The 57,671-nt window shown below is 72.4% G+C and carries 31 protein-coding genes and 1 riboswitch (2 of these 32 cut by a window edge); of the genes, 21 read left to right on the forward strand and 10 right to left on the reverse strand.

Annotated features, from left to right (window positions below; translation table 11 throughout):
- Positions 1–1,119: the end of an amino acid adenylation domain-containing protein gene (locus tag ABZ725_RS13665; protein ID WP_358802860.1), read on the forward strand. The gene continues 9,825 nt to the left of window position 1, outside the view; 1,119 of the gene's 10,944 nt are visible here — the last part of the coding sequence; the start codon falls outside the window, past its left edge; its stop codon occupies positions 1,117–1,119.
- A complete protein-coding gene (locus ABZ725_RS13670; protein WP_358802861.1) occupies positions 1,106–2,809 on the forward strand; it encodes an ABC transporter ATP-binding protein in 1,704 nt (567 codons plus the stop codon). The genes ABZ725_RS13665 and ABZ725_RS13670 overlap by 14 nt, the downstream gene beginning before the upstream one ends.
- 56 nt (positions 2,810–2,865) lie before the next feature.
- Here the strand turns inward: ABZ725_RS13670 and ABZ725_RS13675 are convergent, their stop codons facing one another.
- Positions 2,866–3,987 (reverse strand): alpha/beta hydrolase-fold protein, encoded by a 1,122-nt coding sequence (locus ABZ725_RS13675; RefSeq protein ID WP_358802862.1) that lies wholly within the window; start codon positions 3,985–3,987, stop codon positions 2,866–2,868.
- A 94-nt stretch (positions 3,988–4,081) separates the two neighbouring features.
- Between ABZ725_RS13675 and ABZ725_RS13680 the strand changes: the two genes are divergently transcribed.
- Positions 4,082–4,294, forward strand: coding sequence for an MbtH family protein (locus ABZ725_RS13680; protein ID WP_351902188.1), 213 nt, complete (start codon positions 4,082–4,084; stop codon positions 4,292–4,294).
- A gap of 35 nt (positions 4,295–4,329) precedes the next feature.
- The gene (locus ABZ725_RS13685; RefSeq protein ID WP_358802863.1) at positions 4,330–4,839 is read left to right on the forward strand and encodes a GNAT family N-acetyltransferase; all 510 of its coding nucleotides are present in this window, start codon (positions 4,330–4,332) and stop codon (positions 4,837–4,839) included.
- Between the two features lie 81 nt (positions 4,840–4,920).
- Here ABZ725_RS13685 and argB read toward each other — a convergent pair whose 3' ends face one another.
- The 9 genes from argB to ABZ725_RS13730 form a co-directional block, all read right to left on the reverse strand.
- Positions 4,921–5,796, reverse strand: a complete 876-nt coding sequence (gene argB / locus ABZ725_RS13690) for an acetylglutamate kinase (RefSeq protein ID WP_358803252.1) — start codon at positions 5,794–5,796, stop codon at positions 4,921–4,923.
- A gap of 70 nt (positions 5,797–5,866) precedes the next feature.
- Positions 5,867–6,529, reverse strand: coding sequence for an isochorismatase family protein (locus tag ABZ725_RS13695; protein WP_358802864.1), 663 nt, complete (start codon positions 6,527–6,529; stop codon positions 5,867–5,869).
- A gap of 129 nt (positions 6,530–6,658) precedes the next feature.
- On the reverse strand, positions 6,659–7,729 hold the full coding sequence (locus ABZ725_RS13700; protein ID WP_358802865.1) for an LLM class flavin-dependent oxidoreductase: 1,071 nt from the start codon (positions 7,727–7,729) through the stop codon (positions 6,659–6,661).
- The gene (locus ABZ725_RS13705) at positions 7,726–8,562 is read right to left on the reverse strand and encodes a DUF1684 domain-containing protein (RefSeq protein WP_358802866.1); all 837 of its coding nucleotides are present in this window, start codon (positions 8,560–8,562) and stop codon (positions 7,726–7,728) included. The genes ABZ725_RS13700 and ABZ725_RS13705 overlap by 4 nt, the downstream gene beginning before the upstream one ends.
- Positions 8,559–10,316, reverse strand: a complete 1,758-nt coding sequence (locus ABZ725_RS13710; protein WP_358802867.1) for an ABC transporter ATP-binding protein — start codon at positions 10,314–10,316, stop codon at positions 8,559–8,561. The genes ABZ725_RS13705 and ABZ725_RS13710 overlap by 4 nt, the downstream gene beginning before the upstream one ends.
- On the reverse strand, positions 10,298–11,242 hold the full coding sequence (locus tag ABZ725_RS13715; RefSeq protein ID WP_358802868.1) for an ABC transporter permease: 945 nt from the start codon (positions 11,240–11,242) through the stop codon (positions 10,298–10,300). Before ABZ725_RS13715 ends, ABZ725_RS13710 begins: the two co-directional genes overlap by 19 nt.
- Entirely contained in the window at positions 11,239–12,204 is a 966-nt protein-coding gene (locus tag ABZ725_RS13720) for an ABC transporter permease (protein WP_358802869.1), read from the reverse strand. The genes ABZ725_RS13715 and ABZ725_RS13720 overlap by 4 nt, the downstream gene beginning before the upstream one ends.
- Positions 12,205–12,212: 8 nt before the next feature.
- On the reverse strand, positions 12,213–13,838 hold the full coding sequence (locus ABZ725_RS13725; protein ID WP_358802870.1) for an ABC transporter substrate-binding protein: 1,626 nt from the start codon (positions 13,836–13,838) through the stop codon (positions 12,213–12,215).
- 227 nt (positions 13,839–14,065) lie between these two features.
- Positions 14,066–14,188, reverse strand: coding sequence for a putative leader peptide (locus ABZ725_RS13730; protein ID WP_351902214.1), 123 nt, complete (start codon positions 14,186–14,188; stop codon positions 14,066–14,068).
- Between the two features lie 33 nt (positions 14,189–14,221).
- Positions 14,222–14,331: riboswitch (SAM riboswitch) on the reverse strand.
- A 251-nt stretch (positions 14,332–14,582) separates the two neighbouring features.
- Between ABZ725_RS13730 and ABZ725_RS13735 the strand changes: the two genes are divergently transcribed.
- The 17 genes from ABZ725_RS13735 to ABZ725_RS13815 all read left to right on the forward strand — a co-directional run.
- Entirely contained in the window at positions 14,583–15,227 is a 645-nt protein-coding gene (locus ABZ725_RS13735; protein ID WP_351902217.1) for a dihydrofolate reductase family protein, read from the forward strand.
- 76 nt (positions 15,228–15,303) lie between these two features.
- A complete protein-coding gene (locus ABZ725_RS13740) occupies positions 15,304–16,185 on the forward strand; it encodes an endonuclease/exonuclease/phosphatase family protein (RefSeq protein ID WP_358802871.1) in 882 nt (293 codons plus the stop codon).
- A 94-nt stretch (positions 16,186–16,279) separates the two neighbouring features.
- Positions 16,280–17,149 (forward strand): hypothetical protein, encoded by an 870-nt coding sequence (locus tag ABZ725_RS13745; protein ID WP_358802872.1) that lies wholly within the window; start codon positions 16,280–16,282, stop codon positions 17,147–17,149.
- Positions 17,150–17,357: 208 nt separating this feature from the next.
- Positions 17,358–17,984 carry an NAD(P)-binding oxidoreductase gene (locus tag ABZ725_RS13750; RefSeq protein ID WP_358802873.1) on the forward strand — a complete coding sequence of 209 codons (627 nt, stop codon included), beginning with the start codon at positions 17,358–17,360 and terminating at the stop codon, positions 17,982–17,984.
- A 148-nt stretch (positions 17,985–18,132) separates the two neighbouring features.
- Positions 18,133–18,723 (forward strand): TetR/AcrR family transcriptional regulator, encoded by a 591-nt coding sequence (locus tag ABZ725_RS13755; RefSeq protein WP_358802874.1) that lies wholly within the window; start codon positions 18,133–18,135, stop codon positions 18,721–18,723.
- A gap of 260 nt (positions 18,724–18,983) precedes the next feature.
- Positions 18,984–20,165, forward strand: coding sequence for an MFS transporter (locus ABZ725_RS13760; protein ID WP_358802875.1), 1,182 nt, complete (start codon positions 18,984–18,986; stop codon positions 20,163–20,165).
- 204 nt (positions 20,166–20,369) lie between these two features.
- Positions 20,370–23,219, forward strand: a complete 2,850-nt coding sequence (locus ABZ725_RS13765) for an AAA family ATPase (protein ID WP_358802876.1) — start codon at positions 20,370–20,372, stop codon at positions 23,217–23,219.
- 394 nt (positions 23,220–23,613) lie between these two features.
- On the forward strand, positions 23,614–24,483 hold the full coding sequence (locus tag ABZ725_RS13770; RefSeq protein WP_358802877.1) for a LysR family transcriptional regulator: 870 nt from the start codon (positions 23,614–23,616) through the stop codon (positions 24,481–24,483).
- A gap of 563 nt (positions 24,484–25,046) precedes the next feature.
- Positions 25,047–25,292 (forward strand): MbtH family NRPS accessory protein, encoded by a 246-nt coding sequence (locus ABZ725_RS13775; RefSeq protein WP_358802878.1) that lies wholly within the window; start codon positions 25,047–25,049, stop codon positions 25,290–25,292.
- A 47-nt stretch (positions 25,293–25,339) separates the two neighbouring features.
- Positions 25,340–25,771, forward strand: a complete 432-nt coding sequence (locus ABZ725_RS13780; protein WP_358802879.1) for a hypothetical protein — start codon at positions 25,340–25,342, stop codon at positions 25,769–25,771.
- A 40-nt stretch (positions 25,772–25,811) separates the two neighbouring features.
- Positions 25,812–26,306: a 4'-phosphopantetheinyl transferase gene (locus tag ABZ725_RS13785; protein WP_358802880.1), complete on the forward strand. Its 495-nt coding sequence runs from the start codon at positions 25,812–25,814 to the stop codon at positions 26,304–26,306.
- A 67-nt stretch (positions 26,307–26,373) separates the two neighbouring features.
- Entirely contained in the window at positions 26,374–34,701 is an 8,328-nt protein-coding gene (locus ABZ725_RS13790; protein WP_358802881.1) for an SDR family NAD(P)-dependent oxidoreductase, read from the forward strand.
- A 14-nt stretch (positions 34,702–34,715) separates the two neighbouring features.
- On the forward strand, positions 34,716–43,745 hold the full coding sequence (locus ABZ725_RS13795) for an amino acid adenylation domain-containing protein (protein ID WP_358802882.1): 9,030 nt from the start codon (positions 34,716–34,718) through the stop codon (positions 43,743–43,745).
- Positions 43,742–45,421, forward strand: coding sequence for a cytochrome P450 (locus ABZ725_RS13800; RefSeq protein ID WP_358802883.1), 1,680 nt, complete (start codon positions 43,742–43,744; stop codon positions 45,419–45,421). Before ABZ725_RS13795 ends, ABZ725_RS13800 begins: the two co-directional genes overlap by 4 nt.
- A 74-nt stretch (positions 45,422–45,495) precedes the next feature.
- The gene (locus ABZ725_RS13805; protein ID WP_358802884.1) at positions 45,496–46,215 is read left to right on the forward strand and encodes an SDR family oxidoreductase; all 720 of its coding nucleotides are present in this window, start codon (positions 45,496–45,498) and stop codon (positions 46,213–46,215) included.
- A 70-nt stretch (positions 46,216–46,285) separates the two neighbouring features.
- Positions 46,286–47,377 carry an SIS domain-containing protein gene (locus ABZ725_RS13810; protein ID WP_358802885.1) on the forward strand — a complete coding sequence of 364 codons (1,092 nt, stop codon included), beginning with the start codon at positions 46,286–46,288 and terminating at the stop codon, positions 47,375–47,377.
- Positions 47,378–47,443: 66 nt separating this feature from the next.
- Positions 47,444–57,671: the 5' portion of an SDR family NAD(P)-dependent oxidoreductase gene (locus ABZ725_RS13815; RefSeq protein ID WP_358802886.1), read on the forward strand. It continues 4,523 nt past the right edge of the window; 10,228 of the gene's 14,751 nt are visible here — the first part of the coding sequence; it begins with the start codon at positions 47,444–47,446; its stop codon lies beyond the right edge, outside the window.

The raw sequence follows: 57,671 nt of genomic DNA on the forward strand, positions 1-57,671 counted from the left end.
GTGCACATCTGCGACGAGGAGTTGCGCCGTGACGCGCCCCGGCTGGTCGAGTACTGCCTCGAACACGGCGTCGACGTCATCAACGTGACCCCGACCTACGCCCAACAGCTGGTCGCGGAAGGGCTGTTGGACAACCCGGCGCGACGGCCGGCGCTGGTCCTGCTGGGCGGCGAGGCCGTCACCCCGACCCTGTGGCAGCGGCTCGCCGAGACCGAGGGGACGGTCGGCTACAACCTGTACGGGCCCACCGAGTACACCATCAACACCCTCGGCGTCGGCACCTTCGAGTGCCAGGACCCGGTGGTGGGCGTCGCGATCGACAACACCGACGTGTACGTCCTGGACCCGTGGCTGCGGCCGCTGCCGGACGGTGTGCCCGGCGAGCTGTACGTGTCCGGCATCGGCATCGCGCGCGGCTATCTCGGCCAGTCGGCCCAGACCGCGCACCGGTTCGTCGCCTGCCCGTTCGGCGAGCCAGGCGCGCGCATGTACCGCACCGGCGACCTGGTGGCGCGGCGGCCCGACGGAAACCTGCTCTACCTGGGCCGCACCGACCAGCAGGTCAAGATCCGCGGCCACCGGGTCGAGCTGGGCGAGGTGGAGGCCGCGTTCGCGGCGCACCCGGCGGTGCGCTTCGTCGCCGCCGTGGCCCAGCCCGACCCGCAGGTCGACGGCTCCTACCGACTGGCCGCCTATCTCGTCCTGGACGGCGCCGAGTTGGCTGCCGTCGCCGCCGAAGTGGGCGCCGCGCTGCCGGACTTCCTGCGCCCGACGCACTTCGCCCAGGTCGACAGCATCCCGCTGACGGTGAACGGGAAGGCTGACACCAAGGCGTTGCCGGAGGCCAAGCCGCTCGGCGCGCTGACGACGGCGGGGGAGCGCGGCCCTCGGACCGAGACCGAGACGACGGTCTGCGAGTTCTTCGCCGAGGCACTCGACCTGGACGACGACGAGGTGAGCGCGGTGAGCGACTTCGTGTCCCTCGGAGGGCACTCCATGCTGGCGGTGCGGCTGAACGGGCTGCTCCGCCGGGAGTACGGTCCTGTCATCACCATCCGTGACCTGTTCACCCTGCGAACCCCGGAAGCGATTGCCCGCCATCTCGATGACAACTCCTGACACGCAGCGGCCCCGCCCGGGGTCCGACATCCTCAAGTCCGCGCTGCGCCGCAACGTCGGCGCCATGGTCTGGGGCACCGTCCTCATGGGCCTCTACCAGGCCGGTGAGACGGCCTTTCCCATCGCGCTCGGCCTGATCGTCGAACACACCATGCAGGGCGACCGGAACCTCGGCGCGCTCGCCGTGTCGATCGGCGCGCTCGCCGCGATCATCACGACCGTGTCGCTGTCGTGGCGGTTCGGCATGCGCATCCTGCAGAAGGCCAACACGACCGAGGCGCACCGCTGGCGGGTCGAGGTCGCTGCCTGCGGCCTCCAGCCGGTGGCCCGGGACATGGACCTCAAGTCCGGCGAGGTGCTGACCATCGCCACCGAGGACGCCGACCAGACCGCCGACATCATCGAGGTGGTGCCGCTGCTGATCAGCTCGCTGGTCGCGGTGGTGGTCGCGGCGGTCGCACTGGGCCTGGCCGACCTGCGGCTCGGCGCGCTGGTGATCGTTGGAACCGTCGCGATCCTGTCGATCCTCAGCGTGATGTCCAAGCGGATCGGCGCGAGCACCCAGGAGCAGCAGGCCCGGGTGGCGCGGGCGGGCGCGAAGGTCGCCGACCTGATCATCGGCCTGCGCCCGCTGCACGGCTTCGGCGGCAACCACGCGGCGTTCCGGTCCTACCGGAAGGTCAGCACGGAGGCCAAGCACCAGGCGATCACCGTCGCCAAGGTGAACGGCGTGTACGCGGGCACCGCGCTGGCCCTCAACGCCATCCTGGCCGCCGCCGTGACCCTGACGGCGGGCTGGCTGGCGTTCGGCGGCGAGATCACCATCGGGGAGCTCGTCATGGCCGTCGGCCTGGCGCAGTTCATCATGGAGCCGCTCAAACTGTTCTCGGAGATGCCGAAGTACGTGATGATCGCGCGCGCGTCGGCCGCGCGGATGGCGCTGGTGCTGACCGCCCCGCCGGTGACGACCCCGGGACCGGAGCGCCCGGCCGCGGGCGGGGACCTGGAGATCGACTGCGTCCGGCACGGGTCCCTGCGCAAGCTGAAGCTCAAGGTGTCCGCCGGCGAGTTCGTGGCGATCGCCGCCTACCAGCCGCGCGCGGCGGCCGACCTCGCGTCGGTCCTGGCAGTGAACGTCCCGCCCGACGCGTACGACGGCGTGGTGCGGGTCGGCGGGCGGGAGCTGGCGGACCTGTCGGTCGAGGCGGTCCGCGCGCATCTGCTGGTGAACCCGTACGACGGGGAGATCTTCGCGGGCACCCTGCGCACCAACATCGACCCTTCGGGCACCAGCCGGAGTGTGCCCGAGGCCGTCGAGGCGTCCATGCTGACGGACGTCGTCGCCCTGCACCGGGACGGGCTCGACTACGCCGTCCGCGACCGCGGCGCGAACCTCTCCGGGGGGCAGCGTCAACGTCTGTCGCTGGCCCGCGCGTTGGCCGCCGACACCGACGTCCTCGTCCTGCACGACCCGACGACCGCCGTGGACGCGGTCACCGAGCAGCTCATCGCCCGCAACGTCGCGAAGCTGCGCCGGGGCCGCACCACCGTCGTCATCACCAGCAGCCCGGCCCTGCTGGACGCCGCCGACCGGGTCCTGGTCCTGGACGACGGCGCCATCACGGCAGAGGACACCCACCGCAACCTCTTGGCGAGGGACGAGGACTACTGCGCGGCGGTGGCGCGGTAGCGCCCCATAGGGGCGCGGGGAACTGCGCGCTCAGCCCCCACCGGGCCCGCAGGCAACTACGGCGTTGCGAGAACCCAGGCGACGTCCCTCAACAGGGCATGCCGCCATCCGACCCGGTCATGGCCGGAGGCCGACCGGGAAACCTGCACGGTCGCACCGGCCTCCTCGGCCAGCGATTCAACCACCGCGCAGTGGGGCAGCATGCCCGGCTCGTGCTCCCCGACGTCGAACGCGACCCGCAGGCCCGACAGGTCGGGCTTGTTGGCCCGCAGCAGCGCAGCGACTGCGCCCCCGACGGCCCCGTCGCGCAACGGATCCGGCAGATCCACGGCGTCGGGCGTCCACCAGAACGACCCCGACTGACAGGCGACGCGCGACACCAACTCCGGGTAGGCCAGCGCAGCGTACAGCGCGCTGAGCCCGCCCAGGCTCTGCCCGGCGACCACCAGCCGGTCCAGGTCGGCGGGCACGCCGGACTCCGCCACCAGCGGCAGCAGTTCGTCCCGGACCGCCTCCCACAGCTCGGGCCGGCACGCGAACTCGACCTGCCGGTCCTTGCTCGGGAGGAAGACGAGGGTGACGGGAGGCAGATCGCCGGCGGCGACGGCCGAGTCGAACGCGGTCATTGCCGGGTGCAGATACAGCCAGTCGTCCCCGTCGAGCAGCAGGACCACCGGTCCGCCGCCGCCCGCCGGGTGGACGCGCACGGTACGCCGTCCGCCGAGCCGTTCGCTGTTCCAGCGGATCCGGGTGCGCGGGACGGGCAGAACGTCGTCCGCGCCGACGACGGGCCAGTGCGGCTGGGCCGGCGCGTCCGGGGTCGCGGCGAGGGACCGGTCGCCGCCGGCGCCGACCGGGTTCAGCGGGTCGGCGCAGGCCGTGTCGTCCACGAGGAACTGGTAGGTCGTCCACCGCCGTTCGGGCATGGGCACCTGCGCGTACCAGCAGTCCGTGTCGCGCCACCGGCGCAGCGGGACCGACGGCGACCCGTCCTCGAAGCCGATGCTCGCCTGAGATCCGCGCCACAGGAACAGGGTCAGCCAACCGCCGTCCGGGGCGGGCGCCGAGGCGGGTGCCCCCGCCGCGGCCCAGAACTCGGCGCTGCCGGGCTCGCCGGGCAGCCCGAACGCGGCGAAGGAGGTGTCGGTCTCGGCATCCATGTCGGCCGGGGGGCGCATGAACGTCTCCTTGTGAGAGGGAAGCGGGAAACGCTAGGCTCAGCTTAATTAGGCGAGCCTAACCTAAGAATGGCGTTCCAAGGAGGCACCGCACATGAGCACCAACCCCTTCGACGACAGCGAAGGCCGTTTCCTGGTCCTGGTCAACCACGAGGGCCAGCACTCGCTTTGGCCGTCCTTCGCCGAGGTGCCCGGGGGGTGGACCGTCGTCTTCGAAGAGAACACCCGGGACGCGTGCCTGGAGCACATCGAGGCCAACTGGACCGACCTGCGCCCCCGTTCCCTCGCGGCGTCCAAGGACGCCTGACCCGCCGCATAGAGGCCCGCGCCCGGAGAAGAACCATGCTCACCCCCCACCCCGTCCCGCTCCCGGCCGCGTCGTCCGTCCTGCGCGTGCGCTCCGCACGCCAGGACGACGCCGCGGCGCTCGCGGCCCTGTCCCGGCCGTTCGTCCGCTCGGGAGCGCTGCGCGAGCGCCCCGCCTCGCTGTACGTCCGTCAGGCGGCCGAGTTCCTCGTGGCGGAGGCCGCCGACGGCACGCTCGACGGCTGTGTCGCCCTGCGGGTGCACGCGGCCTCCCTGGCGACCGGTCAAGGTCCCGTCGGCGTGCTGTACAACTTCTGCGTGGCGGGCCACCGGCAGGGGAACGGGGTGGGCGCACGGCTCATGACCGCCGTCCTCGCCCGGGCCGGCGCGCAGTCGCTGACGGCCCTGTACACGGCCACCGTGGGCAGCGGCGGGCTCTTTCTGCGCCACGGATTCACCCCGGCGTCCCCGCGCACGGCGCCGCCCGCCTGGACCAGGTCCCTGGACCCGCGCCGCGGCGCCCGGGTGCTGGCCCGGTTCCTGTGAGAGAACAGGAACCGGGGACGGTCACGTCCTGCCGGTCACGTCCGGTCCGTCATGCCTGTCCGTCACGTCATGCCTGGTCCGTCACGGCCGGTCCGTCTCCTCGTCCGGGACCACCGTCGTGCCGGGGCCGGTCCGGTCGAGGAGCCCCCGCAGCAGGGCGTGCGGCTCCCGGCCGTCGAGGACGTGCGCCCGGCGCACTCCGGACCGGACGGCCCGCAGACAGCCCTCCATCTTCGGCAGCATCCCGCTCGCCAGCCCCGGCAGCATCTCGTCCAACTCGGTGACGGTCAGCCGCTCGACCACCTCGGTGCTGTGCGGCCAGTCCGCGTACAGCCCCGCCACGTCGGTGAGCACCACGAGCCGCTCGGCGTCGAGCGCCGTGGCCAGCGCGGACGCCGCGAGATCGGCGTTGACGTTGTAGACCTCGCCGGCCGTGCCGCGGGCCACCGGTGAGAGCACCGGGATGCGCCCCTGGTCCAGCAGGGCGCGCACGGTGTCCGGGTTCACGTCCACGATGTCGCCGACGAGGCCGATGTCCACCGGGCGGCCGTCCACCCAGGCCGGCCGCCGCCGCGCGGTCATCGTGTGCGCGTCCTCGCCCGTCATGCCCACGGCGAAGGGGCCATGGGCGTTGATGCAGCCGACCAGCTCCCGCTGCACCCGCCCGGTCAGCACCATGCGCACCACTTCCATGGTCTCCGGGGTGGTCACGCGCAGCCCCGCCTCGAAGCGGACCTCCAGCCCGAGGCGGTCCAGCATGGCGCTGATCTGGGGCCCGCCGCCGTGTACGACGACCGGACGCAGCCCGGCCCGCCACAGTTCCACGACGTCCTCGGCGAACGCGCGCTGCAGGCTCGCGTCCACCATGGCGTTGCCGCCGTACTTGACGACCACCACGCTGCCGCGCAGCTCCGGCGGCCAGGGAGACGACCCGAGGGATTCCCGGGCGGCGGTCACAGTCACGGAGCCACTCCATTTCATGGACGGGCACAGCCTTTCGGGCAGGCCCGGGTCGACGGTCATGCGGTCACGCCTGGCGCCGTCCGCGGTGCAGGAGCAGATCGCGCAGCAGGGCGTCCGTCGTGCGGACCACGCTGCCGCGTGCGCTCCAGCGAAGCGCCATGGTGTGCTCCTCGGCGGAGAAGTCGGCCACGGCGTCGGCGACGACGAAGGGCTGGAAGCCGTTCATGAAGGCGTCCGCCGCCGTCAGCAGGACGCCGAGGTGGGCGTACACCCCACAGACGATCAGCTGGTCGCGGCCCTCCGAGCGCAGCAGCCGGTCGAGGCGGCTGCGCAGGAAGGCGTTGTGGCGCACATTGCCCAGCAGGTGCTCGCCGGGGCGTGGGGCGAGGGAGTCGATGATCCCGACGGCGTCGGGCTCGTCGACGGACTCCGGGATCTCGTCGTCCGGCTCCGGCGCCTGGACGCAACTGCTCGGCTGTTCCCCGGCGGGCTCGGCGCTGAACACGACCGGCATGGCGAGTGCTCCGGCGAGCTCCCGGAGCGCGGTGATGTTCTCCACGAGTTCCACCACGGGGGAGCGCCCCGCGGGGAACGTGCCGACCAGCTGGTTCTGCATGCCGTGGATCAGCAGCGCGCCGCGCGCGGGATCGATCCTCCAGGAGGCGTACGACCGAGGGAGGGCGGAGCCGTCCGGCATGGGATAGGAGGAGATGGCCGGCAAGCCCATGGGTGTCTTCCTCCCTGCACGACGCGCCTGCGGATCAGTGCCCTCCGAGTTTCTTAGGTTAGCCTAAACTAAGAAGTGCTTGAGGGGATCCTCTCAACAGCCTTTCGGCGAAGGCGTGTTGAGGGCGCGCTACGCCGTCCCTTGCAGCTGCGCCGTCGCGGGCTGCCAGCCCAGCTCGGGCGCGATCAGGTGCCGGACGTCGTACAGGATCTGCTCGTAGTCGTCCCGCCGGAACTCGTACGGCAGCTCCAGGCGCAGTTCGGACACGGCCGCGATCACCGGGTCCGCGGTCAGCTGCTCCAGGATCTCCTCGGCGGTGCCGACCACGTCCGGGGCGAACAGCGTCCGCTTCGGCCCCCTCGGGGCCAGGGTGCGCTCGTGCCGGCCGGCCGCGTAACTGCGGTACCGGGCCCGGGTGTTCGCGTCGGCGCTGTCGAACGGCACGATCACCCGGCCGAGCGCCACCCGCGAGGGCCGGTCCTGGGGGAGCGAACGCCGGTACTCGGCCAGCAGGTTGAGCTGGGCCGTGGTGAAGTCGTCGGTGCCCTCGCCGGTGACGATGTTGCCGCTGAGCAGGTTCAGTCCCTGCCCGGCGGCCCACCGGGCCGAGCGCAGGCTCCCTCCGCCGTACCAAATACGGTCCACCAGACCGGGGTCGTGCGGTTGCAGCCGCGGTCGCTGGGTGTTGCCCGGCGACTGGATCACCGTGTCCGGACCGCCGAGGTGGTCGCCGCGCAGGTTGTCGACGACGCGGGCGATCCTGCCGTACGACAGGTCGAAGGCGCGCCAGTCCCCGTCGTACACCAGATCGCCGAGGAGCTCGGCGTGCGGCATGCCGGTGCTGAAGCCGACCTGGAGCCGGCCGCGGGACAGCACGTCGGCGAGGGCCAGGTCCTCGGCCAGCCGGAACGGGCTCTCGTATCCGATGGGGATGACGGCGGTCCCCAGTTCGACCCGCTCGGTGCGCTGACCGGCCGCGGCGAGGAACACCGCGGCCGAGCCGACGCCGTGCTCCAGATGCCGCTGGCGGATCCAGGCGCCGTCGTAGCCGATCCGTTCGCCGTACTCGAACAGCTGAAGCGTCTCCTCCAGGCCGGTGTACGGGTCGTCGTCGGCGAAGTTGCCGGGCGTGAGGAAGGCCAGCGAGTCGATCCGGGGAGCGGCGGGGCGGGAGGCGCCGGCGCGGGACGCGGCGCTCATGAACCGCCCCGCTCGCGAGGCAGCTTCTCCCCGGCCTCGATCGCCGCCGACAGCCGGTTCTCGGCCGGCGGCAGCGGGCAGGTGGCCAGGTCGGTGTAGGCGCAGGGCAGGTTCGTGGCCCGGTTGAAGTCCAGGACGACCGTGCCGTCGGCGGCGGGCGGGTCGAGCGCGAGGGCCCGGTTCGCCGCGTAGGTGGTGACGCCGGAGGTGGCGTCGGTGAACAGCACCAGCAGACTGCCCGGAGCGTGCCCGGGGAACGCGGTCAGCGCCAGCTCCCGCCCGTCCAGCTCGAACTCGATCCGCCCCGGCGCGTCGTAGACGTGTTCGAGACCCTCGACCGCGGCGCCCACGGTCGTCGGCCGGGGCTCGTCGAAGGCCGTGTAACGGCCGGTCACGGACCAGCGGGGGTGCGGCGCGTAGGCCGGCGTGCCGGTGAAAGCGGTGCGCAGCGGGGCGTCGGGGCGCCGGGGGCGGAGGATGTCGTGCCCGCCGCGCCTGGCGACCTCGATCACCGAGTCGCCCCAGACCGCGTTCACCCCGCCGCGCTCCGGCAGCACGCCGAACCGGTGCTCGCCCCGGACCGGGGTCCCGTCGACGACCAGCTCCGCGCCGTCGTCGAGGAGGTCGTCGAGGACTACGACGACCCCGTCGGCGCCGGTCGACCAGGCGCCCGGGGCGTCCGGGAAGCGCTCGGGCCGCTCGCCGAGCCAGTGCAGACCGGTGACGGCGAGGAAGCCGTGCGGGGCGGCGAGCCGCGCTTCCTGCGCGCGGTGCCACTCCTTCCAGTCGCGGGTGAAGGCGTGCAGGTCGGCTGGGGTGTCCTGGAGGGTCATGCGTGCTCCTTCGATGGCCGGTGCTCGCGGTCGGCCGGGGCGTGCTGCCGGCCGGGGATCGCCGCGAGCAGTTCGCGGGTGTATGCGTGGGCGGGGCGGGCGAACAACTCGTCGGCGGTGCCCGTCGCGACGATGCGCCCGGCCTTCATGACGGCGACCTCGTGCGCGATCTGCCGTACGACGGCCAGGTCGTGCGAGATGAACAGATACGCCACCCCGGTGTCGGCCTGGAGCTCGGCGAGCAGGTCGAGGACCTGGGCCTGGACGGAGACGTCGAGCGCGGACACCGGCTCGTCGCAGACGACCAGGTCCGGCGAGAGCGCCAGGGCCCGGGCGACGGCGACGCGCTGGCGCTGCCCGCCGGAGAGCTCCGCCGGGCGGCGGTCCAGCACCGAGGCCGGCAGCGCCACGCGGTCGAGCAGTTCCCGGGCCCGGTCGAGTCGGGAGGCGCGGTCGCCGACCTTGAACGCGCGCAGCGGTTCGGTGATCACCTCGCCGATGGAGAACCTCGGGTCGAGCGAGGCGTACGGGTTCTGGTAGACGAGCTGGGCCCGTCGGCGCAGCTGTCTGGCCTCCGCCCCACGCGCGGCGGTGACATCGGCGCCGTCGAACAGGATCCGCCCGGAGGTCGGGTCGGTCAGCCGCAGCACCATGCGGGCGGTGGTGGACTTTCCCGAGCCCGACTCTCCGACCAGGGCCAGCGTCCGGCCGCGGTGGAGGGTGAAGCCGACGTCGTCGACGGCGCGCAGCGAGCGCGCCGAGCCGTGGGCGGCGGGCAGCCGGAACTCCTTGACCAGGCCGTGGACCTCGACCAGCGGCACCGGCTCGGAGGCGGGTGCGGGCCCGGGGACCGTGACGGCCCGGGGACGAGCCGTGGTCAGGCTGGGGGCGGCGGCCAGCAGTCGCCGGGTGTACTCGTGCCGGGGGTGGTCGAGGACGTCGCGGGTCGGACCGGCCTCGACGACCCGGCCCTCGGACATGACCACGATCCGCCGCGCCCGGTCGGCGGCGACGCCGAGGTCGTGCGTCACCAGCAGCACCGCGGTCCCGGACTCCTCGGTGAGCTCCTGGAGACGGTCGAGGATGACCCGCTGCACGGTGACGTCCAGGGCGCTGGTCGGCTCGTCGGCGATGATCAGCTTCGGCCCGGCCGCGATGGCGACGGCGATCAGGGCCCGTTGCCGCATCCCGCCGGACAGTTCGTGCGGGTACTGCCGGGCACGGGTCGCCGCGTCGGGCAGCCCGGCCCGGTCCAGGATCTCGACGGCGGCCGCCGGCGCGGCGCGGCGGGTCGCGAGCCCGTGGATGCGCAGCACCTCGGCGACCTGTTCGCCGATGCGTTTCACCGGGTTGAGCGAGACCGTCGGATCCTGGGGCACCAGGCCGATCTGCGCGCCGCGCACCGTGCGCAACTCCCGTTCGGAGAGCGCGGTGAGGTCGTGCCGGCCGAAGCGGACCGTGCCCGCGTCGATGCCGCCGTTCGCCGCCAGCAGCCGGATGATCGCGTGGGCGGTCGTGCTCTTGCCGGATCCGGACTCGCCGACCACCGCGGTCACCTCGCCCGGCCGTACGTCGAGATCCACCCCCCGCACCGCCTCCACGACGCCGCCGCGGGTGCGGTACGACACCGACAGGCCCCGCACCTCCAGCAGCGGCGCGTCCTCGGCAACGGCCTCTTTCGTCACGGCTGCGTCCGTCTCTCGCTCGTTCTGTTTCCCGTGGGTCACCGGGCCGGTCATCGCTGCCCGGACCATTCGCCGTCGAGGGCTCGCGCGAGACGGTTGGTGGCCAGCCCCGTCGCGGCGATCGCCAGTCCCGGCAGCGCGGTGAGCCACCAGGCGTTGGCCAGGTAGTTACGGCCCTCGGAGATCAACGTGCCCCACTCCGGGGCCGGCGGCGGAGCCCCGTAGCCGAGGAAGCTCAGCGCCGACACGGCGAGGATGGCGGCGCCGAAGTCGAGGGTGGCCAGCACGATCACCGGACCCGCCGCGTTGGGCACCACATGCCGGCCCAGCACCGAGTACCAGCGCGCCCCGCACGAGCGTGAAGCCTCGACGAAGACCGCCTGCCGCACCCGCAGCACCTCCGCCCGGGTCACCCGCGCGAACTGGGCGACGCTGGCGATGCCCACCGCGACCGCCACCTTCACCGTCCCGTAGCCCAGCGCGGTGACCAGGGCCAGGGACAGGAACAGCGCCGGGATCGAGAGGAGCACGTCGACGAACCGCATCAGCACGTCCTCGACCCAGCGGCCCACGAACCCGGCGACCAGGCCGATCAGCCCGCCGACCACGAACGCGACCGCCACCGCGATGAGGGTCGCCTTCAGCGACAACTGCGCCCCGTGCACCACCCTGGAGAACACATCACGCCCCAGCTCGTCGGTGCCGAACCAGTGCGCGCCGCTCGGGCCGCGGAAGTTCTCCGACGGCACCCCCTGCAGCGGGTCCCGCGACGTGAACAGCCCCGGCCGGAACGCGGCCAGCACCACCAGGACCAGCAGGAGAACCGAGACCACCAGACCGGGACGGCGCACGAGGAACCGCAGGAACCGCCGCGGTCCGGAGTCGCGCCCGAGTACCCGGGCGTCGCCGCCCGGTCCGACCGGCCGCGCCGTGCCGAGCGCGGCGTCGGCGGAGAGGTCATCGGCGGAGACGCCGTCGGCGAGGGTCTGGCTCATGCCGGACTCACCTTCCTGTTCCTGCTCGAGGCCACCACGATCCGCGGATCCAGCAGCGGATAGACGAGGTCGACGATCAGATTGGCGGCCACGAAGATCACCGCGCCGAACACCACGACCCCCTGGACCAGCGGGATGTCCTGGACGGTGACGGCGGCGGCCGTCACCCGGCCGAGGCCGTCGCGGGAGAACACCGTCTCGACGACGACCGACCCCGCGATCAGCTGACCGGCCAGCAGCCCGACGACGGTCAGCGCGGGCAGCGACGCGTTGCGCAGCGCATGCCGCAGATGGATCCGCAGCCGCCCCGCGCCCTTGGCCCGGGCGGTCTCCACATAGGCCTGGTCCAGCGCCGTGAACAGGCTCTTGGACAGCACCTGTGCGACCAGCGCGCCGGTCGGGATCGCGAGCGTCACCGCGGGCAGCACCAGACCGCGCAACCCGTCGTTGCCGAACGCCGGGAACAGCCGCAACCGGAAGGAGAACAGCTCCACGAGCAGCAGTCCGACCCAGAACGTGGGCACCGACACCCCCAGCGGGGGCAACGACAGCAGCAGCTGCCGCAGCCACCGCCGGGTGGTGTAGGTCGCCAGCACCGCGAGACCGCCGCCGCCCAGTACCGCGAGCAGCAGCGCCGCCCCGGTCAGCTGAAGCGTCCCCGGCAGCGCCTCGGCCAGGGTCGAGGTCACCGACCGGCCGGTGGAGATCGAGTCGCCGAAGTCTCCGCGCACCGCCCGGCCGAGGTAGTCGGCGTACTGTGCGAGCACCGGTTTGTCGAAGCCGTACTGATGCCGGAGCGCGGCCAGTTGGGCCGGATCGACCTGCCCGGTGTCCGCTCCGGCGCCGGCCATCGCCGACACCGGGTCGCCGGGCAGGAAGTCCAGCACGAGGAACGCCACCGTGTAGGCCGCCCACAGCACGCCGATCGCCTGCGCGACGCGTTTGACGACGTAGAGACGCATGGCGGCCGTCAGCCGATCCAGGTGTCGTGCAGCTGTATCCGGCTGGAGGCGTCGAAGTCGAGACGGTGCACCTTCTTCGACACCCCGAGCTGGGTCTGCAGCTCCACCACGGGGACGACATAGGCGTTCCGCACGAGCAACTCCTGTGCCTGGACCACCAGTTGCTTCCGCTTGGCGGTGTCGGCCGTCGCGGCCTGCTCGCTCAGTGCGGTGTCCAGGGGGCCGGTGGACAGCTGGTAGAAGTTGGCCAAGCGGGTGGAGAACGAGCTGCGCAGGATGTCCGGGTCGGCGCGGGTCACATTGCCCCACACCACGTCGAAGTCACCGGACTGCAGCGTCGGCGCGAACTGGGTGACCGGCAGCTGCTCGAGCACCACGCCGACGCCGACGGCCTTGAGCTGTTGCTGGATCAGCTCCAGCGAGGGCTGGTTCGTGGCCGCGTTGGGGAACCACGAGACGGTCAGGCTGAGCTTCTTGCCGTTCTTCACCCGGATGCCGTCGCCGCCGGTCTTCCAACCGGCCGAGTCCAGCAGGGACTCGGCCTTCGCCGCGTCCAGGGTCAGCTCCGCGCCGAGGTCGGAGTAGTCGGGGGTGGTGTGCGCCAGGATGCTGGTCGCGGGCTCGGTACCGGTCGGGAACACGGTGTCCACGATCTGCTGCCGGTCGACGGCGTACGAGATCGCCTGACGTACCCTGACGTCCTTCAGCGCCGGCCGGGAGTTGTTCAGCCCCAGGTTGAACACCACCCCGGGGTTGGCCCGTTGCTGAAGATCCACCTGGCCGCCGCTCTTCAGCGCCGACTCGTTGGACCTGCCGACGCCGCTGATCGCGTCCACCTGCCCGGACTGGAGGCTCCCGGTGCGCACACCCGCCTCCGGCACCACCTTGAACACCAGCTTGTCCAGGTACGCCTCGCCCTTCTTGGTCCACAGCGCGGAACCCCACGCGTACCCGGCGCGCCTGGCCAGGGTGATCGACTGGTTCTGCACGTAGTCCTTCAGCACGAACGACCCGGAACCGACCACGCCCTGGCTGCACTTGTCCTGCGGGCTCTTCTGCACACTCGCCGACGACTCGATGCCCAGCGAATGCGTCGCCGTCGCCTGGAGGAACTGCGCGTTGGGCTGCTTGAACGTGACCCGGACCGTGAGCGGATCGACCACGGTCGTGCTGTCCACGCCGCTCAGATACCCCTGCGCCAGCGTGCCCAGGGCGCCGAGCTTCGGCACCGCGTCGAAGTTGTCCTTCACCACCTGGGCGGTCAGCGCCGACCCGTCGCTGAAGGTGACGCCCGGTCTCAGATGGAAGGTGAAGGTCGTGGCGTCCGTGCTGATGTCCCAGCTCTTCGCGAGCCAGGGCACGATCTTGCCGGTCTTGGGGTCCTGGTCGGTCAGGGAGTCCACGATCTGGCGCAGCGAGTAGATCGTGTCGTTGCTGCCCACCTGTTGGGGATCGACGCAGCCGGCGTCGGAACCGACGGCGAAGGTCAGTGTGCCGCCGGAGCGGGCCTGGCCGCCGCCGCTGCTCGAACTGCCGTCGCCGCCCGCCGAGCAGGCGCTCAGCAGCACGCCGCTCGTCACGAGCACCGCGAGGGCCGCCCACCGGGTGGGCCGGGAATCCGTACGCGCTATCACGGAATGGTTCTCCTACTCCGAAGCCGTCGCGCAGGTGCCCGTTCAGAACATTCCGGGCATGGCGACGCAGGGGAAGTCGACTGCGAGGGGAAAGACGAAGGAAGGGGAAGGGGGGAAGGGAGGGAGGCGGGGGATCGCCGGAGACGCCGACGGCGCACGTCGGCCGCAGAGGTGACGTGTGGTCAGCCGCCGCACGCAGGCGTGCAGAGACGGGCCGTCGGGAGGTGCTACAGGGAGGTGCTACACAGACAGCCGGCGAAGCGCTGGAGATCGATGTGGCGCCTGCGCGAGAGTCCGGAGAACGCCGCCGCGGCGGCGAGAGAGGCACTCAGGTTGCAGTCGATCCGCACGGTGGTCCTCCCCTCTCAGGCCCCGGTGCCGGGGCCACGCGCTTGCAGGGTCGTCGACCCCGCCGGGCTTTCACCTGGAGCACCCCACCGCGGAGGAGGGTTGCCGGTCAGCAAGCCAGGGCTTGACGCTGACACTCAATGCCACCCGCGATCGTACGGATCACTTCCGTGACCCGTCAATATCGCACTATCGTCGTCCAAATGCCGGACGCCGGCATCGGACGGCATGGACAGGCCGCTGACCTGCGGTGACGCCGGACACCGGGCGGCCACCCAGCGTGGACGCCGCCCGTGATCCATCGCGAACGGGAGTGCCGGTGCGGCGTACCGATGAGTTTGCCCACGCCCACAGGTCTACTTACCGACCGGGACGACCACCTCATCGGGAGTAGACATGGGCCTCATCGACATCGAGCTGTTCGCGACCCTCGACCTCGTCGGGCAGTCGCCCGGCGGCCCCGACGAGGACCCTGCGGGGTTCCCGTTCGGCGGCTGGCAGGCGCCCCTGCTGGACGAGGTCGCCGGTGCGCAGATCGGCGCCGCCTACGAGGGCACCGACGCCCTCCTGCTCGGCCGGCGGACGTATGACATCTTCGCCGCCTACTGGCCGCACCAGAAGGGCGGCGAGGACAACGAGATCGCCACCCTCTTCAACAGCGTCCCGAAGTACGTGGCCTCCCGCGGCCGGCCCGACCTCTCGTGGGCCGGCTCCACGCAGCTCGGCCCGGATCTGGCCGGCGCGGTGCGCGAGATCCGTGACCGGCACGAGCACATCAAGGTCGTCGGGAGCCTGAACCTGGTGCAGACCCTCCTGCGCGAGAAGCTCTTCGACCGTCTCGACCTCTGGGTGCACCCGATCGTGCTCGGCGTCGGCAAGAAGGTGTTCGACGGCGGCGCGGTGCCCACGAACATCACCCTCCTCGAACCGCCGACGGCAAGTCCGAAGGGCACCGTGTACCTGCGTTACGGGCTCGCCGACGGCACGCCCCGCACAGGGGACATGAGCGCACCCGATCGCGGCCTCGGGCACGACGACTGAAGCCGCCCCGCGCCGGGCGGGTCCGGGGCCCGCACACCGCATGCGTCGTTCACAACTCCGTCCCATAACCTCGTGCATGGAGACGTCGGATGCCACGTGCAGCCACTCCTGGGAGGCGATGGTGCTCGGAAGGGACATGCGGCTGCTCGTGGGCGCCGCGATCGTGGCCTGCATAGTGCTCGTCGGCTCCAGGGCGCCGAGCGGCGAGCCCCGAGCCGGGTCGCCGCCCGTCGACGCGGTCCGGGATGTCGTGCCGAACCGGGTCATGACGTGGAACATCTGCAACCCCTGCGAGGAGAGCAACGCCGACCGGGCGGCGGAGATCGCCACATACGCGCCCCAGGTGATCGGCCTGCAGGAAGCGTGCGTGCGGGACGTCGAGCGGATCCGCGGCTATCTGGAGGACCGTTACGGGCTGGTCTACCACGTCGAGTACGGGACGGTTCTGCAGAATTGGGGCCGCTGCGGGGGAGCGCCGTGGAGTCCGGGGGGCTACGGCCAGGCGCTCCTCTCGGCGGCGCCGATGACGAACCCGGTCACGGTCGAATACCCCGACGGCGGATCCGAGGACCGTGGGTACATGGCAGTCACCACCCGTGTCGACGGCCGGTCCGTTCGGGTCTTCAACACGCACCTCGCCGAACGGCGTCAGGAGGCGGTCCGGGCCGACCAGGTCGGCGTACTCGCCGCGGCCGTCGCCCGGCACGACCGCGCGATCGTCCTCGGCGACTTCAACGCCGTGCCGGACGCTTCCGAGCTCACCGGGATGTGGGCACTGGCCGCGGACACGGACCCGCGGTGTCATCCCCCGACCACCGGATCCTGCGAGCCGACCACCGACTGGCAGAGCAAGTTCGACTACGTCTTCCTGCGAGGCATCGTCGCGATCGAGCACGGTGTGCACCCGACCGAGCACTCGGACCACAACCTGGTGCACACCGACCTGGACCTCACCTAGACCGACTTGGACCGTGTAAGGCCGACTTGGACCCCCGGGCGGGGCGTTGCGCCATGAGCAGCGGGGGTAATGACCGGTCGGTAACCTGCTGGGCATGACTACTGCTGCCCTCGAGCCGCGCGCCGGTCGACGATGTAACCATCCGCTCAACTCCCTGCACGCGACGCACTACTTCGCGCCCGAACTGGGACGGGAGCTGGGCGCTCTCGGGATCACCCATCCCCAGGCCGTGAACTTCGCCGCGCGGGCGGCCGCGCTGGGGGCGGTCGGGGCCGGCGCGGTGACGGCGACCTTCTACAACTACAAGCACGACCTCGTTGCCCGGCACGTGCCCGCGGTGTGGTCGATCGCCACCCCCGCGGAGGTGCTCGCGGCACGCGCGCGTGCCGTCGACGCGACGCTGCGGCGGCTGTTGGGCGAGGAGGCCCTGGCGTCCGCGGAGATGGCGGAGGCCGCGCGGCTGGCGTTGCGCGCCGTCGAGGCCTGCGGGCGCAGCGCCCGGCCGCTGTACTCGGCGCACGCCGACCTCTCCGTCCCCGACGCGCCGCACCTCGCGTTCTGGCACGGGGCGACCCTGCTGCGCGAGCACCGGGGCGACGGGCATCTGGCGGTGCTGATGTCCGCGGGGCTCGACGGGCTGGAGGCGGTGGTGACCCACACCGCCACGGGCAAGGGCATGACACCGAAGTGGGTGGTGACCACCCGTGGTTGGACCCTGGACGACTGGAACGCGGTGACGGCCCGTCTGCGGGACCGCGGGCTGCTGGACGGCGCCGGCGAGCTCACCGAGCGAGGCGTGGCGCTCCGCGAGGACATCGAGCAGGAGACCGACCGCCTGGACCGGGCTCCGTACGAGCACCTCGGAGCGGAGGGCGTGGCACGCCTGACGGCTCTGGGGGCGACGTTCGCCCGGGTCGCGGTGGCGGCGGGGGCGTTTCCGGCGGATCTGCTCGGCAAGGCCTGACGCGGCTGACGCGGCCGGTCGGGGCCGATTGGCCCGGTCGGCATCGCTCCGTCTTGCGAAACGGACAGCTGTCCGCTAATTTTCCCGTAGCGGACAACTGTCCGTTTCGGTGTGTCGTCGTGAACCTATGTGACCCGATCACGGTCGGCGAGCGCGACGGCCCCTGCGTCCGCGTACTGTCTCCTCCGCACGGAAGATCTCTGCTGCCATGAAACTGCTCGTTCTCGGCGCGACCGGTCCCACCGGTCGCCATCTCGTCGACCTGGCCCTGCGATCCGGCGACACGGTCACGGCCCTTGTGCGCAACCCCGCGGCTCTGGACGATCTCGCCGGGCGGATCACACCGATCACCGGCGACGCCACCGCGCCACGCGACGTGGCCGCCGCCATGGCCGGGCAGGACGCCGTCGTGTCCGCCCTCGGCGTGGGCACTTCCGTGCGTGCGGGCGGCCTCTTCACGCGCTCCGCGGCAGCCGTGATCGAGGCGGCCGAGGAGACCGGCGTCTCCCGCCTGGTGTGGCTGTCGTCGTTCGGCGTCGGCCACACCCTCGACTGGTCGAGCACCACGCAGAAGGCGATCTACCGCACGTTGCTGCGGTCGCTCTATGCGGACAAGGCGATCGCGGACGAGCACATCCGCTCCACCGGGTTGGACTGGACCGTGGTCCTCCCGACCAGGCTGACCCACGCCCCGGCCAGGGGCGCATTCAGCGCGGGCGACCGGCTGCCGATGAAGGGCAACCCGACGATCAGCCGGGCGGACGTCGCGGCTTTCCTGCACGCGGCGGCACACGACGGCGAGTGGATCCACCGCAGCCCTGTGATCAGCGACTGACCGGCTGCCGCCGCCCATTGCCGCCCACGACGGGCGGCAGCGCCGCATCGACGACCTGACGGCGGCGGGCTCCCGGGCCGGTGTTCGGCACCCGTTAGGGTGGCCCCAAATGGACATCTGTCCGCTATGGGGTCCAGGAGGAGTATCAGTGGAGTCGAGGAGTGACGCCCGGCAGCGCTCGGACGCGCAGCGCAATCGCGAGCGCATCCTGGAGGCGGCCCTCGAAGAGCTGACCCGCTCCGCGGACGTCCCGCTGAGCGCGATCGCCAAGAAGGCGGGCGTCGGGCAGGGCACGCTCTACCGGCACTTCCCCGATCGCGAGGCGCTGGTCCTGGAGGTGCACCGCCAGGAGGTGCAACAACTCGTCGACGGCGCGGCCGAGTTGCTGAAGGTCCGGGAGCCCGACCAGGCCCTCCGTGAATGGATGGACCGCCTGGCCCGCTACGCCACGGCCAAGGCGGGCCTGGGGGAGGCGCTGCGTCAGGCCACGAGTGCGACGGGAGGTCCGCAGAAGCCGGGCTACTCGCTCGTGGTCGGCGCGATCGAACTCCTGCTCCGTGCCAACGACGAGGCCGGGACCATCCGCCCGGAGGTGACCGCCGACGACTTCGTCCTCGCGATCGCCGGCATCTGGCAGATCGACCGTCAGGGGGACTGGCAGTCCCGCACCGCACGACTTCTGGACATCGTCATGGACGGCCTGCGCACGGGAGCCCCCGGACCGGGGAAGGCGACGTAGCAGGGAGCTCTCCAGAGCCTTCCTGGTCATCTCCGGGAGAGATGGCTGTCATCTCAGGTCATCGTCGCGGTGGGGGAAGCGCGGTGGGGCGGGGACGGTTGTGGATCCATGACGGCGGTCAGAAGGACCGCGGGCGGTGATCGGATCGTCTGCGTGGGCCGGGCTTCCCGGCTCCTGTTGGTCGGAGGGTGCGTATGTCCGGAGAGTCTGACGTTGTGTCGGGGCGTCGTTCGGAGTCCGTCGAAGGCGCTGCGCCGGGGGTGCCCGGCCGGCTGGTGGCGCTTTTCGCGGTGGCCTCGGGTATGACGGTGGCGAACCTGTACTACGCGCAGCCGCTGCTGTCGACGCTGAGCCGTGCCTTTGGCGTCAGCACGTCGTCCGCCGGGGCGCTGATCACGTTGACCCAGGTGGGATACGTGATCGGCATGCTGTTCCTGGTCCCGCTGGGGGACCGGCTGGAGAAGCGCAGTCTGGTCGCCGGTCTGCTGGCGGTCACGACGGTCTCCCTGGTGGTGGCCGGGCTGGCGGTGAGTTTCCCGATGCTGCTGGCTGCCTCGCTGATCGCGGGTGCGACGTCGGTGGTGGCGCAGATACTCGTGCCGTTCGCGGCGGGACTGGCTCCCGATCATGCGCGCGGTCGTGTGGTGGGCCGGGTGATGAGCGGTCTGCTCACGGGGATCCTGCTGTCGCGGACGCTGAGCAGTGTGGTGTCCGACCTCGCCGGCTGGCGGGTGGTCTTCCTGGGCTCGGCCGGATTGATGGCCGTGCTCGGGGTGGCGCTGCGTCTGGCGCTGCCGCGGCATGAGCCGACCACGGACGTCGCCTACCGCCATGTGCTGCGTTCCACCGCGGTGTTGGTGCGGACGCATCCGGTGCTGGTGCGCCGTGGCCTGTATCAGGCGGCGATGTTCGCGGTGTTCAGTGCCTTCTGGACGACTGTCTCCTTCGTTCTGACCGGTCCGGACCTGCACTATTCGCAGCTGGGGGTGGGTGTCTTCGCACTGGTGGGTGCGGCTGGCGCGGCTGTGGCCCCGGCTGCGGGACGCTGGGCGGACCGCGGGCTCGCGCGTCCGATGACGGGTGCGGCGTTCGTCGTCGCGGCGTCGGCGTTCGTCCTGGCGGGCCTGGGCGCGCACAGCGTCGTGCTGATCGCGGTGGCCGCGATCCTGATCGACATGGCGGTGCAGACGACGCTGATCCTGGGCCAGCACACGATCTACCAGCTTGATCCTGCCGCGCGGGCTCGTCTGAACAGTGCGTTCATCGCGATCTTCTTCGTCGGCGGTGCGGTGGGTTCCCAGCTGGGATCGGTCGTCTACCACGCCGTCGGCTGGAGCGGCCTGACAGCCCTGGGCGCCGCGCTGCCCCTGGCCGCACTCCTCTACTGGACCTCCGAGCGCCGGCCGGGGAAGCAGACCGAGCCGAGCGGAACGAACGCCTGAAACAGGACACCGGCGGCCCGCCGGGAAGGGCCATGGGGCGACGGGGACACCGGGCGACCGCCCGGTGTCCCCGTCGCCCCATGTGACCTGGTTTCCCCCTGGTGGGCATGTGCCATCCTGGGCCTGTAGCGATGTGCCTCTCCGCTTTCCATCTCCGTTCGTGCTCGACACGCCTCCGTTTCTTCGTTCTTCCCAGGACCGCGCGTGAACCGTTTCCAGCCACCTCCCCCGCCCCTGCCCGGCGACGACGTGCATCGGTCACCGGTCCGGGGGCGGCACGAGGAATGGGCTCTGGTCGGTGCGCGGTTCGATGCGCTCGCCCGGGGGAGCGGCGTGGTGCTGTGCGTGGAAGGCCCACCGGGCAGCGGCAAGACCCGGTTCCTCGCGGAGGCGCGGTCGGAGGGCGAGCGCAGGGGCTTCCGGGTGTTCTGGGGCGGTGCGGACCCCGACAGTCAGTTCGTGCCGCTGGCACCGCTGCTGGGCGGGGCACAGGCCCATGGGGAACCCTTGTTCGACATCGCCAGGCTGCGGGACCTGGCGGCGGCCCCCGAGCAGAGGTTCTGGCTGCTGCAGGAGTTGCAGGAGCGACTGGAACGGGCGGCGCTGAACGCCCCTCTGGCCGTGGTCCTGGACGACGTCCAGTGGTTCGACGACGTGACTCTGCTCGCTCTGCGTACCCTCTCGGCCCGCCTGTCCGCACACGCCATCCTGTGGCTGGTGGCGGTACGCGGCGGCGAGGGGACGCCGGAGGTGCGCGCCACGCTCGACCGGATCAACCGGGACGGCGCGCACCGGATCCGCCTGGGCCCGCTGCCCGACAGCGCCGTCGCCCAGATCACCGAGGACGTGCTCGGGGCGGCGCCCGAGCGCGCGGCGCTGGACGTCGCCCGGCGCGCGGAAGGCGTCCCCCTGCTTCTGGTGGAACTGCTGCGCGGGATGCTTGCCGAACGCTCGGTGATCGTCGAGGACGGCAGGGCCCGCCTGGTGAACGGCGGCCGTCTGCCCGCCCGCTTCCAGACCTCCATACGACAGCGCCTGTACCGCCTCTCCGAGCCCACCCGGGAACTCGTACAGGCCGCGTCCGCCGTCGGCCGCACCGTCACCGTCGAGCTCCTGGCCGAACTGCTCGACCGGCCCGTCGGCGCGCTGGTCGGACCCGTCCAGGAGGCCCTCGACGCCGACCTCTTCGCCGAACGGGAGGGACGGCTGCTCTTCCGCCACGACCTGATCCGCGAGGCCATCGAAGGCTGCCTTCCCGAGCCCGTGCGACGGGCCCTGCGACGGCATGCCGCCGAGGTGATGCTGGCCCGCGGCGCGCCACTCAGCGAGGCCGCCTCGCTGGTGGTGGACAGCGCGGAGCCCGGCGACCGGGCCGCCGTGAAACTGCTGCGGGCCGCCGCCGCGGAGCTGTCGGAGACGGCGCCGTCGGCGGCGGCGGAACTGAGCCGGCAGGCACTGGACCTCACCGCCGGGCAGGCACCGGACCGGCCGGCGATCGTCGCCGAGACGATGGTGCTCCTGTGGCGCGCCGGCCGTGTCACCCAGGCCCGCGCGCTCGCCGAGAAGGCCCTGCCCGGCACCATGCCCCCACCGGCCGAGGCACAGGTACGGCTCGGCCTGGCACGGGTGTCGAGCCAGTACGACTTCACCGAGGCCGCGCGCCACGCCGGCCGCGGAGCCGCCCTGGCGGACATCCCGCCCGCCCTGCGCGCCCAGCTGCTGGCACTGCGCTGCCTCAACCTCGGGATGGTGGGGGACTTCCGGGTCACGGCCCGGGCGGTGGACGACGCACTGCTCGCCGCAGAGCAGACGGGGGACAGGGCTGCCCAGGCCACCGCCATCGCGGTCCACTCGGTCGTCCTGTACTACCGGCTGGACTGGGAGAGGGCGTTCGAACGGGCGGAGCAGGCCGAGGCCATCGCGTCCGAGGCCGGCTTCTCGCGCTCGCTGTGGGTGCCGGAGGCCCTGTGGAAGGCCTTCCTGCTCAACGCGGCGGGCCGTACGACGGAGGCGCTGGCCCAGTCCGAGGCCGGAATCTGTGACACACAGCGCCAGGGCCAGGCCGCCGCCATGCGGCTGTGGCTCATGAACCGCTCCCGGGTCCTGTTCGACGCGGGCAGGCTGCCCGACGCACGGGCCGAGGCGGAGGCCGGCGCCGCCATGGCAGACGAACTGGGCATGGGCAACTTCGCCGACGCCACCCTGCTGCACACGCTCCTGCGGGTCGCCCTGCACACGGGCGACCGCGATGCGGCGCGGGCGTACGCGGGTGAGGTGAAGCGGATGCTCGACGATCCGGCGATCCTCGTCCGCAACGCCGGCTCCTGGCTGTCGGCGCTCGTCGCGGACGCGGAGGGCCGTCCTGACCAGGCCATGACGCTGCTCGACGAGGCGTTCGGCACGTTCGAGCGGGAAGGGCCGTCGCTGGCCAGTCCCGACGATCCCACGGACCTGCCCGTCTTCGTCCGCATGGCCCTGCGCGCCGGCGCCCACGACCGCGCCGCCGCCGCGGCCGCCCTCGCCGAGCACCGGGCGGCCCTCAACCCCGGCTTCCCGATCCTCGCGGCGGCCGCGGCCCACGCCCGAGGCCTCCTCGACAACGACATTGCGCACCTGCTGCGCGCCGCGGAACTGTACAGAGGCATCTCCCGGCTCCTGCCGCACGCCTCGGCTCTCGAGGACGCCGGACGGAGACTGGCCGTCGCCCACCCCGCCGACGCCGTGCCAGCCCTCGACGCGGCCCTCGACCGCTACACCGAGGCAGCCGCGGAACGGGACGCCGCCCGGGTCCGCCGTCGGCTGCGCGCCCTGGGCGCTCCCCGGCGCCGCCCGACGTCCACCGGGACCGTCAAGGCATGGCCGGAACTGACCGCGTCGGAGGTCGCCGTGGTGCGGCTCGTGGCCCAGGGCATGACGAACCGGGAGGTCGCGGAACACCTCGCCAACTCACCGCACACCGTCAGCTCCCACCTGCGGCACGCCTTCGTCAAACTCGGACTGACCTCGCGCGCCGAACTCGCCCGGCTGGCGCGAGCGCGTGAACACGTGGAGTGACCGCTTCGTATCCCACGCCCCGTCCGCGGCTCACGGGACGACATGCGATGTGTGAATCGGCCCCGGAGTGCCAGGATCGTCCGTGTAAAGCCCCTTGGGGAATCACCGCCCGGGCCTGCGGGCCTTTCGATCCCGTTCCCGGGCGCTCGGGAATTCCTTTCCTTCGCGAGGGTCGAAACCCCTGGCGGTCAATCCATTCGCGCCGCGCGGTCGGAGGGTCGAAATGAGTCTGCCCGTTCCCTCGGTCGCGCCTGCCCGCCGGCGCCGGGGACGTGGTGGTGCCCGCAGGAACGGACTCGTCCGCGCCTGAGACGCTCCGCGTTCTACCATGCGGTGAAGAGCGAAGATCGTTACGCGCACACCAGACGGGGCACTGCCTGACCGGGAGCGAATGATGGATCTGCGGCAGATGGAGGTCGTCGTCTCGGTGGCGGACGCAGGCGGGTTCACGGCAGCCGCCAGACGGCTGCATGTGGTTCAGTCGGCCGTCTCCGGAACGGTCCGGTCCCTGGAACGCGAACTGGGCACCCCCCTGTTCGACCGCACCACTCACCGCGTCACCCTGACGCCGGCGGGCGAGGCGTTCGTCCCCGCCGCGCGCGCCACCCTCCGGGCCGCCGAACTGGCGCGCGAGGCGGTCGACGCCGTGCGGGGACAGCTGCGCGGCCGAGTGACGGTGGGCACCATGCAAGGGGTCTGGGCCGGGCTCCACCATGCCCTGGCCGCCCTGCGCGCGGAACATCCCGGCGTGGTCGTCCAGCTCCGGCAGGCAGCGGTGGCCGACATCCGGCAGGCACTGCGCGACGGAACCGTGGACCTTGCCGTGGTGGCCCTCGACCGACAGCAGCAACGCGGACTGGCGACCCGCCTGCTGTCCCGCGAGGAGATGGTCCTGGTGGCGTCGCCCCGGCGGGTCGTCCCCGGCATCACCACGACCGGCGAAGCAGCCCTCGCCGAAGTCGCCCAGCTGCCCCTGGTCGATTTCACCCCGGGCTGGGCCATCCGCTACGCGGTCGACCGGGCGTTCCGCGCGGCGAGCGTGGAGCGCGTCACGACGTTCGAGGTGAACGACATCGTCGCCGCGGCCGAACTGGTCCGCAACGACCTGGGAGTCTGCATCATGCCCCAGTCGATCGCGGACCGCTTCCCCGACCTGTCCCAGTATCCGTTCGACCGCCACGCACCGAACTGGAAGGTCATGGTGGTCAGACCTCCGGGTGAGGCGCCGCCGGCAGTCGCGGCCCTGCTCCAGCACATCAAGTGACACCTGCGGGCACCCCGGCGGGGCGCCCACTTCTGAGCTGGGTCGCGGTGATGGTCGGTTCGGGGGCGGCCGACGGCAGTGCGCGTCGGTACACCGCGGCACGCACGGCCGGGACCACGATCGCGGAGCTCAGCGTGCGTCCCGTCAATTCGCGGACCTGTGCGGCGAGTTGGGCATCCCACAGTTCATGTGTGCCGTGGGCGTCATCGGCACGAGCGCGGACTGCGCCGCCCGCGAGGGTCCGGTTGTGATCAAGGGGCCTGGCCGGTCAGGCCTGATGGCAGCATGGATAAATTCCGCTTCCCTCTTTTCCCGCGCAGGGAAGGCTGTTGAGCGGTGGGTCCGGGCTGAAGAATCGAGCTACGCGATCCTCGAGAGGTGGTTGACGCTCGTGATCAAGTCAACCTAAGCTCTCGAATCGAATTGGGGGAGCGAGACGGGGAAGCCTCACACCGCATGGGTTGAGGGCTGTATCCCCGTGATCGACCTCCTCCGGCTACTGACACTTGGCATCGGCAATCCAAGGTGGCGATCCTGGGCGCATCCTGCCCAGAAATGCCACGATGGCCCATGCTTTCCAGGGGGAGGTGTTGTATGTCCGTTCTCTTCGCGAGACCGACAGCATCCATCGGGTGTTGCGCGACGGGGAAGGGCAACACTCACTGTGGCCCGCCGCAGTCGGCGTTCTCCCTGGATGGCAGGTTGCACCGGACGCCGTAAGTCGTCAGGACTGCCTCGCCTTTCTCGAGGAGAACTGGACCGATATGCGACCGCACAGCCTCCGCCTGGCTACGGCGCCGCTTGTGTGAGTCCATTTCACAACCGAAAAGCGCAATCGAAACCGGGGGGAATACGCATGCGCTCGCACATACTCGGCTGTACCGAACTCGACCAACAGCGCTTGAGGCAAGTTCTTGAACCTCTTGCCTCTGTGCCGACTGTGGAAGAGGGGTATGACGAGTTAGGTAACGGGTACTGGAAGAACATCCCGCTGCACAACGCGAGCAGCGGTGGCGGTGACAGACCGCACCGCGACCTTCACGCCGGACCGGCGCAACCCACCAGGCACATCGAGCACGTTCCGTACCTCGATGAGACCACCACCACGGTCTCCAACGTTGAGCGGCTCCAGATGGCCCGCGCCAGGAACCCGAAGAACGCCGCCGTCATCCCACATCGCGACTTTGTGGAACTCGACCGCGAACTCGACGACATCCTCTTCCCGCTGCCGAGCGGATCGGTGATCTTGCCATCGGCGCACGGGAACTCGGCGAGCGCTTCTCGCTGACCACCTGATAAGCAGCTGGAGAACCGGGTTCGGGGGAACCGTGATCGAGGACATACTTCCCGCTGACGTGATGTCCGCAGAGGCATTCGACGACGACGCGGACATTCATCTCTTCGCCGAGGAACGCGCGGCCGTTGCCGACGCCGTACCACGGCGCCGACGGGAATTCTCGACGGTGCGCCGGTGTGCTCGTGCCGCGCTCGGCGAACTGGGAATTCCTCCGGTTCCCTTGCCGCCCGGGCGGCACCGGGCCCCGCAATGGCCGGTCGGAGTGGTCGGCAGTATGGCGCACTGCTCCGGATACCGTGCGGCCGCGGTGGCGCGGGCCAGCCGGCTGCATTCCGTGGGCATCGACGCCGAGGAGAGTGCCCCGCTTCCCGGAGGCGTGCTCGACCTGGTCGCCCTGCCGACGGAACGAGACCTCGTGGAACGGCTCGGCGCACAAAGCGACGCGGTGCCGTGGGACCGATTGCTGTTCAGTTGCAAGGGGACTGTCTACAAATCCTGGTTCCCATCGCTCTTCCCGTGTCCGTAAACGAATCCCCGGTTCGCGCCATGCACATTCGGGCATCCTCGCGCGCCTTCTTTGGGACGGAAAACCGATGACCGCATTGCCCACGTTCACCGAGACCTTTACCGTCACCGCCGACAACCCCCTGTTGAGCGGGCACGTCGTGTACGGCCGCAGCCTGCTGCCCGGTGTCGGCTACGTGGACCTGGTGCTCCAGGTGCTCGCCCGGCACGGACACCCCATGACCGAGGTGGAGCTGCGCAACCTCACCATCCTCGCGCCGCTCGTCGCCGGGCCCGGTGAGGCCGTCCTGACCACCGTCGAGGGGCGCCCCGCAGCCGGCGGGGGATGGCGCATCGAGGTGCGCAGCCGCCGCGCCCAGGACACCACCGACGTCGTGCACGCCGTCGTCACCGCACACCACCGTGACCCCGTCGCCTTCACGGAGCGGCTCCCGCTGCCCCTCCAGGGGACGACCCGGCGCACCACCATGGACGAGATCTACACCTGGTGCCGGGAGTACGACCTCCTCCACTCGGGCCTGATGAAGCTCGGCGGCGCGGTCCACCACCGTTCCGGCGACTGGATCGCCGAGCTGGCACTCGCCCCCGAACACCAGGCCACCACCGGCGCGTTCCTCTTCCACCCCGCCCTCTTCGAAGCCGGGCTCCTCGGCGGCGGTGTCGCCCTGGGCATGCTGCACGGGGACAACGACGGCCCCGGCCTCTACCTCCCGCTGATGTTCGACCGGTTCCGCGCGGCCGGGCCGCTCGGCGGGCGCTGCTATGTCCGGGTGCCCGCCGACTCCGTCCGACGCGACGACGAACTCATCCGTCTGGTCGTGGAGTTCTACGACGAGACCGGCCAGAAGGTCGCCGAGGTCGGGCAGTTCGTCGCCAAGCGCATCCGGGCGGCCGGCGCGCTCGACGTCCGTGGCGACGCTCCCGCCGCGCCGGCGGCCGTGCTCGCTCCCGTCGCCGCGCCGGTGGTGGGTTCCCTGCCCGTCTCCGCTGTGCTGCGGGAGTTGGTGGGTTCTCGGCTGGGTGTGTCTGCGGATGCGGTGGATGTGGGGTTGGGCTATTACGAGTTGGGGCTGGGCTCGGCCGATCTGTTGGCGTTGGTGGGGGAGCTGGAGGAGCGGCTGTCGGTGGAGTTGTCGCCGACGGTGATGTTCGAGCACGGGTCGATCACGGAGCTCGCGGCGTGGCTGGAGCCTCAGCTGCCCGCCGGTGCCGGTGCCGGTGCCGGTGTAGGTGCTGGTGCCGGTGCGGCACCGCCGGCCACGCCCGTTCCCGCCGCTCCCGCCGCTTCGGCCACGCCCGTTCCCGCCACGCCGCCCGCTCCCGCCGCGCCGACCCTCCCCGCCCGGCCTCCCGCCGCCGAAGCTCCGGTCGAAGAGGCCCCTGCTTCGCCCGCCCCGGGCACCCGCGACGCCCTTTCCCTCGTACGCACCGCCCTCGTCGAAGAGGTGGCGGCCCTTCTCGGTGCGCACCCCGACGATGTGCACCCCGACGCGGAGCTCAGCGAGTTCGGGCTGGACCTGGGCGGGCGCGCGCGGCTCGCCGAGCGGGTGAACGAGCGGTACGGGCTGGCGCTGACCCCGGGCGTCTTCGGCGAGCACCGCACGCTGCAGGCCATGGCGTCCCACCTCGTCGACGCCCACGGTGTCCGGAACACGCCCGCGGCCCAGGGCGACTCGCCGAGCCCCGCCGCCCCGCAGACCCACCCGCTGCTCCAGCGGACCGTGCCCGGCGGCCCGGCGGACGAGGTGACGTACGAGACCCGCTTCGACGGCTCGGAACCGTATCTGCGTGACCATCAGGTCCGCGGCGGCCGGGTGCTGCCGGGGGTCGCGCAGCTGGAGATGGCGCGCGTGGCGGTCGCACGGGCGCTGGGCCGGGAGGATGCCGCCGCCGTCCGGCTGACCGATGTCGTGTGGCTCCGGGCCGCCCTGTACGGCCCCGACGGGCTGACACTGCGCGTGCGTGTGCGCACCGGCGGAGAGGGCTGCACATACGAGGTCCTCGCCGTCGGCCCCGACGGTGGCACCACGCTGTGCGGCCAGGGCCGGGCGAGCCTCGCCGAGGACGCCACCCGGCGCACCCTGCCCCTCACCGAACTGCGGGCCGCCTGCACCGAGACGACGTACTCAGGCGAGCACGTCTACGGTGTCTACAGCGGCCTCGGCCTGGAGTACGGCCCCTCGCAGCGGTCCCTGACCGAGCTGCGCACCGGGACGGACGCGGAGGGCCGCCGCCAGGTCCTCGCCGAACTGCGCCTGCCGGAGGCGGCCGAACCGCTGCACGGCGGCCTGCTGCACCCGAGCATCCTCGACGGCGCCCTCCAGGCCACCATCGGCCTGTGGCTGGGCGACGGCGGCTCGGCCGCGCTCGCCCTGCCGTTCGCCCTCATCCGCGCCGAGGCCCTCGCCGCCACCCCCGCCACCGCGTACGCGTGGATCCGCCACCGGCCCGGCAGCGGCGCCGACCGGGCCTCCGCCCGGCTGGACGTCACCGTCGTCGACGAACAGGGTCGCGTGTGCGTGGAGCTGACCGGGCTCTCCAGCCGCCCGCTGCCCGCCGCCGAGCAGCCGGCCGAGCCCGAAGCCGTCCGCCCCGGCGACATCGCGATCATCGGTGTGAGCGGCCGCTATCCCGAGGCCGTCGACCTGGACGAGTTCTGGCAGAACCTGCGCGCCGGCCGCGACTGCGTCCGCGAGGTCCCGGCCGGCCGCTGGGACCACGGCCGGTACGCCGGGGCCGGGGCGGGCGGCTGGGGCGGCTTCCTGGACGACATCGACCGGTTCGACCCGCTGTTCTTCCAGATATCCCTGCTGGAAGCCGACTACCTCGACCCGCAGGAACGACTGTTCCTGCAGTGCGCCCACCACACCCTGGAGGACGCCGGATACACCCCCGACCGGCTCTCGCGCGACGCCAGGGTCGGTGTGTTCGTCGGCGTGATGTACCAGGAGTACCAGCTCCTCGGCGCCCAGGCGCAGGAGCGCGGCAGACCCGACGCCCTGTGGGGCAGCGCCTCCACGGTCGCCAACCGCGTGTCGTACTTCTACGACTTCCACGGCCCGAGCATGGCCGTGGACACCATGTGCTCCTCCTCCCTGACCGCCGTCCATCTGGCCTGCGAGGCCATTCGCAGCGGTCAGTGCGACACCGCGCTCGCCGGCGGTGTCAACCTCACCCCGCACCCCAACAAGCACCTGGTGCTCGGGCAGCGCAAGTTCCTCTCCAGCGACGGCCGGTGCCGCAGCTTCGGTGAGGGCGGCGACGGCTACGTGCCCGGCGAAGGCGTCGGCGCCGTCCTGCTCAAGCCGCTCGAGCGGGCCATCGCCGACGGCGACCAGATCCACGCCGTGATCAAAGGCACCGCCGTCAACCACGGCGGACGCACCAGCGGCTACTCGGTGCCCACCCCGGTCGCGCAGGGCGAGGTCATCGCCGACGCGCTCACCGCCGCCGGCGTCGACCCGCGCAGCCTGAGCTATCTCGAAGCGCACGGCACGGGCACCTCCCTGGGCGACCCGATCGAAGTCTCCGGCCTGCAGCAGGGCTTCCGCCGTGCGGGCGGCGCGCCGGAGCGGCTCGCCATCGGCTCCGTGAAGTCCAACATCGGGCACCTGGAGTCCGCCGCCGGCATCGCCGCCGTCACCAAGGTGCTGCTCCAGATGCGCCACGGCGAACTCGTCCCGAGCCTGCACTCCACGACCCTCAACCCCCACATCGACTTCGATCGCACCCCGCTGCACGTCCAGCGCACCCTGGAGCCCTGGCGGCGGCCCGTGCTGGAGGGCCGCACGCTGCCACGCGTCGCCGGAGTCTCCAGCTTCGGCGGCGGCGGCTCCAACGCCCATGTCGTCATCGTCGAACACCGGCCGCCCGCCCGCCCCGCAGCCGCCCCGGCCGACGGCCGCCCCGCGCTGCTCGTGCTCTCCGCCAAGAGCGAGGCCCAGCTCGTCGAACAGGCCCGCCGCCTGTACGCCCGGCTCAGCGAGGCGACCGAAGCAGACCTCCCCGCGATCGCCTGGACCCTGCAGACCGGACGCATCGCGCTGGAAGAGCGCCTCGCCTTCGCCGCGAGCAGCCTCGCCGACGTCCGCGAACGGCTCGCCGCCTTCGTCGCCGCCCCTGCCGCGAGCGGCCGCTGGCACCGCGGCGCCGTCCGCCCGGACCGCACCGCCGACGCCCCGGCGGTGCGCACCGCCCTGGACGCCTGGACACGGCAGGGAGCGCACGAGGACCTGCTCGCGCAGTGGGCCGACGGCGCCGAAGTGCGCTGGGAGGACGCCTGGCCGACCGGCAGCACTGTGCGCCGCATCAGTCTGCCCGGCTACCCCTTCGCCCGTGAGCGCTGCTGGTACGACCTCGACACCGAGGGCGCACCGCACCGGCCCGCACCGGCCGCCGGCTCCCCGGACGGCGACAGCCCCGACGTCGTGCTGCTGCGACCCGAGTGGACCGAGCGCGCCGCCGCACCGGCCGTGCCCGGCGAGCCGTTCGCCGAACGGCACGTCGTCCTGCTCGGTCGGCTCACCGACGGCGACCGCGACACCCTGCGAGCCGCCCTGCCCGCAGGGACCGAGTGCACCTTCCTCGAACCGGCGGACGCACCGCTGGACCGGCAGTACGCCGATGCCGTGCACGAGGTGTTCACGCTGACCCGGCGGCTGCTGGAGCAGGGCGTGCGACGGCCCACGCTGCTCCAGGTGGCGGCCGTCGGCGACGGCGACCGGCCGGCCTGCTTCAGCGGGCTGGGCGCGCTGCTGCGCACGGCCCACCTGGAGAACCCCAAGCTGCACACCCAGTACCTGGAGTGCCTGGACGGCGCCTCGCCCGCCACCGTCGCCGCCCGCCTCGCGACCGAGGCCACCGCCGACCCCGAGCCCGAGGTACGCCACCACGCAGGCCGCCGTCAGGTCCGCCGCCTCACCGAGGTCACCGGCACCCGGCCCGCCGCCGCGCCCTGGCGGGAGGGCGGCGTCTACCTCATCACCGGCGGCATGGGCGGGCTCGGCCTGCACGTCGCGCGGGACATCGCCGCCTCGGTCGCGCACGCCACGGTGGTCCTCGCCGGGCGCTCGCCGCTGACCGACGAGCGGCGCGCGACGCTGAACGACCTGCGCACCACCGGCCTGACCGTCCGGTACGAGACCGTCGACGTCGCCGACCGGGACGCGCTCGGTGCCCTGCTGGCCCGGGTGAACGTGGACCACGGCCCGCTGACCGGCGTGCTGCACGCCGCCGGGGTCGTCGAGGACAACTTCGTCGTCCGCAAGAGCCCCGGGGAACTCGACCGGGTCCTCGCCCCCAAGGTCGCCGGACTGGTCCACCTCGACGAGCTGACCCAGGAGCAGCCGCTGGAGGTGTTCGTCTGTTTCTCGTCCCTCGCCGGCGCCTTCGGCAACCCCGGCCAGAGCGACTACGCGGCCGCCAACGCCTTCCTGGACGCCTATGCCGGACACCGCGACCGGCTCGTGAGCGCCGGGCGGCGCAGTGGTCGTACCGTGTCCGTCAACTGGCCGCTGTGGGACGAGGGCGGCATGGGCGCCGAGGGCCCCGTCCGTGAACAGCTGCGCGCCCTGGGCCTCGCCCCCCTCGACACGCGGCGTGGCCTCGCCGCCCTGCACCAGGCCCTGGCCGGCGCCGAGGGCGGCGTCACGGACGGCAGGCTGCTGGTGGTGGCGGGCAACCGCGAGGCGTTGCTGACCCGGCTGACGGAGCGCGCCGAGGAGACGGCGCCACAGACCGCCGTACCGCAGACGGCCGCACCCCAGACCGCCGTACCGCAGAACGTGACAGCTCCGACCGCGACGGATACGGCACCGCAGGCCCCCGCGCCCGCCACGGCGGCCCGCGGCGGATCCGTACGGTCCGTCGAGGACCGGGCCGTGGCCCACCTCAGGCGCGTGCTGGCCTCCGCCCTGAAGCTCGGGCCCGAGCGACTCGACCCCGACACACCGCTGGAGCGGTACGGCATGGACTCCGTGCTCGCCGTGGCCATGGTCGAGCCGCTGGAGAAGAGCTTCGGCCCGCTGTCGCGCACGCTGCTGTTCGAGGTGCGGACCGTGCGCGGACTGGCGCGGTACCTCGCGGACGAGCATGCGCAGGAGCTGCGCGCCCTCGTCGGCGAAGCGGCGCCCGAGGCCGCCCGGCCGCGGACCGCCGTACCCGAGCCGGCCCGGACGGACACCACTGCCCGCGCCACGGTCCCGCCCCCGGCGGACCAGGACATCGCCGTCATCGGCATCGGCGGACGCTACCCGCACGCCGACGACCTGGACGCCTTGTGGGCAGCGCTGCGCGAGGGCCGGGACTGCGTCACCGAGGTGCCCGCCGACCGCTGGAAGACCGACGGCGGCGCCCGCTACGGCGCGTTCCTCGACGGCATCGACCGGTTCGATCCGCTGCACTTCGGCATCTCGCCCCGCGAGGCCGCCGCGATGGATCCGCAGCAGCGGCTGTTCCTGGAGACCGTGTGGCACCTGCTGGAACAGGGCGGCGTCACCCAGGAGGTGATCGAGCGCCGCTATGGCCGACGCGTCGGCGTGTACGTCGGAGCCGCCTACCAGATGTATCGGGCGGACGCCTCCGAACCGGTGCTCGCGGCGCTCACCTCGTCCGCCTCCTACAACCTCATCGCCAACCGCGTCTCGCACTTCTTCGGCCTCGAAGGACCGAGCCTGGCCGTGGACAGCATGTGCACCTCGTCGGCGATGGCCGTCCACCTGGCCTGTGCCGACCTGCTGCGCGGTGAGTGCGAGCTGGCCGTCGCGGGCGGGGTCAACCTGACCGTGCACGAGGACAAGTACGTCGCCCTCTCGGAGATGCAACTGCTCGGCACCCACCCGGGCGCACGCAGCTTCCGCGACGGCGACGGCTACCTGCCCGCCGAGGCGGTCGGCGCCGTACTGCTCAAGCCGCTGGCGGCCGCCCTGCGCGACGGCGACACCGTGCACGCCGTCATCAAGAGCACCGCCTCGCTGCACAGCGGCCGCTCAGGCGGCTTCATGACGCCCAGCCACCGCACCCACGTCGCCGCCCTTCGGCACGCCCTGGAGCGGGCCGACGCCGCACCCGGCTCCATCGGCTACGTCGAATCCGCCGCCAACGGCACCGCGTTCTCCGACGAGATCGAACTGCGCGCCCTGCGCGAGGTGTTCGCCGGTGTCACCACCCCGGTGCCGGTCGGCGCCGTGAAGTCGAACCTCGGGCACCCCGAGGCGGCCTCCGGCATCGCCCAGCTCACCAAGGTCGTCCTCCAGCTCCGGCACGGACAGATCGCACCGCTCGTCGACGTCGGCACCGCCAACCCCCGCCTGGACCTGGACGGTTCCCCGCTCGAACTGTGCGACCGGCTGACCGACTGGGAGCCGCGCGGCGGCACGGACACCGGCGGCCCGTCCCTGCCCCGCCGGGCCCTCATCAACTGCGTGGCGGCGGGCGGCAGTCACGTCAGCATGGTCGTGGAGGCACCGCCGACCGCCGCCGCCGTCCGCATCGTCACCCCGGACACCGCGCCGCAGGTCGTCGTGGTCTCCGCCCGGACCGAGGAACGCCTGCACACGGCGGTACTGCGCCTGCTCGGCCACCTGGCGGACCTGCCCGACGCGGACGCCGCCGACTCCACCGTGAGCCTCGCGGACATCGCGTACACCACGCAGCTGGGCCGCGAGGCGCTGCCCGAGCGGCTCGCCGTGGTCGCCGCCGACCGCGCCGAACTGGCCCAGGCGCTCGCCGGACACCTGGCCGGCACGCCCACGACCGTACCCGTCTACCGGGGCAACGCCGACGACGAGCCAGGAGCCTGGAGCTCCGTCCTGTCCGGCGCCCGGGGCGAGACCTTCCTCACCGGGCTCGCCGAGGACCGCGCACTGGAGGAACTGGCCGCCCTGTGGGTGTGCGGGACCCGGGTGCCCTGGAGCGCGCTGCACACCGGGCGGCCCCGACTGGTGCCCCTGCCGGCCACCGCGTTCGAGGCGGGCACCTACTGGGTCGGACGCGACCCGCGGGCGGCCGCACCGGAGCCGGGGGCACAGGAACCCGTGCCGCCCGCCGACGCCGGCACCGACGCCGACGCCGAGCAGGTCATCGCGCAGGCCTGGGCCGACGTCCTTCAGGTCGACGCGGCCACGCTGACCGCACGGACCGACTTCTTCTCGCTCGGCGGCAACTCGCTGCTCGCCACCCGGCTGATCAACCTGCTCAAGGAGCGGGCGGGCGTCGAGCTGCCGACCGAAGCGGTCTTCAACGCACCGCGCCTTTCCGACATGGCCCGAGAACTGCGCGCACGCCTCCCCATGGCCGGGGACGCGAGCCTGCGCGAGCTGGATCTGATCCTCGAAAGCATCGCCCTGGTCGAGCACATGAGCGACGAGGAGCTGGACGCACTGGACATCGAGAGCTGAGGCAGGGGACGACGATGGGCACCACCAGTCAGGACACCGGCCTCGATCTCGTCCGGAGGGTCCGCTCCCTGCCGGAGAAGCGGCAGCGCGCCCTGATCGCGCTGCTGCGCACACAGGGCGTCGACCTCTCCGCGCTCGAAACCATCCCCCGGCTGCCCCGGACCGACGGCACACCCGTGCCGCTGTCCTTCACCCAGCAGCGGCTGTGGTTCCTCGCCCAGCTGGACGGCGCCGACGCCGCCTACAACATCCCGATGGCGATGCGGCTGCGCGGCCGCCTCGACCGCCCCGCACTGCTGCGCGCCCTGGCGGCGGTCGTCCAGCGGCACGAGGTGCTGCGCACCCGGTTCGTCGACCAGGGCGGCGTACCGCGCCAGGTCATCGGCGACGGCAGCGACTTCACGGTCGCCGAGGACGAGCTGACCGACCCGGCGCGGCTCGCCGCGATCTGCCGCGACGAGGCCGCCGCCCCGTTCGACCTGGAGCGCGGGCCACTGATCCGGGTCCGGCTGCTGCGGCAGTCGGAGCAGGAGCACCACCTGCTCGTCACCACCCATCACAGCGTGTCCGACGGCTGGTCGGTCGGCGTCTTCTTCCGCGACCTGGTCGCCCTGTACGAGGCGTTCGGCGCGGGCCGCCCCGACCCGCTGGAGCCGCTGCCCGTGCAGTACGCGGACTACGCGCACTGGCAGCGTGAGCGGCTCGCCGGCGACCTGCACGACCGTCAGACGGACTACTGGAAGCATCAGCTGGCCGGGGTCGACCCGCGGCTGACGCTGCCCGTCGACCGGGAGCGCCCGCGCGTGAAGACCTACACGGGGGCCGGCGAGAACTTCAGCTGCCCGGCGGAACTGCTGAGCGCCCTGCGCGACGTCGCCAAGGTCCACGAAGCCACGCTCTACATGACCCTGCTGGCCGCCTACACCGTCGTCCTCAACCGCTACACCCGCCAGACGGACATCGCCGTCGGCACTGTCGTCGCCAACCGCGGGCGACGCGAGGTCGAGGATCTCATCGGCTTCTTCGCCAACACCCTGGTGATGCGCGCGGATCTCGCGGGCGACCCGGACTTCCGCGATCTGCTGGCGCAGGTGAAGAAGACCGCACTGGAGGCCTACGACCATCAGGAAGTCCCCTTCGAGGCCGTCGTGGAGGCCCTGGACACCGAGCGCAGCCTCGCCCGTTCGCCCGTCTTCCAGACGATGTTCGTCCTTCAGGAGGCACAGACCCGGCGGGACGTCACCCTCGGCGGTCTCGAGGTCTCCCCGGTCGACTTCGATCTCAGCTTCACCAAGTTCGACCTGACGGTCGACCTGCGGGAGTCCCCCGACGGCCTGGTCGGCACCGTCGAGTACAACCCCGACCTGTACGACCGCGAGACCATCCGGCGCTTCATCGGTCACTACACCCGGCTGCTCGCCGCCGTCGCCGACGATCCGGCGCTGCCCGTGTCCCGACTCGCCATGATCGACGCCGAGGAGCGTCGCCAGGTGGTCGAGGTGTTCAACGACACCGAGCGGCCCTTCAGCGACGACCGGTGCCTGCACGAACTGTTCGAGGAGCGGGTGGCCCGGCACCCCGAGCGCACCGCCCTGGTCACCTCCGACCGCTCATGGACGTACGCCGAACTCGACGCCTGGGCCGACCGGATCGCCCGCGGACTGCGCCGACGCGGTGTCGGGCCGGACACGCTGGTCGGTCTGCACGCCGAGCGTTCCGCCGAAATGGTCGCGGGCATTCTGGGCGCCCTGAAGGCCGGGGGCGCCTACATGCCGATCGAGCCGTCCTACCCGGCGGCCCGCCGCACCGACCTCGTGGACCACTCCGGGGTCGCCGTGGTCCTCACCCAGCCACATTTGGACGCCGAACCACTGCACGGCGTCGAGCACCTGCTCGTCCTGCACCCGGACGGCACCCTGCGCGACCAGGAAGGCACGGACGTTCTCGAGGCCCGGGACGCGGACGTCCCCACGGCTGAACCCGGTGCGCACGCAGGTCACTTGGCGTATGTGATCCACACGTCCGGCTCCACGGGCCGCCCCAAGGGCGTGATGATCGAGCACCGGGCCGCGGTGAACCGCATCGAGTGGATGCAGAACGAGTACCGACTCACCGGTGACGACGTCGTCCTGCAGAAGACCCCCTACAGCTTCGACGTGTCCGTCTGGGAGTTCTTCTGGCCGCTGCTCTCCGGCGCCCGTCTCGCGATCGCCGCGCCCGGCGGTCACCGCGACCCGGCCTACCTGCTCTCCGCCGTCCGTGCGTTCGGCGTGACCACCCTGCACTTCGTGCCGTCGATGCTGCGCAGCATCGTCGAGGAGCCGGGCTGGGCGCGGTGCACGACCGTACGGCAGGTGTTCTGCAGCGGCGAGGCGCTGCCCCCGGACCTGTGCGCACGCCACTACGAGCAGCACACCGCGCCGCTGCACAACCTGTACGGGCCCACCGAGGCAGCCGTCGACGTCAGCCACTGGACCGTCCCCGCCGATGACACGCCCCGCGTCGTCCCCATCGGCCGGCCGATCCAGAACATCCGACTGCACGTGCTCGACGAGGCTCTCGCGCCGCAGGGCGTCGGCTGCGTCGGCGAGCTGTACATCGCCGGCGCGGGGCTGGCCCGCGGCTATCTGCACCAGCCCGAGCTGACCCGCGAACGGTTCGTGCCCGACCCGTTCGACGCTTCCCCCGACGCCCGCATGTACCGCACCGGCGACCTGGTGCGCCGACTGCCCGACGGCGACCTGGAGTTCCTCGGCCGCGCCGACGACCAGGTCAAGGTGCGCGGCTTCCGCATCGAGCCGGGCGAGATCGAGCACCGGCTCACGGAGCACCCCTCCGTCCGCTCCTCGGCCGTCCTGGTCCGTGCGGACCAGGACGGCAGCTCCCGCCTGGTCGCCTACGTGGTGCCCGAACCCGGACACGCCCTCGCCGATCACCGCGCCGACCTGATCCGGCATCTCGAGGGCACCCTGCCCGAGTACATGGTGCCGAGCGCGTACGTCGAACTCGCCGCCCTGCCGGTGACCGCGCACGGCAAGCTCGACCGCCGTGCCCTGCCCGCCCCCGGCATCGACGCCTTCGCCCAGCGCGCCTACGTCGCACCGGTCACCGACACCGAGCGGCACCTGGCCGACGTCTGCGCCGAACTCCTCGGCTTCGACGCCGAGCGGGTCAGCACCGAGGACAACTTCTTCGCCCTCGGCGGCCATTCCCTGATGATCACGGTGCTGGTGGCGCGGCTGAAGGACAGCGGTCTGCACATCACCGTCCAGGACGTCTTCACCGCGCCCACGCTGGCCGCTCTGGCGGCGCGCATCGACGCGACCGGGGCGGCGCCCGCGCACACCGTCCCCGCCAACCGGATCCCGGTGGGCTGCGAGCGCCTCACCCCCGACCTGCTTGCGCTGATCGACCTGACACAGGAGCAGATCGACACCGTCGTGGCCGCCGTGCCCGGCGGGGCGGCCGGCATCCAGGACGTCTACCCCCTGCTGCCCACGCAGGAGGGCATCTTCTTCCACCATCTGATGGACCCGGACAACGACCCGTATCTCGTCTCCACCCTCTACCGGGCCGACGACGAGCAGGCGTGTGCCCGGTTCATCGACGCCCTGCAGCGCATCGTCGACCGCCACGACGTGATGCGCACCGCCGTTCTCACCGCCGGCCTGCCCGAACCCGTCCAGGTCGTGCACCGGGCCGCGCGGCTCCCCGTGGAGCGGACCAGGCTCGCCGCCGGCCGGGACCCCGAGGTGCAGGCGAGAGAACTGCTCGCACGCCAGGAACGGATGCGCCTCGACAGCGCGCCGCTGCTGCGCCTGGTCGTCGCCGAGGAGCCGCACTCGCAGCGCCGCTACCTGCTCCTGACCGCCCACCATCTCATCGAGGACGCCACCTCCCTGCGACTGATCCTGCAGGAGCTGGCCGTGCACATGGCGGGCCGCCTCGACCTGCTGTCCACCCCGGCGCCCTACCGCGACTTCGTCTCCCACACCTTGGCCAGGCACACCGCTGACGACACGGTGGCCTACTTCCGGACAGCCCTCGAGGACGTCACAGAACCCACGGCCCCGTTCGGCCTCACCGACGTGCACGGCAACGGCCGGCGGGTGGGCCGGCTGCGCCGAGCGCTGCCCGAGCCCCTCGCACGCGACCTGCGCGCCCAGGCCCGGCGTCTGCGACTGAGCCCGGCCTGTCTCTTCCACGCGGCGTGGGCCTGCTTCGTCGCTGCCACCAGCGGGCGCGACGACGTGGTGTTCGGCGCCGTGCTGTCCGGACGCCTGCAGGGCGTGCCCGGGGTGGAGCGCATGCTCGGCAACTTCATCAACACGCTTCCCCTGCGCACCCGGCTCGCCGGCCGGACCGTGAGTGAGCTGATCGCGGACGTCGACACCGGGCTGCGGGAGTTGATCGCGCGGGAGCAGAGCCCCCTGAGCCTGGTCCAGCGGTGCAGCGGCCTGGAGGGCGACGCCCCACTGTTCAGCGCTGTGGTCAACTTTCGTCACTTCGAGGCGGAGCACGACGAGACGCTGCCGCGCATCGACGACCACGGGGTGCGCTTCCTCGCGGCCGTGGACGCCATCAACTACCCCGTGACGGTGTCGCTCGACGACTTCGGCACCGAGCTGTCGCTGGACATCCAGGTCGAGGAGACGGTCACCTGCGAGGCGGTGGCCGACTGTCTCGAAACCGCGTTGGCGGGCCTTGTCGACGCCCTTGCCACGGACGACGGGACCGGTACCGCCGCGCTGGACGTCGATGTCCTGCCGGCGGGCGACCGGCAGCGCCTGGCCGAGTGGAACGACACCGCGGTCCCCCTCCCGCACGAGACGCTGCCTGCCGCGTTCGAGGCGCAGGTCGCACGTACTCCGGACCGCACCGCGCTGGTCTTCGAGGGCCGCACCCTGTCGTACGCGGAACTGAACGCCCGTGCCAACCGGCTCGCGCACTGGCTGATCGAGCGGGGGGCCGGGCCCGGGCAGCGGGTCGCGATCCGGATGCCGCGCTCGTTCGACCTGGTGGTCGCCGTGCACGCCGTGGTGAAGACCGGAGCGGCGTACCTCCCCATGGAGACCGACCTCCCGGACGAGCGCGTGGAACAGGTGCTCGCCGACAGCGTGCCGCTGCTCGTCCTGGAGGAGCTGCCGGACACCACCGGCGGCCGGGACGACAACCCCCGGGCCCAGGTGGCCAGGGACGACGCCGCGTACGTGCTCTACACCTCGGGTTCCACGGGCAGGCCGAAGGGCGTGGTGATCCCCCATCGCGCGGGCCTGAACTGGACCGCGTGGAAGCAGAGTCACTACGGCATGAGCGGCGAGGACCGGATGCTGCTGAAGACGTCGGTGGGGTTCGACGTCTCGGTGCCCGAGCTGTTCTGGCCGCTCCAGGTCGGCGCGGCCGTGGTGATCGCCCGTCCTGACGGTCAGAAGGATCCGGAGTATCTCGCACGGTTGATTCGTGACGAGCGGGTCACCGACCTCCACTTCGTCCCGTCCATGCTGGCCGAGTTCCTGTCGGAACCGACCGCGGAACTGTGCACCGGCCTGCGCCGCGTCGAGACCGCGGGCGAGGCGCTCCCGGTCGAGCTCGCCGAACGGTTCGCCCGCGTGCTGCCGGACACCGAACTGCACAACCTGTACGGGCCCACCGAGGGCGGTCCCCTCACCGCCTGCCGCTACCGGGCCGAGCCCGGAGCGACAGCCGTGCCCATCGGCCCTCCGGTGTGGAACACCAGGGTGTACGTGCTGGACCAGGAGCTGCGACAGGTACCGCTCGGCGTGCCGGGTGAGCTGTACGCCTCCGGCGACGGCATGGCCCGTGGCTATCTGAACCGGCCGGAGCTGACCGTCGAGCGGTTCGTGGCCAATCCGTTCGAACCCGGAACACGCATGTACCGCACCGGTGACCTGGTGAGATGGCGTGCGAAGGGCACTCTCGACTACCTCGGCCGGGTCGACGACCAGATCAAGGTGCGCGGCTTCCGCGTAGAACCCGGCGAAGTCGCGAACGTGCTGCTCAAGCACCCCTCGGTGCATCGAGCGGTGGTCGTCCCGCAGGGGAGCGGCGCCGCCCGCACGCTCGCCGCCTATGTGAGCCCGACTCCGCAGTGGCTGCACACCGCTGTCCAGGAGGAGAACGCCGCCCACCTCGAACAGTGGCGGCGGCACTCCGACGACCGGTATGCGCTCGGCGCCGGCTCCGCCGGCCAGGAACCCGTCGAGGCCACGGCCCGGCAGCTGGAGCGCATACGCCCGAAGCGGGTGCTGGAGATCGGCTGCGGCGGGGGAGAGCTGCTCCTGCGCTACGCCGCGGACTGCGCTTCGGTGCACGCGCTCGACCCGTCGGCCACGGCTCTCGATGTGGCCCGCCGGGGCGTGGCAGGCCGCGGATGGTCGCACGTCACCCTGACCCAGGGGGACGCGCTGTCCGTGGCGGAGCTGTCCGGCGAGAAGTTCGACACGATCGTGCTCAACTCGGTGGTGCGGCACTCCCCGAACGAGGAGTACCTGGAAGAGGTACTCGGGCTCCTGGTCACGCTCCTGGAGGACGGCGGCAGCATCCTCGTCTGCGGCGTCCGGAACCTGGATCTGTTCACCGCCCAGCTCTGCGCGGCCGAGCGGGAGCGTACGGAGCCCGGCGGCACCCTCGACGCGCCGGCCACCCAGGTGTGGCGCAGCCGGCGCCAGGAGCGGGAACTGCTCGTCAGTCCGACGTACTTCGCGCGGCTGCCGGAGCGTCTCCCCGAGCTGGGGGCGGTCGACCTCATCGTCGGGCGGGGCGAGGGAGACAGTGCGGCACTCGCCTACCGCTACGAGGTGATCCTGCGCAAGGACGTCGCACCGGCCGCCGCCCTGCCGTGGTTGGAGGCCGCCTCCCCGGCGGAGCTGCGCGCCCTGCTGGACGGCGAGGTCCCCGACCGGTTCGGGGTGAGCGGCTTGACGAACGCCCGCGTCACCGACGCCGTGCGCCTCGGCGCGGAGCTCGGGGGCAGGCCGTATCCCCCGATGGCTGAGCCGCTCGCGCCCCGCTCGCGGACCGCGGACGAGGTCCGGGAGCTCGAAGCCGTACTCCGGCACGCCGAGGAGCTCGGCTTCCAGTCGGCGGCCACCTGGTCGCAGGACCGGCTCGACGGCCTCGACCTGGTGTTCGGCCGGGGTGAACTGCCCCGTGTACGGGCGCGTGAGCCCTATCGGGCAACCGCAGCGACCAACCATCCGCAACTGGGCGGCAGGGGGCCGTCGCTGTCCCGCGCCCTCAAGGAGCACCTCTCCGCGCTGCTGCCGCACTACATGGTGCCCGGCGTGTTCGTGGTCCTCGACGAACTGCCGGTCACGCCGAACGGCAAAGTCGACAAGCGGGCCCTGCCGGCCCCGGACGAGGCCGACGTGACCAAGGAGCGGTACGTCGCCCCGCGGACCGAGGCACAGCGTGCGCTGTGCCGGATCGTCGCCGACGTCCTCGGTCTCACCCGGGTGGGACTCCAGGACAACTTCTTCGATCTCGGTGGACACTCCCTGCTCGCGACCCGGCTCACGCTGCGGATCAAGAAGGAGACCGGCGCCGAGCTGCCGCTCCAGCTGATCTTCAGCGGGGCGACCGTCGAAGAGATGTCCGCCGTCCTGGAGCAGTCGGCGGAGCAGGAGAGCGGACCGTCGGTCCCGGCCGACCGGGCAGCGGCCGACGAGGCCGGGGAGCGAGGTCCGGCGCCGATCACGCTCCAACAGCGCGACCTGTGGTTCCTCAACCGGCCCGCACACCTGGGAACGGCGCACGACAACGTCCAACTGGCGTTCCGGATCAACGGCTTCCTGGATCGCGAGGCCTACGCGCGCGCCGTGGGGGAGCTGGTGGAACGGCATGCGGTCCTGCGCACCAGCTATGCCCGGCACGACGGCACCGTGACCCAGAGCGTCCATCCCGCCGACGACTTCGCGCTGCGGCCGGCGGCCGTCGACGAGGAGGCGGTCATGGACTGGCTGCGCGCCGAACGGCTGCGCCCCTTCGCGCCGGAGGACCGGTACGCGATCCGCGCCCATCTGCTCACCGTGTCCGACGACCAGCACATCGGGGTGCTGACCCGGCCCTGGGGCGTCCTCGACGGCTGGTCCGTGAACGTCGTGCTGGCGGAGCTGCTCGCGCTGTACCGCGCGCTCAGCCTGGGGAAGGCGCCGAAGCTGCCCGAACTGCCGCTGTCGTACGCCGGGTTCGCCCGCTGGCAGGCGCACACGACCGACGCCGCAGAGCTCTCCCGCCAGGAGAGCTACTGGCGGCGGCAACTGGCAGGGCTGCCGACCTGTCCGCCGCTGCGCACCGACTACGAGAGATGCCCGGTCAAGACGTACCAGGGCTCGTCGGTGGATCTCCGGATCTCCGCCGAACTGCTGGAGCGTCTGCGCCGGTTGAGCCAGGAGCAGGGGGTCACGCTCTACATGACCCTGCTGTCCGCCTTCGCCGTTCTGCTGGGCGGACACACGGACGGCAGCGAACTGGCCGTAGGCACCGCGGTGTCGAACCGGCCGCGGAGCGAACTGGAGGGCGTGGTCGGCTACTTCGTCAATCTGGTGGCGCTCCGCCTCGACGTGCCCGCAGACCGTTCCTTCCCCGACGTCCTGGCGCAGACCAGGCGCGTCACCACCGAGGCGCACGAGCACAAGGACCTGCCGTTCCTCGACCTCGTCCGGGCCCTGGCGCCCACTCCCGAGCCGGGCTCCTCCCCGCTGTTCCAGGTGATGTTCAACCTGCTTCCCGCTGCCGCCCCCACCGGGGCCGACGGTGACGGAGCGGACCTTCAGGTGCTGCCCATCCGTCCCGCGACGACGACCGCGAAGTACGACCTCAACCTCGTCGCGGAGGAAACGGCGTCGGGGCTGCGGGGCTACCTGGAGTTCAGCGCCGACCTCTACTCCCGGCGGACCGCCCTGCGCATGGCCCGCACCTACGAGCGGTTGCTGGCGGAGATCGTGGCGTCCCCGCAATCGGACGTGGCCCATCTGCGCGCCGCCACGGCGGCGACGCCGGACTCACCGAGGACGCCTCGATGACCAATCCCTTCGACAGAGCGGACACCGACTACCTCGTCCTCGTCGACGACCTGCGGCAGTACTCGCTGTGGCCGTCGGCCCTCGACGTCCCGGCCGGCTGGACCGTGGCCTTCGGCCCCGCAGGGCGGCCGGACTGCCTGGAGTTCACCGCAGCGGCCTGGACGGATCCGCGTCCGGCGAGCGCATGCCCGGTCGAGCACCGGCCGGCCCGGCCGGCACCCGCAGCACCCGACGCGTCGGGCCCGCAGGCCGCGGCCCGACACGGAAGCAGCAGAAGGAGAGACAGCATCATGACCGCTAGCACTTCGACGGTTTCGGCGCCTCCCACCATGGCGGGGCACCCGCTGTTCGGGTCGCTGATGGACCTCCAACGGGACACGCTGGGCACCTACCGCAGGGCGCTGCGCGACCACGGCGACGTGGTCCGGTTCACGGTGGGCCCGCCGGGAATGCGGGCGGAGTTCTACGGTGTGTTCTCGGCGGACGGCGCTCAGCAGGTGTTGGCGTCCTCGGCACAGACGTTCAGCAAGGAGAACCGGTTCCTCGGGGAGCTGCGGCAGTCGTTCGGCAACGGGCTGCTCACCAGCATGGGGGACGAGTACCTGCGCCAGCGCCGCATGCTCCAGTCGTTGTTCACGCCTCGTCAGGTGAACAACTACGGCTCGGAGATCACTCAGGAGACCGGCAGCCTGGTCGAGCGGTGGCGGACCGCACCGGACGCGACCGTCGACGTGGCGGAGGAGATGACGGGGCACACACTGCGGACGATCTCCCGCATCCTCTTCGGCCGGAAGAACGACGTGGACGCGATGGTTCCCACGGTTCAGCGCAACTTCCCGCTGATCAACGCCTATGCGGTCAAGCGGGCCTTCGCCCCGGTGAACCTGTCCCGGAAGGTGCCCACGCCGGGCAATCTGCGCGCCGCCAAGGCGCACCGTGAGCTGTACGAGGTGTGTGACGAGATCATCTCGACCCGCCGGGCCGAGGAGTCGACCGCCCCGACCGACCGGAACGACATGCTCAGCCTCCTGGCGCGGGCGCACGACGACGACGGCAACCCGATCAGTGCGCAGGAGACCCGGAACCAGGTCCTTGTCTTCCTCGTCACCGGTCACGAGTCCACCGCCACCACACTGGGCCTCACCCTGCATCTCCTCGCCTGTCACCCCGAGGTGCAGGCCCGCGCCCACCAGGAGGTCGACACCGTCCTGAGCGGTCGTGAGCCCGTCGCCGAGGACCTGGAGAAGCTTCCCTACCTGACGCAGGTGCTCAAGGAGTCGCTCCGCCTCTACCCCGCGGCGCCGGCGCAGGGCCGCATCGCCACCGAGGACGTGCAGGTCGGCTCGTACACCATTCCGGCCGGCGCCGATGTGGTGATCAGTTCCGGCGTCGTCCAGCGTCGTCCCGACATCTGGGAGGACCCCGACGCGTTCGACCCGGACAGGTTCCTGCCGGAGCGCGAGGCCGCGCGCCCGCGCTACGCGTGGTTCCCGTTCGGCGGTGGGCCGCGGGCGTGCATCGGCCAGCACCTGGCGATGATGAACGCCACCCTCACGCTGAGCGTGCTGCTCCAGAACTACTCGTTCACCGCTGTCGACACCGACATTCCGCTGAACACCGGAATCACCCTGCGGCCCACCGGTCAGGTCCGCTGCAGGCTGACGCCGCGAACCTGACCGCACAGTTTCTCTTTCCGGTGAGTTCGTCGATGCGTACAGGAGACATGAGGGTGCAAAAGGAATTCGCGGTGGTGACCGGCGGTACCAAAGGTATCGGGCTCGGACTGAGTGGGCGCCTGGTGTCGTTGGGGTACCGGGTCGTGGCGCTCTACCGGGGCGACAAGGAGTCCGCCGCCGCGGCCGAGCGCGAGTTCGGCGACTCCTTCCGGGCCCTGCAGGCCGACATGGCGGACCCCGACGCGGTGGTCACCGTGGCGGACGAGCTGCTCGCGTCGTACGGGGCGCCGAGGGTGCTGGTCAACAACGCCGGGCGCAACATCGACCGTCCCTTCCTGGACATGTCGTTCGACGACTGGGACCAGGTGATCGCGGCCAACCTGTCCGCTCCGTTCTATCTCACGCGGGCGCTCGCGCCGAAGATGCTCGAGGCCGGCGGTGGATCGGTGGTGAACGTCGCGGCCACCACGGGGATCCGCCCGCGGCTCGACGGGCTGAACTACTGCGCCAGCAAGGCAGGGCTCCTGCACTTCACGAAATGCCTTGCGATGGAGCTCGCTCCGACCATTCGCGTCAACTCGCTCATTCCCGGAATGATTGACACCGAGGAGATGCGTACGCGATTCCGGACGGACGAACCGCACTACCGGGACAAGTTGCTCGATGAGATCCCGCAGCGACGCATCGGGGATGTCGACATGATGGCCGACGCGTTGGAATTCCTGATCGGAGAGAAGTCTTCATACGTCACCGGTCAGAAGTTGATCGTGGACGGCGGGCAGTTCATGTGGTGATTCTCGCGGCGTGCGCGAGAAGGCATCCACTCCCATTTTTCGAGAAGAGGCTTGGTACGTGAATACTCGAATGGATCGATACGAGGAATTTCTCTCCGAGAAATACCGTAAGGGCTTCACGAAGTCCGATGAATACTCGCTGGACGAGCTGTCCGACAGCCTGCGCGCCCGTATCGCCGCAGGTCACTTCAAGCGGGTGGTCTTCACCGGCATGGGCTGCTCGGCGATCGTCTCCGATGTCGTCCGCGCCTTCTTCATCTCGACGGGCACCGAGGTCGAGTTCCACGTCTTCAACGACTACGACCACGCGTACCTGCTGCCGTCCTCCGTCATCGACGACGACCGGACCCTGATCATCCTGAGCTCCTACAGCGGCCACTCCCTGGAGCCGGCGCGAGCCTTCCACGCACTCGCGCGCGCCCACGACCGGATGGTCCTGCTCACCTCGGGCGGGCGCCTGGCCGAGATGGGCCGGGAGGCCGGTGTGTCCATCCTCCGCTGGGAGCTGAGCGAGCCCGACCGCGAGTACCCCCTGTTCCACGTGGGGCAGTACTTCGCCATCCTGCTGGACGTCTTCTTCCGACTGGGCCTGGTCCCGCAGGACTTCGGCGACGAGGTGCGGGCGCTACCGGGCCACCTGGCCCACGACTTCACCGACGCCCACCGGGAGTCGGCGCGCACGGCGGCCCTGCGGAGCCGGGACGCCAACATCATCATGATCGCCTCGCCGGTGTGGCACGAGAGCCTGCTCAAGCTGGCCAAGATGCACCTCAACGAGATCGCCATGGTGCCGGCCACCCGCAACTATTTCCACGAGTTCTGCCACAGCGAGGTGGCGACCCTGTCGGACCCGACGCGCAAGCACAGCGTGCTGGTCTTCGCCGACGCGGACGACGACGAGTACACGCAGGGGAAGCGGAAGAACCTGACGGGCCTGCTCACGAGCGACCGCCCGGAGAACGGGAACATCGAGGTGATCGAGGTACCCATGGCCGAACCCACCTTCATGCGGAAGTACTTCACCGCCCTGGAGTTCGTCCAGCACCTCACGCTGGCTCTCGGCCGCGCGCACGAGACGCAGTCGCGCAACCTCATCTCCGAGGCGGCCGGAAACCCCTGGTACCACGGCGACACCATCCTTGCGGAAGCGGCCGCCCGCTAGTTCGTCACGAGCCGGAGCACCGTCTCCTCCCCGAGTGAGCGCAGGAAAATAAGGAGTGTTGGGTCAGTGAACAACCCGGTTCCGGCGGTCGCCGAGACGGACGTCGCCATCATCGGCATGGCCGGGCGGTTCCCCGGCGCCGACGACCTGGACTCCTTCTGGCGTCTGCTGAGCGAGGGCCGCGAGGGCATCACCCGCTTCAGCCGCGAGGAACTGGCGGCGGCGGGGGTGCCCGCCCGGCTGCTGGACGACCCGGAGTACGTCCCCGCCCACGGGATCATCCCGGACGTCGACCTGTTCGACACCGGGTACTTCGAGTTCACCCCGGCCGAGGCCGCGATCACCGACCCGCAGCACCGCATCCTGCTGACGGCCGGCCACGCCGCCCTGGAGCACGCCGGCTACGACCCCGCCCGCTACGACGGGCTGATCAGCGTCTACGCCGGCGCGGCCATCAACACCTACCTCCAGCAGCAGGTCCTGCCCCACGTCGACCAGACCACCACCTCCCACCACTTCGCGGTGATGGTCGGCAACGACAAGGACTTCCTGGCCACCCGGCTGTCGTACAAACTCGACCTCAAGGGCCCCAGCTACGCCGTTCAGACCGCCTGCTCCACCTCCCTCGTCGCCCTCCACCTGGCCTGCCAGGGACTGATCAACGGCGAGTGCGACATGGCGCTGGCCGGCGGTGTCACCGTGAAACTGCCGCAGACCAAGGGGTACCTGTACGAGGAAGGCGCGATCCTGTCCCGGGACGGGCACGTGCGCACCTTCGACGCGGACGCCGGCGGCACCGTCCTCGGCAACGGCGTCGGTGTCCTGGTCCTCAAGCTCCTGCGGGACGCCATCGCGGACCGGGACACCATCCACGCCGTCATCAAGGGCACGGCCACCAACAACGACGGCTCCGGCAAGGTGAGCTTCGCCGCGCCCGGCGCCGCCGGCCAGACCGCCGTCATCCGCGAGGCGCACACCGTCTCCGGCGTCGACCCCCGCTCCATCGGATACGTCGAGGCACACGGCACCGCCACCCGTCTCGGCGACCCGGTCGAGGTCTCGGCGCTCACCCGGGCGTTCAGGGAGTCCACCGCCGACACCGGGTTCTGCGCCATCGGCTCGGTGAAGTCCAACATCGGCCACCTGGACGCGGCCGCCGGAGTCGCGGGCGTCATCAAGACGGTGCTGATGCTGAAGCACCGGACGCTGGTGCCGACCCTCCACCACACCACCCCCAACCCGGCCATCGACTTCGCGGCCGGCCCCTTCGAGGTGAGCACCGACACCGCCCCCTGGACAGGGCAGGGCCCGCTGCGCGCCGGCGTCAGCTCCTTCGGCATCGGCGGCACCAACGCGCACGCGATCCTCCAGGAGGCCCCGCCCGCCCCCGTCACCGGTGACGCACACCGCGCGCAGCAGCTGCTGGTGGTGTCCGCGCGTACCGCGACCGCGCTGGCCACGGCCGCCCAGAACCTGGCCGCCCACCTCGACGGCGACGACCCGGCCGCGCTCGCCGACGTCGCCTACACGCTGGCCGTGGGCCGCCGCGCCCACGAGCACCGGCTCGCCGTCACCGGCTCCGACCGCGCCGCCCTCGCCCGGGCGCTGCGGGGGGCCCCGGTCCCCGAGCGGCCCGGGACCGGCGAGATCTCCTTCGTCTTCGCCGAGGACGTCCCCGACGCGGCGGGCCTGGCCGACCGGTGGGCTGCCGCCGAACCCGCCTTCGCCGGGCACCACGAGGCCGCGCTCGCCGCGGGCGCCGACCGACTCGGCGAGCGGGGGCGGGCGTTCGCCGTGCAGTACGCGCTCGGCAAGCTGTGGCTCGACTGGGGCCTCACCCCGCTCGCGGTGCACGGCGACGGGCTCGCGGCCCGGGCCGCCGCCTGCGTGACCGGGGCGCTTCGGCTTCAGGACGCGCTGACCGGCGACGGCCCGGTACCGCCCGCCGCCCGCGCGCGGATCCCCGTGCGCGGCGCCCACGACGAGGTCCGCGGCGCTGCCCTCGGCGTGACCGACGGCCCCTGGGACGGCGTGGCCCGCGCCTGGCAGGCCGGCGCCGCCGTCGACTGGGCGGCCTGGTTCGAGGGCGAGGAGCGCGGCCGCGTCCCGCTGCCGACGTACCCCTTCGAGGGCCGCCGCTGCTGGCTGACCGGCCCGGACACCGGCGCACCCGCCGACCGGGTCACCGGCCCCGGACCGCACCCCATGCTGGACGAGAACGTCTCCACCCTGGACACCCTCGCCTACCGCAGCTCGCGCACCGGCGCCGAGTTCTACCTCGCCGACCACCGCGTCGCCGCCGAGCCCGTCCTGCCCGCCGCCGGACAGCTGGAACTGGCCCGCGCGGCCGGCGAGCTCTCCCTCGGCGGCCCGGTCCGGCTGCGCGGAGTCTCCTTCGAGCAACTGCTCTCCTACGCCACCGGGCCGCGCACCGCGCTGGTTCAGCTGTGGCGCGAACGCGACACGGTCGGCTTCGAACTCACCGCCGACGAGCGGGTGGTCGCGGCCGGCGAGATCCACACCGGAGCCGTCGAGCGCCCGGCCCCGGCCGACCCGGCCGCCGTCGCGGCCCGCTGCGCCGAGTCGGTCAGCCACACCGACTGCTACGACATCCTGCGCGCTCACGGTCTGGACTACGGCTCCCGCATGCGCGCCCTCACCGAGGTCCGGCTCGGCGACGGGGAGGCCCTCGGCACCCTCGAACTGCCCGACGGGGCCTCGCTCGACGGCGTCGCGCTCAACCCCGCCCTCCTGGACGGCGCCCTGCACGCCCTGGTCGTGCTGCTGGCCCGCGCCTACGGCGACAGGGCCGACGGCTTCCTGCCGCTGGCCCTGGGCGAACTCACCGTGCACGCCCCCGTCACCGGGCCCTGCCACGTCCACGTCACGGTCGGCCGGCTGGGGGAGCGCACCGCGCACGCCGACCTCACCCTCGTGGACGCGCACGGCCAGGTCCTGGCCCGCCTGCACGACCTGGCCGTGCGCGTCCTCGGCGAGCCCCGCGAGTCGGCCCTGCTGGTCCGCCGCTGGACCGCCGCGCCCGCCGAGCCCACCGGCGCACCCCTCGGCGACACGGCCGCCGTCGTCACCGCCGACCCGGCGCGCGGCGCACAGCTCGCCGCTCAGCTCACCGCCCTGGGCATCGGCACGGTCACCCGCGACCTCGACCCGGCCACCGCGCCCGACGTCGTCCTCGTCGACGAAGCGACCCCCGAACAGGCGCTGCACGCCGTCCGCACGCTCCTCGCCGCCCGCCCCACCGCACCCGTGCGCGTCCTGCTGCTGCACCGCCATGACACCGACGGCCCACGCCCCGAACGCGCCGCACTCGCCGCCTTCGCCCGGACCGTCCGCGCGGAGAACCCCCTCCTCGAAGTGCAGGCCGTCGGCCTCGCCGCGGACCTGGCCGAGGCCGACGTGCTCGCCGGCGAACTGGCCGGCCACGGCCGCGACCCGGAGGTCGCCCACACCGCACAGGGCCGCCGGATCCCGCGGGCCGAGCCCGCCCCGGCCGCCGACCCGGCAGCAGTGCGCGACGGCGGCGTGTACGTCGTGACGGGCGGCGCGGGCGGACTGGGCCGCGCCGTCGCCGGCCGGCTGCTCTCCCGGGCCGACGCCCGCGTGGTCCTGCTGGGCCGCAGCGAACGGCCCGCCGACCTGGACGAGCGCCTGGTCTACCGCAGCGTCGACGTGTCCGACCCGGACGCCCTGACCGGGCGACTCGCCGAGGTGCGTGCCGAGTTCGGTCCGCTCAACGGTGTCGTCCACGCCGCCGGTGTGCTGCGCGACGGCTTCGCCCTGACCAAGTCCGCCGAGGACTTCGCCGCCGTCCTGGCCCCCAAGGTCGCCGGTGTCGAGGCCCTGGACGCCGCCACCGCCGAGGACCCGCTGGACTTCTTCGTCGCCTTCTCCTCCATCGCCGCCCACATCGGCAACCCCGGCCAGACCGACTACGCGTACGCCAACGCCTACCTGGAGGCCTACGCCGAACGGCACGGCCGGATCACCGCGATCGCCTGGCCGATGTGGGCCGACGGCGGGATGCGCCAGAGCACCGAGGCCGCCGCGGACATCGCCGCCCGCACCGGCTTCGGCGTACTGCCCACACAGGTCGGCCTCGGCCTGTTCGAGCAGGCCCTCGGCAGCCCCGGCGCGCTCGTCGCCGCGTACGGAGACCTCCCCACCATCACCACCGCGCTCACCGCGCCCGTCGCCCGGGCGGCCCGGACCGCCACGGCCACCGCGCCCGCCACGGCCACCGCGGGCGGCGGCCCGCGCGACGAGGCCCTCCGGCTGCTGCGCGAGCTGATCGCCGCCGAGACCGGCCTGGATCCGGCCGAACTGGCCGAGGACGCCCCGTTCGACCGGCTCGGCATCGACTCGCTGATGATCGCCAAGCTCAATCGCGGGCTGGACCGGCACTTCGACGCCCTGTCCAAGACCCTGTTCTTCGAATACGCCACCCTGGGCGAACTCGCCGGCTACTTCGCCGAGCACCACGCGGCCGAGCTGACCGGCGGCACACCGCCGTCCGCACCGGTCACGCCCACGGCCGAAGCCACCGCCCCGCGCCCGCCGCGCGCCCCGCGCCGTACCGCACGAGTCGGCGTCGCAGAACCCGCCGAACCTGCTGGGGACGACACCGACGCCATCGCCGTCATCGGCCTGGCCGGCCGCTACCCGGCCGCCGACGACCTCGACGAGCTCTGGACCACCCTGGCCGAGGGCCGCGACGCCGTCACCGAGATCCCCGCAGAGCGCTGGGACAGCCGCCGCTGGTACGACCCGGACCCGGCGGCGCCCGGCCTCGCCCACACCCTGTGGGGCGGATTCCTGCGCGACGTCGACCGCTTCGACCCGCTGTTCTTCGGCATCTCCCCGCGCCAGGCCGAACTGATGGACCCCCAGGAGCGCCTGTTCCTGCAGAACGCCTGGCACGTCCTGGAGGACGCCGGCTACCGCCGCTCCGACCTGGCCGGCCGGCCCGTCGGCGTGTACGTCGGCGTGATGTACGGCGAGTACCAGTTCCACGGCGCCCTGGACGCCCTGCGCGGCGGACGGCCGCTCACCGGCTCGTCCTTCGCCACCATCGCCAACCGGGTCAGCCACGCCCTGGACCTGTCCGGTCCGAGCATGGCGCTGGACACCATGTGCTCCTCCTCGCTCACCGCGATCCACCTGGCCTGCGAGAGCCTGCGCCGCGGCGAGAGCGAACTGGCCGTCGCCGGGGGCGTCAACGTCTCCGTCCACCCGTACAAGTTCGCCTTCCTCAGCCAGGGCCGCTTCCTGTCCCCCGACGGCCGCTGCCGGGCCTTCGGCGCGGACGGCGACGGCTATGTGCCCGGGGAGGGCGTCGGCGCCGTCCTGCTCAAGCCCTACCGCACGGCACTGGCCGACGGGGACCGCATCCACGGCCTGATCCTGGGCAGCGCCGTCAACCACGGCGCCCGGACCAACGGATACAGCGTGCCCAACCCGCGCGCCCAGCAGGCGGCGATCGCCACCGCGATGGAACGGGCCGGCGTCACCCCGCACGACATCGGCTACGTCGAGGCCCACGGCACCGGCACCGCCCTGGGCGACCCGATCGAGCTGACCGGCCTCACCCACGCCTACCGGTCCTCCGCCGAGGCCACGCCCGGCACCTGGCCGATCGGCTCGGTCAAGTCCAACATCGGGCACCTGGAGTCCGCGGCCGGCATCGCCGGACTGACCAAGGTGCTGCTCCAGTTCCGGCACCGCACGCTCGTCCCCTCACTGCACTCGGCCGAGCTGAACCCCAACATCGACTTCGAGCGCTCCCCGTTCCGCGTCCAGCGCGAACTGTCCGCCTGGCCCGACGGGGACCGGCCGCGCCGCGCCGGACTCAGCTCCTTCGGCGCGGGCGGCGCCAACGCCCACCTCGTCCTGGAGGAGTCCCCGAACCCCGACGCGGTCACCGACGTACCGGCGGGCGAGCAGCGCACCGGCGAACCCGTGCTGTTCCTGCTCTCCGCCCGCGACGAGGAACGGCTGCGCGCCTACGCCGAGTCGGCCGCCCGCTTCGTCCGGACCGAGCGCGTGCCGCTCGCCGACCTGTGCTTCACCACCCAGGCAGGCCGCGAGCCCCTCGACACCCGGCTCGCGGTGACGGTCACCGACGGCGCCGAACTCGTCGCCGCCCTGCGCCGGTTCGCCGACGGCGGCCCGGCCCCCGACCCCGCCGACCCGGGTCCGCTGGGCGACCTGGCCCGCCGCTGGCTGGACGGCTCCGACGTCGACTGGGCGGCCTGGCACGCCGGCCGGCCGGGCCCCGCCCCGCGCCGGACGCGCGCGCCGCGGTACCCGTTCGCCCCCGAGCGCTACTGGATCCCGCTCGACCCCGACCTGGGCACGACCGCTCCGCATCCGCTGGTCGACGCCAATGAGTCCACGGTCACCGAGGTCCGCTTCCGCAAGACGCTGCGCGCGCACGACCCGCTGCTGCGCGACCATGTGATCGAGGGCCGGCCGCTGCTCGCGGGCGCGGCGACGCTGGAGTTCGTCCGCGCCGCCGCCGCGCTGGCCGAGCCCGGCACCCGGCACGCCCTGCGCGAGGTGGTGTGGGGCCGGGCCGTCGAACTCACCGACGGCGAACTGGAGTTGTTCGTCTCCTTCCGCCCGGACGGCACCGGGCCGGCCTTCGAGGTGTACAGCGGGACCGGTGCCGACCGCACCACCCACGCCCGCGGCAGTGCCGTCCCGGCCCCCGCCGCCCCTGAGGCCGCCGAGGATCTCGCCGCGCTGCGCGCCCGTCTGTCCGTCGTACGCGACGGACCCACCGCGTACACCGAGTACGCGGCCGCCGGGTTCGCGTACGGTCCCTCGTTCCAGGTCATCGACGAGATCCGGGTCGGCCCCGGCGAGGCGCTGGTCCGGCTGGACCGGGCCGGTACCGCCCCGGGCGCCCAGCTGCCCCCGGCGCTCCTCGACGGTGCCCTGCGGGCCTGCCACTGGACCGGCCGGACCACCGCGCCGCGGCCGGGTGAACTCGCCGTCCCCTTCAGCCTCGGCGCCCTGGACTCCTTCGCCCCGCTGCCCGAGGTCTGCCACGCGCACGCCCGGCTGGTCGGCGAGTCGGCGGGCGTGCGCCGCTTCGACCTGACCGTGTACGACGACCAGGGCCGCGTGCTCGCCTCCCTACGGGACTTCGCGGGCCGTCTGCCCGGCATCCAGGCGGCCCTTGCGGGCCCGGCAGCCGACACCCGGGCGGCGCTCGCGGGCCCCGCAGCCGGCGCCCGGGCGGCGCTTGCCGGCCGTACGCCCGCCGCGTCCGCCGCGTCCGTCGAGCCCGCCGCGCAGGAGGAGCCTGAGCCCGCCTCCGGCGAACCCCGCCTCTACGAGCCGTACTGGCGCCCCGCCGCCGACCCGGAACCGGCGGACGCCGCCGGGACCCTCGTCCTGCTCGGCCGCCACCCGGAACTGGAGTCCGCGCTGGTCGCGACCGGCGTGTGGCGGCGCGTCGTCGCCCTCGGCGAGGACACCGGTCGCATCGCCTCCCTCGCCGACGAGGACGGGCTCGACCTTGCCGTGGTCCTCGGCGACGCGGACGACGGCTCGCCCGCCGACCTGCTCGACCGCGCCTGCGCCCCCGTCCTGGACGTGCTCGACGCGGCCCGCACCGGCGTGCTGCCCGGCCGGGTGCGGTGCCTGGTGCTGCACACGCAGAACGCCGGCGAGGACCGGCCCGAGTGGGCCGCCCTGGCCGGGCTCGCCCGCTCCACGGGGCCGGTCGCGCCGCGGCTGGAACTGCTCACCCTCGGCGTCGACATGGCGGCCCCGGCCGCCGAGGTCGCCCAGGCCGTCGCGGTGGAACTGCGCGCCGCACCCCGCACCGCAGGCCTGGAGGTCCGCCGTACGGCCTCCGGCGAGCGGCAGGTACGTTCCCTGCGCCCGCTCACCGGCCCGGCTGCCCCGGCCGACGTGCCCCTGCGGGACGGGGGCGTGTACGTGGTGACCGGCGGCGCCGGTGCCATCGGCCGTGTCCTCGCCGAGCAGCTGGCCCGCACCCACGCGGCCAAGCTGGTGCTGATCGGCCGCTCCGAGCCCGACGAGCGGACCCGCGCCTGGCACCGCACGCTGACCGGCCTCGGCGCCGACGTGCTCGCGCTGCGCGCCGACGTGGCCCGGGCCGACGAACTCGGCGCGGCGCTGGCCGCCGCCCGGGACCGGTTCGGCGCCCCGCACGGCGTGTTCCACCTGGCGGGCGTCGCCGACGAGGGCCGCGCCGACGGCGACCGGGAGCGCTTCGCCCGGCTGCTCGGCGCCAAGACACACGGCCTGGTCCACCTGGACCGGCTGACCCGCGAGGATCCCCTCGACCTCTTCGTGGTCTTCTCCTCCGTCTCCTCCCTCATCGGTGACTTCGGAGCGGCCGGCTACGCCACCGCCAACCGCTTCGCCGACCTCTACACGGTGCTCCGCGACCGCCGGGTGCGCCAGGGCGAGGGGCACGGTCGCAGTCTGTCCCTGGCCTGGCCGCTCTGGGCGGTCGGCGGGGTCGACGGGCTGGTCCGCGAGGAGGAACTGGCGGCGTACACCCGCCGCAGCGGGATGCGGGCGCTGACCGCGGAAGCGGGCCTCGACCTCCTCGCCCGCTCCTTCGCCCCCGGCGCCTCGTGGCTCGTGCCCGCCTGGGGCGACCCGGCGGCCGTCGACGCCGCCCTGACGGGCACGCCCGTCCCGTTGCGGCCCGTGGCGCCGGCGCCCGTCGCCGCCGCCCGCGCCGGCCGGCTCCGGGACCGGTTGACGGAGTACCTGCGCGAGGTCCTCGCGGGCGTGCTCAAGCTGCCCGCCGGGCGCCTCGACAGCCGCGTCCCGCTGGACGGCTACGGCCTGGACTCGGTCCTGGTCATGGAGTCCAACTCGCTGCTGGGCAAGGACTTCCCGGGCCTGCGCGGCACCGTGTTCTTCGAGTTCCGGACGGTCGACGAGCTGGCCGGCCACATCCTCGCCGAGCAGGCCGACGCCGTCACCCGCCTGTTCCCCGAGGAGGCCGAGCCGTCGCGGCAGGAGACCCAGCCGTCGCGGCAGGACGTCGCTTCCGCCTCTGCTCCCGCCTCTGCTCCCGCCTCTGCTCCCGCCTCTGCTCCCGCGTCCGCACCCGCCCAGAGCCCGCCCACCCCGCCCGCCCGCCGGGACGCCGACGAGCCGATCGCCATCATCGGCATCAGCGGCCGCTACCCCCGGGCGGACACCCTGGAGGAGTTCTGGCGCAACCTCGCCGAGGGCCGCGACTGCGTCACCGAGGTCCCCGCGGACCGCTGGGACGCCGACGCCCTGTTCGACGCGGACCCGGCCGCACCGGGCCGCAGCTACAGCCGCTGGGGCGGCTTCCTGTCGGACGTGGACTCCTTCGACTCGCTGTTCTTCCAGATCGCGCCCAAGCAGGCCCGCACGATGGACCCGCAGGAGCGGCTCTTCCTGCAGACGGCCTGGTCGGCGCTGGAGAACGCCGGCTACCCGCCGTCCCGGATCCCGGCGCCCCGCCACGGCGGCCAGGGGCACGACGTCGGCGTGTTCGTCGGCGTCATGTGGGACGACTACGCGATCCTCGCCGCCGCCGAGTCGGCCCGCGGCAACCACCAGGTCGTGCTGGCCAACCGTTCCGCCATCGCCAACCAGGTCTCCTACTTCGGCGACTTCCGCGGCCCGAGCGTGGTGACCGACACCGCCTGCTCCGCCTCCCTCGTCGCCGTGCACCAGGCCTGCGAGAGCATCCGCCGCGGCGAGTGCTCGTACGCCGTCGCCGGCGGCGTCAACGTCGCCGTGCACCCCGACAAGTACGTGCACCTCAGCCGCAAGACCATGCTGTCCGCGGACGGTCGCTGCCGGGCCTTCGGCGCGGGCGGCACCGGGTACGTGCCCGGCGAGGGCGTCGGTGCGGTGGTGCTCAAGCGGCTGTCGGACGCGGTCCGCGACGGCGACACCGTGCACGCCGTGATCCGCGCGAGTGCGGTCAACCACGGCGGCCGGACCAGCGGCTACACCGTGCCCAACCCGCAGGCCCAGCAGGCGGTGGTGGAACAGGCGCTGGCCGCCGCGGGCATCGACGCTCGCACCATCGGCCTCGTCGAGGCGCACGGCACCGGCACCGCCCTGGGCGACCCGATCGAGCACACCGCGCTGGCCCAGGCCTTCGCCCGGCACACCGGCGACACGGGATTCTGCGCGCTCGGCTCGGTGAAGTCCGCGATCGGCCACCTGGAGGGCGCCGCCGGGATCGCCGGGCTCACCAAGGCGGTCCTGCAGCTGCGCCACGGCACACTGCTGCCCA

It is taken from the genome of Streptomyces sp. NPDC006872 (genome assembly GCF_040635845.1).
Lineage (GTDB): Bacteria > Actinomycetota > Actinomycetes > Streptomycetales > Streptomycetaceae > Streptomyces.

Bases quoted from the DNA above. Each gene is read 5' to 3' on its own strand.
- ABZ725_RS13670 (WP_358802861.1), top strand. From the start codon at position 1,106: ATGACAACTCCTGACACGCAGCGGCCCCGCCCGGGGTCCGACATCCTC.
- ABZ725_RS13675 (WP_358802862.1), bottom strand. From the start codon at position 3,987: ATGCGCCCCCCGGCCGACATGGATGCCGAGACCGACACCTCCTTCGCC.
- ABZ725_RS13680 (WP_351902188.1), top strand. From the start codon at position 4,082: ATGAGCACCAACCCCTTCGACGACAGCGAAGGCCGTTTCCTGGTCCTG.
- ABZ725_RS13685 (WP_358802863.1), top strand. From the start codon at position 4,330: ATGCTCACCCCCCACCCCGTCCCGCTCCCGGCCGCGTCGTCCGTCCTG.
- ABZ725_RS13695 (WP_358802864.1), bottom strand. From the start codon at position 6,529: ATGGGCTTGCCGGCCATCTCCTCCTATCCCATGCCGGACGGCTCCGCC.
- ABZ725_RS13700 (WP_358802865.1), bottom strand. From the start codon at position 7,729: ATGAGCGCCGCGTCCCGCGCCGGCGCCTCCCGCCCCGCCGCTCCCCGG.
- ABZ725_RS13705 (WP_358802866.1), bottom strand. From the start codon at position 8,562: ATGACCCTCCAGGACACCCCAGCCGACCTGCACGCCTTCACCCGCGAC.
- ABZ725_RS13710 (WP_358802867.1), bottom strand. From the start codon at position 10,316: ATGGTCCGGGCAGCGATGACCGGCCCGGTGACCCACGGGAAACAGAAC.
- ABZ725_RS13715 (WP_358802868.1), bottom strand. From the start codon at position 11,242: ATGAGCCAGACCCTCGCCGACGGCGTCTCCGCCGATGACCTCTCCGCC.
- ABZ725_RS13720 (WP_358802869.1), bottom strand. From the start codon at position 12,204: ATGCGTCTCTACGTCGTCAAACGCGTCGCGCAGGCGATCGGCGTGCTG.
- ABZ725_RS13735 (WP_351902217.1), top strand. From the start codon at position 14,583: ATGGGCCTCATCGACATCGAGCTGTTCGCGACCCTCGACCTCGTCGGG.
- ABZ725_RS13740 (WP_358802871.1), top strand. From the start codon at position 15,304: ATGGAGACGTCGGATGCCACGTGCAGCCACTCCTGGGAGGCGATGGTG.
- ABZ725_RS13745 (WP_358802872.1), top strand. From the start codon at position 16,280: ATGACTACTGCTGCCCTCGAGCCGCGCGCCGGTCGACGATGTAACCAT.
- ABZ725_RS13750 (WP_358802873.1), top strand. From the start codon at position 17,358: ATGAAACTGCTCGTTCTCGGCGCGACCGGTCCCACCGGTCGCCATCTC.
- ABZ725_RS13770 (WP_358802877.1), top strand. From the start codon at position 23,614: ATGGATCTGCGGCAGATGGAGGTCGTCGTCTCGGTGGCGGACGCAGGC.
- ABZ725_RS13775 (WP_358802878.1), top strand. From the start codon at position 25,047: ATGGCCCATGCTTTCCAGGGGGAGGTGTTGTATGTCCGTTCTCTTCGC.
- ABZ725_RS13780 (WP_358802879.1), top strand. From the start codon at position 25,340: ATGCGCTCGCACATACTCGGCTGTACCGAACTCGACCAACAGCGCTTG.
- ABZ725_RS13790 (WP_358802881.1), top strand. From the start codon at position 26,374: ATGACCGCATTGCCCACGTTCACCGAGACCTTTACCGTCACCGCCGAC.
- ABZ725_RS13795 (WP_358802882.1), top strand. From the start codon at position 34,716: ATGGGCACCACCAGTCAGGACACCGGCCTCGATCTCGTCCGGAGGGTC.
- ABZ725_RS13800 (WP_358802883.1), top strand. From the start codon at position 43,742: ATGACCAATCCCTTCGACAGAGCGGACACCGACTACCTCGTCCTCGTC.
- ABZ725_RS13810 (WP_358802885.1), top strand. From the start codon at position 46,286: ATGGATCGATACGAGGAATTTCTCTCCGAGAAATACCGTAAGGGCTTC.